The sequence below is a fragment of the Falsiruegeria litorea R37 genome, assembly GCF_900172225.1.
GTDB lineage: Bacteria > Pseudomonadota > Alphaproteobacteria > Rhodobacterales > Rhodobacteraceae > Falsiruegeria > Falsiruegeria litorea.
In genome coordinates this window covers 793,829-850,988 of sequence record NZ_FWFO01000001.1, presented here as the reverse complement: position 1 = coordinate 850,988, position 57,160 = coordinate 793,829, and the positions used below count along the sequence as shown (strand labels likewise).

At 58.4% G+C, this 57,160-nt stretch carries 53 protein-coding genes and 1 pseudogene (2 of these 54 cut by a window edge); 28 read left to right on the top strand and 26 right to left on the bottom strand.

Annotation, left to right across the window (positions count from 1 at the left end; genetic code table 11):
• The 3 genes in view from TRL7639_RS04285 to TRL7639_RS04275 are tightly spaced (at most 14 nt apart) and all read left to right on the top strand, a layout consistent with a single transcriptional unit that may run on beyond the window.
• Window positions 1-162, top strand: partial view of an acyl-CoA dehydrogenase family protein gene (locus tag TRL7639_RS04285; RefSeq protein ID WP_085794537.1) — the final stretch only. It extends 1,467 nt beyond the left edge of the window; 162 of the gene's 1,629 nt are visible here — the last part of the coding sequence; the start codon falls outside the window, past its left edge; it ends in the stop codon at window positions 160-162.
• A gap of 14 nt (window positions 163-176) precedes the next feature.
• Window positions 177-587: a Zn-ribbon domain-containing OB-fold protein gene (locus TRL7639_RS04280; RefSeq protein WP_085794536.1), complete on the top strand. Its 411-nt coding sequence runs from the start codon at window positions 177-179 to the stop codon at window positions 585-587.
• Window positions 588-599: 12 nt separating this feature from the next.
• On the top strand, window positions 600-1,748 hold the full coding sequence (locus TRL7639_RS04275; protein ID WP_085794535.1) for an acetyl-CoA acetyltransferase: 1,149 nt from the start codon (window positions 600-602) through the stop codon (window positions 1,746-1,748).
• 190 nt (window positions 1,749-1,938) lie between these two features.
• Here the strand turns inward: TRL7639_RS04275 and TRL7639_RS04270 are convergent, their stop codons facing one another.
• Entirely contained in the window at window positions 1,939-2,730 is a 792-nt protein-coding gene (locus tag TRL7639_RS04270; protein ID WP_085794534.1) for a siderophore-interacting protein, read from the bottom strand.
• Window positions 2,731-2,865: 135 nt separating this feature from the next.
• A complete protein-coding gene (locus tag TRL7639_RS04265) occupies window positions 2,866-4,002 on the bottom strand; it encodes an LLM class flavin-dependent oxidoreductase (RefSeq protein ID WP_085794533.1) in 1,137 nt (378 codons plus the stop codon).
• 212 nt (window positions 4,003-4,214) lie between these two features.
• Here TRL7639_RS04265 and TRL7639_RS04260 point away from each other — a divergent pair, with 212 nt between their 5' ends.
• Window positions 4,215-4,451 (top strand): hypothetical protein, encoded by a 237-nt coding sequence (locus tag TRL7639_RS04260; RefSeq protein ID WP_133057605.1) that lies wholly within the window; start codon window positions 4,215-4,217, stop codon window positions 4,449-4,451.
• 13 nt (window positions 4,452-4,464) lie between these two features.
• Here TRL7639_RS04260 and TRL7639_RS04255 read toward each other — a convergent pair whose 3' ends face one another.
• Both TRL7639_RS04255 and ychF read right to left on the bottom strand, forming a co-directional pair.
• Window positions 4,465-5,241, bottom strand: coding sequence for a Stf0 family sulfotransferase (locus TRL7639_RS04255; RefSeq protein WP_085794531.1), 777 nt, complete (start codon window positions 5,239-5,241; stop codon window positions 4,465-4,467).
• A 36-nt stretch (window positions 5,242-5,277) separates the two neighbouring features.
• A complete protein-coding gene (gene ychF, locus TRL7639_RS04250; protein ID WP_085794530.1) occupies window positions 5,278-6,375 on the bottom strand; it encodes a redox-regulated ATPase YchF in 1,098 nt (365 codons plus the stop codon).
• 181 nt (window positions 6,376-6,556) lie between these two features.
• On the opposite strand from ychF, the gene TRL7639_RS04245 reads away from it, so the two are divergent.
• The 3 genes from TRL7639_RS04245 (at window position 6,557) to TRL7639_RS04235 (ending at window position 9,238) form a co-directional block, all read left to right on the top strand.
• On the top strand, window positions 6,557-7,045 hold the full coding sequence (locus TRL7639_RS04245; protein WP_085794529.1) for an acyloxyacyl hydrolase: 489 nt from the start codon (window positions 6,557-6,559) through the stop codon (window positions 7,043-7,045).
• A 92-nt stretch (window positions 7,046-7,137) separates the two neighbouring features.
• Entirely contained in the window at window positions 7,138-7,929 is a 792-nt protein-coding gene (trpA, locus tag TRL7639_RS04240) for a tryptophan synthase subunit alpha (protein WP_085794528.1), read from the top strand.
• A gap of 145 nt (window positions 7,930-8,074) precedes the next feature.
• On the top strand, window positions 8,075-9,238 hold the full coding sequence (locus tag TRL7639_RS04235) for an alpha-hydroxy acid oxidase (RefSeq protein WP_085794527.1): 1,164 nt from the start codon (window positions 8,075-8,077) through the stop codon (window positions 9,236-9,238).
• A 4-nt stretch (window positions 9,239-9,242) separates the two neighbouring features.
• On the opposite strand, the gene TRL7639_RS04230 is transcribed toward TRL7639_RS04235, so the two are convergent.
• Entirely contained in the window at window positions 9,243-9,905 is a 663-nt protein-coding gene (locus TRL7639_RS04230; RefSeq protein ID WP_207559635.1) for a dioxygenase family protein, read from the bottom strand.
• A gap of 373 nt (window positions 9,906-10,278) precedes the next feature.
• Between TRL7639_RS04230 and TRL7639_RS04225 the strand changes: the two genes are divergently transcribed.
• The gene (locus TRL7639_RS04225; RefSeq protein ID WP_085794525.1) at window positions 10,279-11,430 is read left to right on the top strand and encodes a M24 family metallopeptidase; all 1,152 of its coding nucleotides are present in this window, start codon (window positions 10,279-10,281) and stop codon (window positions 11,428-11,430) included.
• A 132-nt stretch (window positions 11,431-11,562) separates the two neighbouring features.
• The gene (locus TRL7639_RS04220; protein WP_085794524.1) at window positions 11,563-12,207 is read left to right on the top strand and encodes a 50S ribosomal protein L25/general stress protein Ctc; all 645 of its coding nucleotides are present in this window, start codon (window positions 11,563-11,565) and stop codon (window positions 12,205-12,207) included.
• A gap of 167 nt (window positions 12,208-12,374) precedes the next feature.
• Here TRL7639_RS04220 and TRL7639_RS23195 read toward each other — a convergent pair whose 3' ends face one another.
• Window positions 12,375-12,569: a hypothetical protein gene (locus TRL7639_RS23195; protein WP_207559634.1), complete on the bottom strand. Its 195-nt coding sequence runs from the start codon at window positions 12,567-12,569 to the stop codon at window positions 12,375-12,377.
• A gap of 113 nt (window positions 12,570-12,682) precedes the next feature.
• Here TRL7639_RS23195 and pth point away from each other — a divergent pair, with 113 nt between their 5' ends.
• The 3 genes from pth (at window position 12,683) to TRL7639_RS04200 (ending at window position 15,194) form a co-directional block, all read left to right on the top strand.
• Window positions 12,683-13,372: an aminoacyl-tRNA hydrolase gene (gene pth, locus TRL7639_RS04210; RefSeq protein WP_085794523.1), complete on the top strand. Its 690-nt coding sequence runs from the start codon at window positions 12,683-12,685 to the stop codon at window positions 13,370-13,372.
• A gap of 280 nt (window positions 13,373-13,652) precedes the next feature.
• On the top strand, window positions 13,653-14,816 hold the full coding sequence (locus tag TRL7639_RS04205; RefSeq protein ID WP_085794522.1) for a serine hydrolase domain-containing protein: 1,164 nt from the start codon (window positions 13,653-13,655) through the stop codon (window positions 14,814-14,816).
• 9 nt (window positions 14,817-14,825) lie between these two features.
• Window positions 14,826-15,194, top strand: coding sequence for a DUF2237 family protein (locus tag TRL7639_RS04200; protein ID WP_085794521.1), 369 nt, complete (start codon window positions 14,826-14,828; stop codon window positions 15,192-15,194).
• Window positions 15,195-15,228: 34 nt separating this feature from the next.
• On the opposite strand, the gene TRL7639_RS04195 is transcribed toward TRL7639_RS04200, so the two are convergent.
• Window positions 15,229-15,570: an EF-hand domain-containing protein gene (locus tag TRL7639_RS04195; protein WP_165759739.1), complete on the bottom strand. Its 342-nt coding sequence runs from the start codon at window positions 15,568-15,570 to the stop codon at window positions 15,229-15,231.
• 11 nt (window positions 15,571-15,581) lie between these two features.
• A complete protein-coding gene (locus TRL7639_RS23270) occupies window positions 15,582-15,728 on the bottom strand; it encodes a glycine zipper 2TM domain-containing protein (RefSeq protein ID WP_235820254.1) in 147 nt (48 codons plus the stop codon).
• Window positions 15,729-16,109: 381 nt separating this feature from the next.
• Here TRL7639_RS23270 and hmuQ point away from each other — a divergent pair, with 381 nt between their 5' ends.
• The gene (gene hmuQ, locus TRL7639_RS04185) at window positions 16,110-16,430 is read left to right on the top strand and encodes a heme-degrading protein HmuQ (protein WP_085794518.1); all 321 of its coding nucleotides are present in this window, start codon (window positions 16,110-16,112) and stop codon (window positions 16,428-16,430) included.
• An 85-nt stretch (window positions 16,431-16,515) separates the two neighbouring features.
• Here the strand turns inward: hmuQ and trpB are convergent, their stop codons facing one another.
• The 7 genes from trpB to TRL7639_RS04150 form a co-directional block, all read right to left on the bottom strand.
• Complete coding sequence (gene trpB / locus TRL7639_RS04180; RefSeq protein ID WP_085794517.1) at window positions 16,516-17,763, bottom strand: tryptophan synthase subunit beta; 1,248 nt, start codon at window positions 17,761-17,763, stop codon at window positions 16,516-16,518.
• Window positions 17,764-17,831: 68 nt separating this feature from the next.
• Window positions 17,832-18,167, bottom strand: coding sequence for a hypothetical protein (locus TRL7639_RS04175; RefSeq protein ID WP_085794516.1), 336 nt, complete (start codon window positions 18,165-18,167; stop codon window positions 17,832-17,834).
• Window positions 18,168-18,297: 130 nt separating this feature from the next.
• On the bottom strand, window positions 18,298-18,783 hold the full coding sequence (locus tag TRL7639_RS04170; RefSeq protein ID WP_085794515.1) for a fasciclin domain-containing protein: 486 nt from the start codon (window positions 18,781-18,783) through the stop codon (window positions 18,298-18,300).
• 115 nt (window positions 18,784-18,898) lie between these two features.
• Window positions 18,899-19,546 carry a phosphoribosylanthranilate isomerase gene (locus TRL7639_RS04165; RefSeq protein ID WP_085794514.1) on the bottom strand — a complete coding sequence of 216 codons (648 nt, stop codon included), beginning with the start codon at window positions 19,544-19,546 and terminating at the stop codon, window positions 18,899-18,901.
• A 4-nt stretch (window positions 19,547-19,550) separates the two neighbouring features.
• Window positions 19,551-19,907 (bottom strand): LapA family protein, encoded by a 357-nt coding sequence (locus TRL7639_RS04160; protein ID WP_085794513.1) that lies wholly within the window; start codon window positions 19,905-19,907, stop codon window positions 19,551-19,553.
• 4 nt (window positions 19,908-19,911) lie between these two features.
• Window positions 19,912-20,193, bottom strand: a complete 282-nt coding sequence (ihfB, locus tag TRL7639_RS04155) for an integration host factor subunit beta (RefSeq protein ID WP_027263109.1) — start codon at window positions 20,191-20,193, stop codon at window positions 19,912-19,914.
• A gap of 292 nt (window positions 20,194-20,485) precedes the next feature.
• Entirely contained in the window at window positions 20,486-20,854 is a 369-nt protein-coding gene (locus TRL7639_RS04150) for a GFA family protein (RefSeq protein ID WP_085794512.1), read from the bottom strand.
• Between the two features lie 430 nt (window positions 20,855-21,284).
• On the opposite strand from TRL7639_RS04150, the gene TRL7639_RS04145 reads away from it, so the two are divergent.
• Window positions 21,285-22,811, top strand: coding sequence for a DUF1214 domain-containing protein (locus TRL7639_RS04145; RefSeq protein WP_085794511.1), 1,527 nt, complete (start codon window positions 21,285-21,287; stop codon window positions 22,809-22,811).
• Window positions 22,812-22,868: 57 nt separating this feature from the next.
• Here the strand turns inward: TRL7639_RS04145 and rpsA are convergent, their stop codons facing one another.
• Window positions 22,869-24,545 (bottom strand): 30S ribosomal protein S1, encoded by a 1,677-nt coding sequence (rpsA, locus tag TRL7639_RS04140; RefSeq protein ID WP_085794510.1) that lies wholly within the window; start codon window positions 24,543-24,545, stop codon window positions 22,869-22,871.
• A gap of 1,174 nt (window positions 24,546-25,719) precedes the next feature.
• Between rpsA and TRL7639_RS22875 the strand changes: the two genes are divergently transcribed.
• Window positions 25,720-26,025 (top strand): helix-turn-helix domain-containing protein, encoded by a 306-nt coding sequence (locus TRL7639_RS22875; RefSeq protein ID WP_133057604.1) that lies wholly within the window; start codon window positions 25,720-25,722, stop codon window positions 26,023-26,025.
• A gap of 132 nt (window positions 26,026-26,157) precedes the next feature.
• The gene (locus tag TRL7639_RS04125; protein WP_085794507.1) at window positions 26,158-26,817 is read left to right on the top strand and encodes a hypothetical protein; all 660 of its coding nucleotides are present in this window, start codon (window positions 26,158-26,160) and stop codon (window positions 26,815-26,817) included.
• 147 nt (window positions 26,818-26,964) lie between these two features.
• Here TRL7639_RS04125 and TRL7639_RS04120 read toward each other — a convergent pair whose 3' ends face one another.
• Entirely contained in the window at window positions 26,965-27,582 is a 618-nt protein-coding gene (locus TRL7639_RS04120) for an NAD(P)H-dependent oxidoreductase (protein ID WP_085794506.1), read from the bottom strand.
• Window positions 27,583-27,871: 289 nt separating this feature from the next.
• Window positions 27,872-28,591, bottom strand: a complete 720-nt coding sequence (locus TRL7639_RS04115; protein WP_085794505.1) for a GntR family transcriptional regulator — start codon at window positions 28,589-28,591, stop codon at window positions 27,872-27,874.
• A gap of 229 nt (window positions 28,592-28,820) precedes the next feature.
• On the opposite strand from TRL7639_RS04115, the gene TRL7639_RS04110 reads away from it, so the two are divergent.
• The 6 genes from TRL7639_RS04110 to TRL7639_RS04085 all read left to right on the top strand — a co-directional run bounded on the left by TRL7639_RS04110 (window position 28,821) and on the right by TRL7639_RS04085 (window position 34,147).
• Complete coding sequence (locus TRL7639_RS04110; protein ID WP_085794504.1) at window positions 28,821-30,008, top strand: ABC transporter substrate-binding protein; 1,188 nt, start codon at window positions 28,821-28,823, stop codon at window positions 30,006-30,008.
• Window positions 30,009-30,097: 89 nt separating this feature from the next.
• Window positions 30,098-30,967, top strand: a complete 870-nt coding sequence (locus TRL7639_RS04105) for a branched-chain amino acid ABC transporter permease (RefSeq protein WP_085794503.1) — start codon at window positions 30,098-30,100, stop codon at window positions 30,965-30,967.
• Window positions 30,968-30,971: 4 nt separating this feature from the next.
• Complete coding sequence (locus tag TRL7639_RS04100; protein WP_207559633.1) at window positions 30,972-31,952, top strand: branched-chain amino acid ABC transporter permease; 981 nt, start codon at window positions 30,972-30,974, stop codon at window positions 31,950-31,952.
• Window positions 31,949-32,731: an ABC transporter ATP-binding protein gene (locus TRL7639_RS04095; protein WP_085794502.1), complete on the top strand. Its 783-nt coding sequence runs from the start codon at window positions 31,949-31,951 to the stop codon at window positions 32,729-32,731. Before TRL7639_RS04100 ends, TRL7639_RS04095 begins: the two co-directional genes overlap by 4 nt.
• 3 nt (window positions 32,732-32,734) lie before the next feature.
• Window positions 32,735-33,457 carry an ABC transporter ATP-binding protein gene (locus TRL7639_RS04090; protein ID WP_085794501.1) on the top strand — a complete coding sequence of 241 codons (723 nt, stop codon included), beginning with the start codon at window positions 32,735-32,737 and terminating at the stop codon, window positions 33,455-33,457.
• 6 nt (window positions 33,458-33,463) lie between these two features.
• A complete protein-coding gene (locus tag TRL7639_RS04085; protein ID WP_085794500.1) occupies window positions 33,464-34,147 on the top strand; it encodes an aspartate/glutamate racemase family protein in 684 nt (227 codons plus the stop codon).
• 151 nt (window positions 34,148-34,298) lie between these two features.
• Here the strand turns inward: TRL7639_RS04085 and TRL7639_RS04080 are convergent, their stop codons facing one another.
• Window positions 34,299-35,408 (bottom strand): NADH:flavin oxidoreductase, encoded by a 1,110-nt coding sequence (locus tag TRL7639_RS04080; RefSeq protein ID WP_085794499.1) that lies wholly within the window; start codon window positions 35,406-35,408, stop codon window positions 34,299-34,301.
• 68 nt (window positions 35,409-35,476) lie between these two features.
• Window positions 35,477-36,118 (bottom strand): NAD(P)H-dependent oxidoreductase, encoded by a 642-nt coding sequence (locus TRL7639_RS04075; protein WP_085794498.1) that lies wholly within the window; start codon window positions 36,116-36,118, stop codon window positions 35,477-35,479.
• A 129-nt stretch (window positions 36,119-36,247) separates the two neighbouring features.
• Between TRL7639_RS04075 and TRL7639_RS04070 the strand changes: the two genes are divergently transcribed.
• The 3 genes from TRL7639_RS04070 to TRL7639_RS04060 all read left to right on the top strand — a co-directional run bounded on the left by TRL7639_RS04070 (window position 36,248) and on the right by TRL7639_RS04060 (window position 39,816).
• Window positions 36,248-36,622, top strand: a complete 375-nt coding sequence (locus TRL7639_RS04070) for a winged helix-turn-helix transcriptional regulator (RefSeq protein ID WP_085794497.1) — start codon at window positions 36,248-36,250, stop codon at window positions 36,620-36,622.
• Window positions 36,623-36,706: 84 nt separating this feature from the next.
• A complete protein-coding gene (locus TRL7639_RS04065; RefSeq protein WP_085794496.1) occupies window positions 36,707-38,257 on the top strand; it encodes an AMP-binding protein in 1,551 nt (516 codons plus the stop codon).
• 80 nt (window positions 38,258-38,337) lie between these two features.
• Complete coding sequence (locus TRL7639_RS04060) at window positions 38,338-39,816, top strand: sulfatase family protein (protein WP_085796247.1); 1,479 nt, start codon at window positions 38,338-38,340, stop codon at window positions 39,814-39,816.
• Between the two features lie 345 nt (window positions 39,817-40,161).
• On the opposite strand, the gene TRL7639_RS04055 is transcribed toward TRL7639_RS04060, so the two are convergent.
• The 4 genes from TRL7639_RS04055 to TRL7639_RS04040 all read right to left on the bottom strand — a co-directional run bounded on the left by TRL7639_RS04055 (window position 40,162) and on the right by TRL7639_RS04040 (window position 44,430).
• Window positions 40,162-41,679, bottom strand: coding sequence for an adenylate/guanylate cyclase domain-containing protein (locus TRL7639_RS04055; RefSeq protein ID WP_085794495.1), 1,518 nt, complete (start codon window positions 41,677-41,679; stop codon window positions 40,162-40,164).
• Between the two features lie 209 nt (window positions 41,680-41,888).
• Window positions 41,889-42,428 carry a hypothetical protein gene (locus tag TRL7639_RS04050; protein WP_085794494.1) on the bottom strand — a complete coding sequence of 180 codons (540 nt, stop codon included), beginning with the start codon at window positions 42,426-42,428 and terminating at the stop codon, window positions 41,889-41,891.
• 83 nt (window positions 42,429-42,511) lie between these two features.
• A complete protein-coding gene (locus TRL7639_RS04045) occupies window positions 42,512-43,123 on the bottom strand; it encodes a (d)CMP kinase (RefSeq protein WP_085794493.1) in 612 nt (203 codons plus the stop codon).
• A 95-nt stretch (window positions 43,124-43,218) separates the two neighbouring features.
• A complete protein-coding gene (locus TRL7639_RS04040; RefSeq protein WP_085794492.1) occupies window positions 43,219-44,430 on the bottom strand; it encodes a serine hydrolase domain-containing protein in 1,212 nt (403 codons plus the stop codon).
• Window positions 44,431-44,586: 156 nt separating this feature from the next.
• On the opposite strand from TRL7639_RS04040, the gene TRL7639_RS04035 reads away from it, so the two are divergent.
• Window positions 44,587-44,772 carry a hypothetical protein gene (locus TRL7639_RS04035; protein WP_085794491.1) on the top strand — a complete coding sequence of 62 codons (186 nt, stop codon included), beginning with the start codon at window positions 44,587-44,589 and terminating at the stop codon, window positions 44,770-44,772.
• Window positions 44,773-44,788: 16 nt separating this feature from the next.
• Here TRL7639_RS04035 and aroA read toward each other — a convergent pair whose 3' ends face one another.
• Window positions 44,789-46,135, bottom strand: coding sequence for a 3-phosphoshikimate 1-carboxyvinyltransferase (aroA, locus tag TRL7639_RS04030; protein ID WP_085794490.1), 1,347 nt, complete (start codon window positions 46,133-46,135; stop codon window positions 44,789-44,791).
• Window positions 46,136-46,336: 201 nt separating this feature from the next.
• Complete coding sequence (locus TRL7639_RS04025) at window positions 46,337-47,179, bottom strand: LysR family transcriptional regulator (protein ID WP_085794489.1); 843 nt, start codon at window positions 47,177-47,179, stop codon at window positions 46,337-46,339.
• A 153-nt stretch (window positions 47,180-47,332) separates the two neighbouring features.
• On the opposite strand from TRL7639_RS04025, the pseudogene TRL7639_RS04020 reads away from it, so the two are divergent.
• Both TRL7639_RS04020 and TRL7639_RS04015 read left to right on the top strand, forming a co-directional pair.
• A pseudogene (locus TRL7639_RS04020) lies at window positions 47,333-47,750 on the top strand (ATP-binding cassette domain-containing protein); the annotation flags it as partial.
• Between the two features lie 150 nt (window positions 47,751-47,900).
• Window positions 47,901-57,160, top strand: the 5' portion of a protein-coding gene (locus TRL7639_RS04015) for an Ig-like domain-containing protein (RefSeq protein ID WP_085794488.1). Its footprint extends 1,111 nt past the window's final position; the window shows 9,260 of its 10,371 coding nt (coding positions 1-9,260); its start codon is at window positions 47,901-47,903; the stop codon falls past the right edge of the window.

Genomic DNA, 57,160 nt, shown 5'->3' with positions numbered 1-57,160 from the left:
TGGGCGGACATGGAAGCCGCCGCTGACAACGCCCCTGAACCCGCTTTGCTGCGGGCTGCTGCTGCCCATGTGCGCAGCCGCCTGTTGCCGGAATCCGCGCTGCTGCGACGGCGCATTCTGAGCCCCGAACCCACACATGACGCGGCGCTGTTTGCCGCTTAATCCAAGGAAGCAACATGACTGACTTTGCACTCCCCGAAGCCAGCCCACAGGCCGACGCGGCGTTCCGCGCAGGCCTGGCTGCTGGCAAGTTCCTGATCCAGCGGTCCACGACCACCGGCGCATACAACTTCTACCCCCGCGCGCTGTCGCCCACCACGGGCGCCGACGATCTGGAGTGGGTCGAGGCGTCGGGCAAAGGCACCGTTTACGCCAGCACCATCATCCGCCGTCCCGCCAAATACGGCGGCGACATCAACAACGTTCTGGTCGATCTGGACGAAGGCCCGCGCCTGTTCACCCGGATCATCGACTGCGACAACGAGGCGATCGAGATCGGCATGAAGGTTCAGGCCGTTGTCATGACCCCCGATTTCGGCCCCAACGCCAAATCCGGCGAACCCGCCGTATTTTTCAAGCCCGCGTAAGGAGTTAGACACATGGCACACGCACTGCGCGGCAAATCCGCAATTGTTGGCAAGGGCTATTGGGGTCTGGGCAAGACGCCCAACACCTCGCCCATGGAACTGATCGCCAAGGCGACCAAGAACGCGCTGGATGACGCGGGCATGGACCTGTCCGAGATTGACGGCATCTGTGGCGGCACCTTCTATCACTTCTTCCCCACCCTTTCGATTGCCGAGTATCTGGGCGTCAAGCCGACCTGGGCGAACTCGGACATGGTGGGCGGCTCGTCCTTCATGTCCTACCTGGTCGAGGCGACCATGGCGATCCAGGCGGGTCTGTGTAAGAACGTGCTGATCTGCTATGGCTCGAACGCGAAATCGGCGCGTGATCTGAACGGTCTGATCGAGACACCGCAGTGGGAGCGCGCCTATGAGCCGATGGTTCCGGTTCCGGGCTATGCCTTTACTGCTCAGCGGTACATGCATGAGTATGGCGTGCCGAAAGAGCACTTTGGCCATGTCGCCATTTCGGCGCGCAAATGGGCGCAGCTGAACCCTGATGCGACCATGCAGACAGAGCTGACGATGGAAGAATACCTGGCCTCGCCCAGTGTGGCCGACCCGCTGACGGTTCTGGATTGCTGCCTGATGTCGGATGGCGGTGCGGCGATCATCGTGACCTCCGCCGACCGCGCCAAGGATTATCAGGAAAAGCCCGCCTACTTCCTGGGCGGTGGCAACGCCATCTCGCACCGCGAGATCGCGCAGGCCGCGAGGCTGACCACCACTTGCGCGGCGGAAAGCTCCAAGCGGGCATTCGACATGGCCGGGATCACCACCCAGGATGTGGATGTGGTCGAGCTGTATGACGCGTTCACCATCAACACTCTGCTGTTCCTTGAGGACATGGGTTTTGTGAAGAAAGGGGAGGCTGGCGCCTTTGTGGCCGATGGCAACATCGCACCCGGTGGCTCGTTGCCGGTGAACACCAATGGCGGTGGCCTCAGCTGTGTGCATCCGGGCATGTACGGGTTGTTCTGCCTGATCGAGGCAGCAACGCAGATCCGTGGGGATGGTGGCAAGCGTCAGATCGACGACGTGAACATCGCCATCGCGCACGGCAACGGCGGCACCTTCTCGAACGAGTACACTGCCGTTCTGGGCAGCGAAGCCGCACTCTGAACTCATTAGGCACGGAATCAAGGCCGAAGGCCGCCGTGCCAGCGCCGTCCCGCCCCCTCGGGGCGGCGCTTTGCCGACGTTGCATCAGGTGTTCAAAATGCAATGTGTTTTGCGGGCATAAAGCGTGTTACGGCACGGTCTGACGCCACCCCGGCGGGACGCCCCTGCCCCGGCTACTGTTGGCTCTATTTCAGCCTGCTGCTTCCAATTCTTGCAGGCGGGCTGCGTCCTCTCCCTTGATCTTCTTGTGCTCGTCCTCGGCCACGCCTGCCTTCCAATAGCTGGAGAGGTAGATCTTGGTGCGGTCCACTCCGCGTTCGTTTCGGAAGTAGGTCCGCAACTGTTGCATGGATTTGAACTCACACGCCGCCCATACAGACACTGTGCCGTCACGCCAGGTGAGCGACTGGATGTGATCGACAAAAGCGGTCGAGGTGCCATCCGGGTGCGGGTTGAGGATCACGTGCAAGTTCATGCCGCCGGGCAGGGTGACCTCTGGCGCGTCCTCGGCGCTGGTGACTTCCATGATCACCTCACCTTTGGCGTCTGCAGGCAGAGCCTCGAGGTTGCACAGAAGCGCAGGCAGCGCGGTCATATCTCCGGCCAGCAGCAACCAGTCGGACGAGGTGTCGATCCATTTGATTTTACCCGGACCGGCGATCAGGATGTCATCACCTACCTTGGCGTTTCGGGCCCAGACAGCCGCGGGCCCGCTTGTGGTCCCATCAAGGTCGTCGTGCAGGGCAAAGTCGACGGTCAGGCGGTTTTGCGCTTCATCAAAGGCGCGCACCGTGAAGGTTCGCATCGCCGGACGATCGGGGCGCGGGCGTGGGGCATCAGGAAAGATCAGCTTGATGTAGCCGCTTTCGCTGTCTTCGGGAAACCCGTGCAGGTCATCGCCCGCCAGAACAATGCGGCGCATATTCGGGGTCAGGTTCCATGCGTCCAGAACCTGCAATTTGCGTCCTTCTGCTTGCGCCATTCTTTCACTCCTGCATTCATCGCTGCTATCATTACCTGAGTGATTTAGTCATATTTATAATTTGCGCAAGAAAAACATGAAGAACACCTGCGCACGAGGGATGTGCGCAGGTGCAGGTTCGCCGCCAGATCGGGCTTAAGAAAAGGCTTTGATGACCTTTGAATAATTCTCGAGCATCTCAAGCTCTTCTTCCTGCTCGAAATAGCCAACGTGATGCCAGACCACGAATTCCTCGGTCCCGTATTTCTCTTTCAGAACGCCAACCTGATCGATCACCTGATTGACGGTGCCTTTCCAGACGCGACCCATGGGTACGTGATAGGGCGGCGCGTTGTAGGCAAAATTGAACAGCTCTTCGAAGTCGCGATAATGCTGCTCGGCCTGCGCTTCGGTCGAGCCAATCGTGAGATGCCCGCCCAGGACCAGCGTGTTGCCAACGGTCAGGTCGGTGTGGCCGTGGTGGTGCGCCTCTTCCAGGTAGATCGGCATGGTCATGTCCATGAACTCGTCCTTGTTGACGAAAGACACCAGTTTGGCCCCCTCTTTGGCCCAGAACTTGGCCGTTTCCATCGACCACGAGAACGGCACGTAGAGCGGCGGGAAATCGCGCCCGTCGGTGCGTTTGCGCGGACGCGGGACGATGCCCATCTTACGCAGGGTGCCGTTGTCATCCACCGCGCCTTTGCCGCCATACTCGGCTGTTGGCGGGAAAGGCCAGGTGATGTTGTCGGCCGGGATGTTCCAGAACTCGCCATGGTGGCTGAATGTCTCTTGGGTCCAGGCTTTTTTGACCACGGCCCAGCTTTCCTCCATCAGGCGGCGGTTGCGGGCGTCTTCTTTAGAACGGTCAGACTGCGTGGTGGTGATGTCCAGATGCTGCGCCAGAGTGTTCAACCAGCGCGGCGTGTTGCCCCGCACAAAGCCACAGAACAGCCGCCCGCCGGACATGTGGTCGATCATCGCCATGTCTTCGGCCAAGCGCATGGGGTGATGCGCGGTGAGCGCCATGCCCACCTGCCCCACCATCAGGTTCTTGGTGTTGGCGGCAATGTGCATGTTCCAGAGCAGCGGGTTGGTCGTGGTCTCAATGCCTTCGACCTGAAAGTGATGCTCGGTCATGCAAAAGCCCGCATAGCCGTTTTCATCCGCAAACTTCATCTGTTCGGTCGTGCGGTCCAGCAGGGTCGCATAACGATCCGGGTCCGACCCCGGCAGAACCACATCCTCTCCCTTGCTGCGCATATACGGCTGTACCAGCACGTGGACTTTCATTGTGTCACTCCAAATATAGTTATCGTTCACTAATTTTTGATGTCACAGCGTATGGCTCGCGTATTTGACCTGAGTCAAATCCCACGCCTCACGCAGCAGTGAATGCCGTTGATTTGCCGAAAGCCCCCCACAGGCGCAGGTTCAAGACACAGACGTTCATCAAGACCAACAGCACTAAACCGGCCCAATGGCCCGTATCGGAGGTTCAATACATGACACGACTGAAAACTATCCTGGCGATTGCCGCCCTGACCCTGCCGGCGGTTGCCGTGGCAGAGGGCGATGCGCAGACGAGCACCAAAGCGCACAAGAGTGTGCCGGACAATGACCCGCGCTGGTCGAACTGGCCGCATGCGCCTGAAACTCAGGCGGGGCGGTCTTATTCGAAACTGGTGCGCATTGAATACGGCGGACCTGTTGAGCGGAATTTCGAATCCGGGCGGCGCTGAGGATCAGCCTCGCCTAGGATAGAGAATGGGCCGCGTGCTGTTCCCGGTCCCCCCGGTACTGCGCGGCCCATTTTTCGTTCATCTCATCGGCCAGTTTGCGCACACCCGGGGTCGCCCGCTCTGCGGCTTCGGTCGGCTGGTCGAGGTGAGATAGGATGCGGCGCAATTCGTGCTTGGGGTTTTCGGCAAGATCCGAATATCGAACCTTGAGCGGGCGCACGCCGGTCTGCTCGAACCACCGGGCCCAAGCCGCGTCATGCGCTTCGAACTCCACCGCCTTTTCATGGATGCGGGCAAAGTCATAACGTGGTGGTTGTGGTGGGCCTTTTTGTTCGACCGCCTCGCCATTGGGCGCGACGTGCCACGTGCCCGTCTGTTCCGCCCGCACGTAGGAGATTGCCTGATCCACCTTGTCCTCGCGGATCAGATGGACAAAGGCAGTGTGCCCAAAGACCGCTTTGATCCGAGCAAGGTCATCCTGTGCGTCGGGATGCAGGCACGCGGTCATCGCCATCAGATCAGGTAGGCTTTCGTGCATGAGGCGACATCCAAAGAATTCGCCAGCGCCTGTCCCCTCGGCCACAGCCGCAGACAGAAAGGACGTGCAAAAGGTGGGGTTGTTCAGATCAACCGCCTGGGGCACCTGCAGGTGATCGGCCCACCATTGCCGAGACGGGCCGCGAAAAAAGGAATCCGGGCTTCCAGCCACTCCGGTTTGCGACAGCAACCCACAGAGCAAGGTGCTGCCTGACCGGGGGTTGGTACAGATGATGTAGCTGTCGATGGTCATGTCCCCTCGCCCTGTCCAGGTCCGGGGACAGTCGTATCAGGTGTTGAACAGGAAGTGCATCACATCGCCGTCCTTGACGACGTAGCCCTTGCCTTCGGCCCGCATCTTGCCCGCATCTTTGGCGCCGCTTTCGCCGTTGCAAGCGATGTAGTCGTCATAAGCGATGGTTTCGGCGCGGATGAAGCCCTTTTCGAAATCCCCGTGAATGACGCCCGCGGCCTGCGGGGCTGCGGTGCCCTGACGGATGGTCCAGGCGCGCGCCTCTTTCGGGCCGACGGTGAAATATGTTTCCAGGTGCAGCAGCTCGTAGCCCGCCTTGATCAGGCGGTCGAGGCCTGCCTCTTCCAGGCCCATCTCGGACAGGAACATCTCGGCCTCGTCGTCCTCCAACTGGCTGATCTCTTCTTCGATCTGGGCCGAAATGATGACGTGGCTGTTGCCTTGCGCTGCGGCCATGTCCGCCACTTTGGCAGAATGCGCGTTGCCCTCTGCCGCTTCGGATTCGCCAACGTTGCAGACATAAAGCACGGGCTTGGTGCTGAGCAGTTGCAGCATCTTCCAGGCTTTGAGATCTTCGGCATCCACCTCGACCAGACGGGCGGGCTTGCCGTCTTCGAGCATCGCCTGGGCATCCGCCAGCAGGCGGTCCTGCTGCTGTGCTTCTTTGTCGTTGCCCTTGAGCTTGCGCACCAGGTTGGCGCGGCGCTTTTCGATGCTTTCCAGGTCGGCCAGCATCAGCTCGGTCTCAATGGTTTCGGCGTCGGCCACCGGATCAACACGACCATCCACGTGGGTCACATCGCCGTCCTCAAAGCAGCGCAGCACATGGGCGATGGCATCTGTTTCGCGGATGTTGGCCAGGAACTGGTTGCCCAGCCCTTCGCCCTTGGAGGCACCTTTGACCAGACCGGCGATGTCCACAAAGGTCATGCGGGTCGGGATGATCTGCTTGGAGCTTGCAATCGCGGCCAGCTTGTCCAGACGCGCGTCTGGTACGCCCACTTCGCCCACGTTGGGTTCAATGGTGCAGAACGGAAAGTTCGCTGCCTGTGCCGCTGCTGTTTTGGTCAGCGCGTTGAACAGGGTCGATTTGCCCACGTTCGGCAGACCCACGATACCCATTTTAAAGCCCATGACCGACTCCTGCTGTCATTCCAGTGGGCCTTCTATTTGCGCAGACCCAAATTGGCAAGCCGCACCGGTTCTGACCGGGTCAGATCACAATCAGACAACGGTTTTGTGACCCGCAGCTCATTGTAAGTGTACCGATCGGTAAACATTTGGATCAGTACCAAAAGATCACTGGAAGACCACCATGAAACACCTCGCAGTTGCACTCTCTCTGGCCATGTCGACGGCCGCCCCTTTGCACGCGCAATCCCTGATCCTGGGCCTGGGATATGCGGATTTCGAATTTGCAGACTCATCCGATCAGGCGCTGGCGTCCATCGAATATCAACACGCGCCCTTTCACCAACGCGAGCGGTTCAGCGCTGCCTTTGCCGGGGCCGCGTCAATTCATGCCAATGGCGACGTTCATCTGGGTGTCGGGATCGCGGCGGAATACAAGCTGAACCAGCATTGGTTCATCGAGGCCAGCGTTTTGCCGGGCGCGTTCATTGAGGCCGACAGCAACAACGATCTGGGCAGCAAGTTCGAAGTACGCAGCCTGTTGGGCCTGGGTTATCGGTTCGAGCGGGGCGATGCGCTGTCATTGGCGATCACCCATAAATCCAACGCCTCGGTGTCAAGCTTCAACCCCGGCGTTAACGCGGTGCTTTTGCGCTATCACGTTGCGTTTTGACACCCCATTCTGACCCAAGCGCACCAAGCGGGATTGATTTTCCGCCCAAGTTTCTGCACATCGGGCGTAACCCACAGTTTCAAGGACGCCCGATGACCCGTATCGACGCCAAATTCGCAGAGTTGAACGCCCAAGGTAAAAAGGCGTTCGTGTCTTATGTCATGGCGGGCGACCCCGATTTCGACAGCTCTTTGGAGCTGGTCAAGGGCCTGCCGGGTGCGGGCGTGGATGTGATCGAGCTGGGCCTGCCCTTTACCGATCCGATGGCCGATGGCCCAACCATTCAGCTGGCCGGTCAGCGCGCGCTTGAGGCGGGCATGACGTTGGACCGCACGCTGGAGCTGGCGACTGAGTTTCGCAAGGCAGACAACACCACCCCAATCGTGCTGATGGGCTATTACAACCCGATCTACAGCCGTGGGGTCGAGACGTTCCTGAGCCAGGCCAAGGCCGCAGGCATCGACGGTCTGATTGTGGTGGACCTGCCGCCCGAAGAGGATGATGAGCTGTGCATTCCCGCGCAAGCCGCCGGTCTGAACTTTGTCCGTCTGGCGACGCCAACCACCGACGACAAGCGCCTGCCACGTGTACTGCAGAACACATCCGGCTTCGTCTACTACGTTTCGATCACCGGCATCACCGGCGCGGCCGAGGCCGAAGCCACCGATGTTGGCCCCGAAGTGGCGCGGATCAAAGCCGCCACCGACCTGCCGGTCATCGTGGGGTTCGGCATCAACACGCCTGCAAAATCGCAGGCCATCGCCAGTGTCGCGGACGGGGCTGTGGTGGGGTCTGCCATCGTCAGCCAGATTGGCGCGGGCAAACCAGTGGGTGAAGTGCTGGACTTCGTGAAGTCGCTGGCGGATGGCGCACACGCGGCGTAAACCACTGCTTTCATGTTTGTTTTACGCAAGGCGCGAGAGGTCACTCTGGCGCCTTGTTGCGTTCTGGTGGCGAAGATTTAGGCCACTTGCGCAACAAAATAAGAATTGGTAAAAACTTCTAACCAATTCCGGATCGGAGTCTGCAATGCCCGTGATTACCAACATCGACGACCTCAAGCGTCTGTATCAGCGGCGTGTGCCGCGGATGTTCTATGACTATGCCGAAAGCGGCAGCTGGACCGAGCAGACGTTCCGCGAGAACACTTCCGATTTCGACCAGATCCGCCTGCGTCAGCGCGTGGCCGTGGACATGACCGGGCGCAGCACCGCGACGCAGATGATCGGCGAAGATGTCGCCATGCCCGTGGCGCTCGCCCCTGTTGGTCTGACCGGCATGCAACATGCAGATGGCGAGATGAAAGCAGCCAAGGCGGCCGAAGACTTTGGTGTGCCATTTACGCTGTCGACCATGTCGATCAACTCGATCGAGGATGTGGCGAGTTACACAACCAAGCCGTTCTGGTTTCAGCTCTACACGATGAAAGACACCGATTATGTCAGCCGGTTGATCCAGCGGGCCAAGGACGCGAAATGCTCGGCCCTGGTGATCACGCTGGATCTGCAGATCCTGGGTCAGCGGCACAAGGATCTGAAGAACGGGTTGTCCGCTCCGCCGAAGCTGACGCCATCGACCCTGCTCAATCTGGCCACGAAATGGGGCTGGCTGGCCGGGATGGCCCGCGCGCATCGGCGCGAGTTTGGCAACATCGTGGGCCATGTCGAGGGGATCTCCGACGCCTCGTCCCTGGGGGCATGGACCGCTGAACAGTTCGACCCAAGCCTGGATTGGGGCAAGATCGAGAAGCTCATGAACGAATGGGGCGGCAAGGTGATCCTGAAAGGGATCTTGGACGCCGAAGACGCCAAGATGGCTGCCAAACTGGGTGCGGATGCCATCGTGGTGTCGAACCACGGAGGGCGGCAACTTGATGGCGCGCTGAGCTCGATCCGCATGCTGCCCGAGATCCTCGATGCGGTCGGCGATCAGGTCGAAGTGCATCTGGACAGCGGCATCCGCTCGGGCCAGGACGTGCTCAAGGCGATGGCGATGGGGGCCAAGGGCACCTATATCGGGCGCGCCTTTGTTTATGGTCTGGGGGCGATGGGACAGGCCGGGGTCACCTCGGCGTTGGAGGTCATCCACAAGGAGCTGGACACCACCATGGCGCTGTGCGGCGAGCGGTCGGTCGCGGGTTTGAACCGTGACAATCTGCTGGTGCCCGAGGGCTTTGGCGGACGCTGGAGTTAAGTCCCTAGTTCGTCCCGGTGTCCGGGCGCATGTACACATCGAATGTGCCCGTTGAAACACCGTCGATGTCGATGAATTCTATGGTTCGGCACGGTTCCGTGTTCCGGTCAATCGGATCGCCAGCCGCCGCCGGATCATCGGCCCAATAGCTCTGCGTGAAAAAGGGCAGATAGCCCGGGGCCGAAAAATAATAGTGTATGTGCCGCCGCCGGTTTTCATAGGGAGCTGGAACAATCGAATGGGCGACGGCAACGCCGACCGTGTCGGCCAATAGGGTTGCGCGCATGCGAATGTCATCAAAATCTTCGGCAAACCCCGGCGCATAGGGATAATATTCACCTTTCGCATCGACGGTGTAGGGTTCGATCCTGGCGCCTGAAATGGGTTTCCCTGTTTCGCCATCAAACACCCGGATGGTCAGCTGCATCGGATCGCCGGGCTCGCTCGTGGGGTTGATGTTTCCATCAAGAGCAACCGGGGTGTTGGCGACGAAATAGGGTCCGGACGAGGTTTCATCCGTGAACCCGCAGTGTTCCGTTTCGTTCATTTCGGGATCGGTGAAGAAGCAGGTGTAGACCGCTTTGGGAAGACCCTTTGCCTCAAGCGCCAAGCGGTCCTCAGCCGACACAAGGTCCTTGAACCCCAAGTCGGCCAGCGACTTACCCACGCAGGTCTGGTCGGCGGAAGCGCTTTCTGATGCCAAGGGTGGCGCGAACAGAACCTGCGTGAGACCCATTGTACAAGCCAGCGCACCCCGCCACGCCAACCGCGAAGACATAGCCGTGAAACCGTTACGCATAGTGCCGCTCCCATCATCGAATGTTGTCTGTTTGAGTGTGGAATAGAACGCACATCTTTTGCATTTCCGTCGGTCCGACCCCATTTTTTCAACTTCCTGGTCCTGGAAGCAGCAGGTTCGCTTTTGAAATCCGGCCATTCACGTGTCGCGAATGAACGCCCGAAAGCGTCTCGATCATGTAACTTGACACTGGACGACCACATTCACCCGTGACGACGCAGCCAGAGAGACAGCGAACAAGATGAGCCAATATGCACACCGTTTGAACAGCTTTTGCGAGCGTTTGACCGAAGCGGGAATCGACGTGGCGTTGGTGACGGATGACGACAACGTCTATTACCTGACCGGATACTATGACTATCTGCATATGGAATTTGGGCGACCTACGATCCTGGTGGTGTCAAGACATGGCGACAGCCTGCTGATCACCCCGACCATCGACTTGAACGCGGCGCAAGCGGCGGCGCATGTGGATCGGATCGCGGCCTGGAACGACGGGATGGGTGCGGAATGGCGGGCCGAGTTGCCGGGTGCGCTTGGCAGCGTTGGCCGGGTCGGCATCGAGCCGGATCACATGCCGCCTTTGGTGCGGGCTTATGTTGATGAATTGGTTTCGATCGAGCGCATCACATCAGTCTCTTCCCTGCTTGCCGACATGCGCATGATCAAATCGGCGCAAGAGCTGCAACTGGCGCGCCACGCGGGACAGGTTGCGGGTGCGATGATGGCTGCAGGCCGCGCGGCCATTGGCGACGGGGTGCCCGAGTTCGAGGTGGCGATTGCCACATCGCAGGCCGGAACCCGCAAGGCGGCAGAACTGTTAGCTGCGCATTACGATGACGCCGACATGTCACCCAACACCCATTTCCTGCAGATCATGGCGTCGGGGCGTGAAATCACCAAAACCCATCACCGCGCCTCGACCCGGATCATGCGGCTGGGCGAGCCGGTGTTCCTGTGTTTTTGCGGCATGACCAACTTCCACCGCTTCAAGCTGGGGTTCGATCGCACCTTCTGGATCGGAGAGATCGGTGACCCGACGCAGGAACGCGTCTATGAAATCGCGGTCGAGAGCCAGGCAGCTGCCCTGCGCGCCTTGCGACCCGGAGTGACCGCTGAAAGCGTGCACGCGGAATACGCCGACGTAATCCAGGGCGCCGGGTTCGAATACCCGTTCCGATGTGGGCGGGCCACGGGTTTCAGCTATCTGGAGCATCCGCAGCTGGTGACCGGCGATACCACCGTGTTGCAGCCCGGCATGGTCTTTGCCGTCGATGGCTCGGTCACGACGGATACGTTCCGGGCGCAGGTGGGCGACAGTTTCATCATCACTGAGGAGGGTTATGAGCAGATCACCGACCATCCCAAAGCGACAGCGGACATGATAATATGACGCTATGAGGGGTCTCGGTCTGGCGAGACCACGATTCAGCCCTTTTCAATTCCCCCGATCTGGTCTATGAGCGCGGCTTCACGCGGGAATACAGCCTTGGAGGATTCCCGCCCTAACTTATGGAGAATTCATATGGCTGGTCAGATTCCTGATCTTGAGTGCCAGGAACGTGCGGGGACAGGCAAGGGCGCCGCTCGCGCAGCGCGTCGCGCTGGCATGGTTCCGGGTGTTGTTTTTGGCGGTGACGTAGATCCGCTGGCAATCCAGATCCCCTTCAACGTTCTGTTGAAGAAACTGAAAGCAGGCCGGTTCAAGTCGACCCTGTTCAACCTGAAAGTCGAAGGCCAGGAAGACGTCCGCGTCATCTGCCGTGACGTTCAGCGTGACGTGGTCAAGGACCTGCCGACCCACTTCGACCTGATGCGCCTGCGCCGCACCACCCGCATCAACCTGTTTGTTCCGGTTGAGTTCGTGAACGAAGACGAAGCCCCCGGCATCAAGCGCGGCGGTGTTCTGACTGTTGTGCGTCCCGAAGTTGAACTGATGGTCACCGCGGGCGAGATCCCCGAGAAGATCACTGTTGATCTGACCGGTCTGGCCATTGGCGACGTTGTCACCATCTCGTCCATCGACCTGCCCAGCGGTGCCAAGCCGACCATCGACCGCGACTTCGTGATCGCCAACATCTCGGCTCCGTCGGGTCTGGCTTCGTCGGATGATGAAGAAGGCGAAGGTGAAGGTGAAGAAGCCGAAGTCGAAGCAGCCGCAGAAGAGTAATCTTCCGCAGTGCCGGTCCCTTTCCGGATCGCAAGCTTTAGGCACCCCTCGACCGTTGGTCGGGGGGTGTTTTCTTATGCGCATGAGTGATAGGCGGGGTGATCGAACCCAGGATCAGGTTGATTGATGAGCAACCCAGCTCCACCAGTCATGAATGCCCGCGTCGCTCAGACACAGCCGGATTTTTCGATGACCAGAGCGCGAACCGGTCCATCCGGGTGGGCCACATGCTCGTCGCCATTCTGTGCGTGAAAGATGTCACCCGGCCGCAATCGCAGGGTTTGTGCATGTGAAACAAGAACACGCAGGAGGCTGCCTTGTACTGCCCATTCTTCCAGACACCCGTCAGCGACAGATCCCAATGGTCTTGAGTGAGCGTGCCTTTGTCTTTGCGAATTTGCGAGAGGATTGCTGGCAATTCGGACTGTTTCGGTGCATCTAGACCCCAAACCGTGACAGATCTGCGAGGCGCGCCATGAAACTCTTTGTTGGATTGGGCAACCCGGGCGGCAAATACGCCCGCAACCGGCACAACATCGGCTTCATGGCCCTGGACGAGATCGCGCGGGATCACGGGTTCGGTCCCTGGAAAAGCAAATTTCAAGGCCAGGTTTCCGAAGGGCGCTTGGGCCGTGAAAAGGTACTGCTTTTGAAACCCGAGACCTTCATGAACCGCTCAGGCCAATCCGTGGGCGAGGCGATGCGGTTCTATAAGCTCGACAGCAGCGATGTAACGGTCCTGCACGACGAGTTGGACCTGGCGCCGGGCAAAGTGCGGGTCAAGGCAGGTGGCGGTCACGCCGGGCACAATGGGCTGCGGTCGATCCATGATCACATCGGGGCGACTTATGATCGGGTGCGTCTTGGCATCGGCCATCCAGGCCGCAAGGAACTGGTGGCAGGATACGTGCTGCACGACTTTGCCAAGGCAGACGAAGAGTGGTTGGACAACGTATTGCGCGGCATCTCGGACGGGGCAGCGCATCTGGCAGATGGGGATGGCGGAAAGTTCATGAACGCGGTGGCGTTACGCACGGCTCCGCCGCGTTCGTCAAAGTCTAAGGCCCCCAAATCTGAAACCGCTGCAATAACCGATAAAGGGGAAGCGAAGCCTGAAGAGGATGCCCGCTCGCCGATACAGAAGCTCTTGGATCGTTTCAGCTGAGTTTTCTGTAGAACTCCACGACGTTTGACACCTGCGCGGCCTGTCGGCCTTGCGTCCTGCGGACGGCAGGGGGCCAGGCTCATGCGGGCAAAGCCCGCATGAGCCTGGCCCAACGGGAGGAGGTGTCCCGCAAGGGGCATCGACGACGGGCGGGAGTTCCTTTGAGCCGATTAGAGTCGCTCCAGCTGGGAGCGAACGATTGGATTTCGTTTCCGTGACGTTCCCATTGTGCTTGCTCGGTCTCGCCCTCAGGATACTTGTAATCGAGGAGGTTTCGAACATGCGCACTTTCGGGAAATGGTTGGGTCGAATTCTACTGGCGTTGATCCTGGCGGCGGCGGTCGTCGGCGTTTGGAAGCGCGAAGAGCTCACGCGCTTGTTGGCTGTGAATTCGCTGTTTTCCGAAGAGAACATCGTGAACAACTTCTCGAACATGGACGCGGCCTTTTTGACCGTCTCTTTGCCGCGTGGAAATGGGCCCACCTCAGAACTGACCTATGGGCCGGAATACGATCTGCCAACGGGTGTGGATCAGTGGATTGAGGAACGTGCCGTCACATCCTTGCTGATCATGCAAGACGGCCAGATCCGCTATGAACAGTATTTCCTTGGCACCGGACCGGACGACCGTCGCATTTCATGGTCGATCGCCAAAAGCTATCTATCCGCCTTGTTCGGCATTCTGCTGGAGGAAGGAGCGATTGCCTCGCTTGACGACAAGGTCACCAAATACGCGCCCGAGCTTGAGGGCAGCGCCTATGAGCATGCCACCATCCGCAACGTGCTGAACATGGCCAGCGGCGTGGTCTTTGACGAGGATTATCTGGACTACAATTCCGACATCAACCGCATGGGTCGTGTCGTCGCATTGGGGGGCGAGCTGGATGATTTCGCGGCCTCGCTCAAGGACAGCTTCGCCCCTCCGGGTGACACCTGGCAATATGTCTCGATCGACACCCATGTGGTCGGCATGGTGATCCGCGGTGCCACCGGGCGCTCTGTCTCCGAGCTGTTGAGCGAGAAGGTCCTGGCACCGCTCGGCCTGGAGCGGGATGGGTACTACATCACCGACGGCGCGGGCGTGGCCTTTGTGTTGGGCGGGCTGAACTTCACCACGCGGGACTTTGCGCGCTTTGGCCAGATGATTCTGCAGGACGGCGCATACGGCGGACAGCAGGTGGTGCCCGCAGATTGGATCGCAGAATCCACCGCCGCCTCGGCCCCTACGGCCCCCGGCAAGATCGGCTATGGCTATCAGTGGTGGATCCCCATGGACGCGCATGAGGGCGAGTTCATGGGACGCGGGGTTTACGGCCAATACCTTTATTTCGACCAGCCGCGCGGTGTGCTGATCATGACGACGGGCGCCGACCGCAAGTTCCGCGACGAGGGCGTGAGCGCCCAGAACATAGAAATGTTCCGCAAAATCGCGCAGAGCCTGTAAGCTGGCCCCATGGACCGCGACGAGAGTGTGAATGTACTGGGCGGGGCGCTGGCGCCCTGCTCGATGGACCCGGTGACCGGGTTCTTTCGCGACGGGCATTGCAACACATGTGCCGCCGATCAGGGCAGCCATACGGTATGTGCGGTGATGACGGCCGAGTTCCTGGCCTATTCCAAATACGTCGGCAACGACCTGAGCACACCCCGGCCTGAGTTCAACTTTGCCGGATTGAAGCCTGGAGACCGCTGGTGCCTGTGTGCGGCCCGCTTCATGCAGGCCCACGACGAGGGCTGCGCGCCCAAGGTGTCGCTGGAGGCCACGCACCAGCGCGCGCTGGAGATTGTGCGGTTGGAGGTGTTGCAGGACTGTGCGGAGTGAGGTCGCGGATTTCGGCCTTGGACCTTCGGATCAATCAATCCAGCGATCCATCACCGTCCCGGTCTGCACCCTCAAAATCCTTCCGGACCTGTGCGTCATACTCGGCCTTAGAAATTCTGCCGTCCCGGTTGCTGTCAGCTCCATCGAACACGTCCCCGCTCATGAAGCTATCGACTTCGCCGCGTTCGAGCCGACCATTCTGATTTGTGTCCATGCCCCCAAACAGCGTGTCCATCTGGTTTGAATACTCTTCATAAGTGACCAAACCGTCTCTGTCGCCATCGAGGAGCAGCAATGCCTCACCAGGCATCGTTTCAGCGAATGCAACTGAGGAAAGAGCGAAAATGGCAGAGGCGGACAGTGCGGAAATTTTCATGGTTTTCATCCTCAGCACCCCATGGTTCGCGCGGTCGTTAAACCGCCGGTGAACGCGCCTGCGGCAGTGGCTATGGTCTGCCCGGTGCCCCCACCAAACCGGTTACCAATTGCACCACCAATTGCAGCCCCAGCGAGTGTTCCGCCGACGCATGCCACTTCATGTTGTGTAGGTGTTGTCGGGGTACATGCAACTGAGGCGGCGACCACCCCCAGTACGACCGATATTTTAACGAAGGTGTTCAACTAGCTCTCCTCTTTTGTCGGGTCGCATTGCAGTGGCTTGCAGTCACGACATATTCAGAATCAGCGTAGCGAACTGCAATACCGTTGCAACCGGATTGGTCAGAAATAAGAAGGATCACGCCGATACTACGCAGCCACCGGGTCAAAGGATGCGAATGATCAACTCGGATTGGCGACAGATCTCTCCGCTTGCGCCCGCCCGCAACTTTCGGTCTAATCAGCCGCAGCCAGCGGTGAGGGGCAGAGGTCCGCCGTGCGCCAACCCTCTTGCACTCTCAGAAGAAAGCACAGCCGATGAGCTTTATTGCCATGAACCGTTTCAAGATCCGCCCGGGGTCGGAAGCGGAGTTTGAAACCATCTGGGCCTCGCGGGAAAGCCGCTTGAAGGAGCTCAAGGGCTTTCGCGAGTTTCGCCTGCTCAAGGGGCCGTCCAGCGACGAGCATACGCTCTATTCCAGTCATGTGATCTGGGACAGCCGTGACGATTTCGAGGCTTGGACCAAATCGCAGCAGTTCCGCGATGCCCACAAGAACGCAGGCAAGCGCGAGGGTGAAAGCCCGATCCTGGGTCATCCTCAGTTCGAAGGGTTCGAGACGGTTCTGCACGAGGCGTGAACCGGGCGTCGCCGCCCAACGAGAAACCCCGGCAGAACACAATCTGCCGGGGTTTCCATTCAAAAACAGGGACCTGGAGGCGGGTCTAGCCTGCGGTCCGACCTTCGGTGTCGGACATGTCGAAACCAAGGTAATTTGCGACGGTCTGCACGTCCTTGTCGCCACGGCCGCACATGTTCATGCAGATCAGGTGGTCAGCGGGCAGTTCGGGCGCGATCTTCATCACATGCGCCAGCGCATGGGACGGCTCCAGCGCGGGAATGATGCCCTCGGTCGCGCAGCACAGCTGGAACGCCTCCAGCGCCTCCATATCGGTGATCGAGACATATTGCGCGCGGCCGATGTCGTTCAGCCAGGCGTGTTCGGGGCCGATGCCGGGATAGTCGAGGCCCGCCGAGATCGAATATCCTTCGAGAATCTGACCGTCGTCGTCCTGCAGCAGATAGGTGCGGTTGCCGTGCAGCACGCCCGGGCGGCCACCGGTGAGTGAGGCGCAGTGCTCCATCTTTTCGTTGACGCCCTTGCCGCCTGCCTCGACCCCGATGATGTTGACGTCCTTGTCGTCAAGGAAGGGGTAGAACAGGCCCATGGCGTTCGAACCCCCGCCGATGGCGGCAATCAGCGTGTCGGGCAGACGGCCCTCAGCCTTTTGCATCTGCTCTTTGGCCTCTTTACCAATGATCGACTGGAAATCGCGGACCATCGCCGGATACGGGTGCGGACCGGCAACGGTGCCGATGCAATAAAAAGTGTCGCGGACGTTGGTCACCCAGTCGCGCAGAGCGTCGTTCATGGCGTCCTTGAGCGTGCCGCGGCCGGATGTGACCGGGATCACCTCGGCGCCCAGCAGGCGCATGCGGAAGACGTTGGGGGCCTGGCGCTGCACGTCGTGCGCGCCCATGTAGACCACGCATTTCAGACCGAACTTGGCGCAGACGGTGGCGGTGGCAACGCCGTGCTGACCAGCACCGGTTTCGGCGATGATGCGGGTCTTACCCATGCGCCGCGCCAGGATGATCTGGCCCAGAACGTTGTTGATCTTATGCGCGCCGGTGTGGTTCAGCTCATCCCGCTTGAGATAGATCTTGGCCCCGCCCAGGTGCTCGGTCAGGCGTTCGGCAAAATAGAGCGGCGAGGGGCGGCCCACGTAGTTCGCCCAGAGATCGTCCATCTCGGCCCAGAATGTGGGGTCGTCCTTGGCCTTTTCATATTCCTCTTCCAGCGACAGGATCAGCGGCATCAGGGTTTCGCTGACGAACCGTCCGCCAAAGATACCGAAGCGCCCGCTTTCGTCGGGGCCGGACATGAAGGAGTTGAAAAGGTCGTTGGCCATGAGAGTCTCCGTCGTCGTGCCAGATGTTCATAGGAGGTGCGCGCCGGATTTGCCATGCAAAAAAGGCATCAGGCTGCGGATTGCCCCTGTTGTCGCCACAGCTGCCACGCGACGTCGGGGTTCGGGATCTTGGTGCAAGGGAAGTGGTGGAAGTAGAGCACATGCGCAAGGCGCGGTGTGACCTTGAGCAGACGCGCGTGGGGACCGCTGTGCGCATAGGACATCATATCCTCTGGTCTGTCCCAGACGGTGAGTGAAAAATAGATACCATCTCGGGGGAATACGAGTGCGTGACTGCATCCGGGGCTGTCCTTGGCCTGCTGCAGCGCCTGCCGCGCGCGCCAGAAGAATTCAGGCGCAGTAAACCAGCTTTTCAACCTAACTCCGCCAATCGCCGCGATCATCACTCTGCCCTCCTGTCATAGTGGCTACGATGTGGCGCGTGTGGCGGATCACATGTAGCAACCTGTTTCCAAAAAAGAAAAACACCCAAGCGATGCGCTTGGGTGTTTGGCTGCTTATTTGCATTCGCGCTTAGGGCAGCAGCACCTTGTCGATCACGTGGATCACACCATTGGATGCCTCGATATCTGCAGCAACAACTTTGGCCCCATCAACCTTTACGCCATTGCGGGCGTTCACGTCCAAACGGTCGCCCTGAACCGTCAGGACCTTGGCCTTTTTGCCTGCGATGTCACCTGCCATCACCTTGGCCGGGACAACATGATAGGTCAGAATAGCAACCAGTTGGTCCTTGTTTTCAGGCAGAAGCAGGCTTTCGACCGTGCCTTCAGGCAGCGCCGCGAATGCCTCGTCCGTGGGTGCAAAAACGGTAAACGGGCCATGTCCTTTCAGCGTCGGCACCAACCCTGCGGCCTGCACGGCTGCGACCAGCGTTCCGAATGTGCCTGCGCCCACGGCAGTGTCTACGATATCCTGGCCGGCAGCAGTTGCGGGGGTCATCACCGAGGCCGCGATCGCGGCGCCTGCGGTCATGCTCAAAAACATACGACGAAACATTCCATGTCCTCCATGTTGGAATAACAGGAATACGCGGTCATCCCGACATTGGATCACTTGATCACATGCCGCCATCCTTCCGCGCCATGACGCGCAAAAGATTTGTCTTTTGGGTTCAGGCTGTTGTCGATTTCACAAAGGCCGCAATGCGCTCTGGGTCCTTGACCCCGGGCGCGCTTTCAACACCCGAAGAGACATCCACCTGACGCGCGCCGGTCATCCGGATCGCCTCGGCCACATTGTCGGGCGTCAAGCCACCTGCCAGCATCCAGGGCTTTTGCCAATACTTGCGGCCCGCCAGCAGGCGCCAGTCAAAGGCCAATCCATTGCCCCCCGGAAGGTCGGCGTTTTTGGGTGGTTTGGCGTCGATCAGCAGTTGGTCGGCGACATCCGAGTATAGCTCGATCTGTGGCAAATCCTCGGCGTCGGCAATCCCGATCGCCTTCATCACCGGCAAGCCATAGCGGGCCTTGACCTCGGCCACGCGTTCGGGGCTTTCCGTGCCGTGCAACTGCAACATGTCCAGCGGCACGGCGCGCGTGATTTCATCCAGCTCTGCGTCGGTGGCATTCACCGTCAAAGCGACTTTGGCTACGCCAAGGGGCACCTCGGCCGCCAGGGTTGCGGCCTGTTCAACCGTCAGGCACCGCGGGGACTTTGGAAAAAAGACAAATCCGACATAGCGCGCACCCGCCTCGGCGGCAGCCGCGATGTCTGCGGGCGCCTTGACCCCGCAAATCTTTGCACTGACAGCTTGCGACATCGGCTTACTTGGCTGTGGCCTCATCCAGGATGGCCAGCACCTCGTCCTTGCCCTCGTTTGTCTTGTCCTTGAGCTTGGTCACTTCACGCTCGAGCTTGCGAACCTCGCGGTGTTTCACCGTGGCCTCTTTCCGGTGTTTGTGCTCGCGCAGCCATTCCCACACAAAGCCGATAATGACACCTGCCGCAATTCCACCCAGGACCACCACGAACAGTGGCAGAGAAATCGCGAAATTGAAGCCCAGAACCCCGGCCAGATCTTCTGGCACAAGTCTAAGGGTCACAAAGTCCCGGTTGGCCACGGACACGGACACCAGAATGATGGCCAAAGCCCCCAGAAACGCGTAGCGAAGGTAGCGCATGTTGTTACTTTCCGTTCAATCGATCCCGTAGCAACTTGCCGGTCTTGAAGAACGGCACGTGCTTTTCTTCGACATGCACTGTTTCGCCGGTTCTTGGATTGCGACCAATCCGCGCGTCGCGCTTTTTCACCGAAAAGGCGCCAAAGCCACGCAGTTCGACCCGGTCGCCCCGCGCCATGGCGCCGGTCACCTCTTCGAATACTGTATTTACGATCCGTTCCACATCCCGTTGATACAGATGCGGGTTCTCATCGGCGATTTTCTGGATCAGTTCCGAACGGATCATGGTCAGTTCCCCTCCCAAGGCAACATGGTGGCGCGTAGCTATTTTTGTGATCGTACAGGAAAATTAAGGGGATGGGGAACGTTAAGTCAAAGACTTGATGGGAAAAATTGGGATTGACGCCCGAAATTCGACCACGAATTTCCGAGATTTTCAACTGGCAGTCGTGCTGCATCGCCGCAATTGGCTCGCGCCACAGGGACGGCGACAGATGATTCGGTGCCGTTGCGTCATCATGCGCCGCTCAATCAGCTTGGAGCGGAAACCCGGTTCCTGGCTCTTTCCAACGTCTTGTTCACCGGTTCTCTGTAAAGAGCACCGCCCCGACAACAGAGGGCAGCCAATACTCGCGCCGTTTGGTCCAGAGCTCGTAAGTCGGCGCAAATTGGTTCGGTTCGTCCATCGCGCCCAGATGAACTTCGATTTCATCGTCTGAGACAGAGAACACCGAAGATCCACAGCGCGGGCAGAAATGCCTCCCCTCGTAGTGTTGCGTCTGCCCCGTCACGGTGGCGACGTCTTGGGGATAGATCGCAGACGCATGAAACACCGCACCGTGATGCTTGCGACAGTCCATACAATGGCACAGGCCGATCCGGAGCGGCTCGCCTTGAGCCTCAAATCGAACTTCGCCGCACAGGCATCCGCCGGTAACCTTGGTCATATGCTGTCTCCTTCTGCGCGCGCCCCGCTCTCGTGAATAGCACGTTCCCCGCGAAACGGGGTATGTCCTGGCAAGATGTTCCACTGCCCCGGTGCCGCGGACAGGAAAGACCTGCGTCAAGCGGTGCTGCGCCGGGCGCAGCCCGGCGCCCGGCCCAACGGGAGGAGGTTTTTCGCCAGAAAAATTGACGACGGGCGGGAGAGCTTTGCGGATGAGGACACCGCCAATTGTCCTGTTCCGCAGGCGTCGCCAGATCGGAATTGCCGTTTCCGCAAGCGCAGCAACCGGTCACCTTCGTCCCGGTGCAATACGTCATGTACCCTGCAACATCATTGCCCTTTTGCAATCAAGATTATTTGATAGCCTTGGTAACACTAGCTTTACCGTGACGTTGAATTGACCACCTGATTGAAACCATTGGGATAAACTTATGAAGAATCTACTTGGCTCAACTGCTCTCGCTTTCTCTCTTGTGGCTGGCGCTGCTTTGGCTGTCTCGCCCACGGACTCGGAATTTAGCGATACCGGCGACATCCTGGCGCGCTCTGCGCAGCACACCGACATCGACTATGACATCATGCTACAGCGCGCGACACAGGCCGCGATCTACTATATGCCTGCAGTTGCCCAGGTTGACTTCATCAAGGCCACCCTGCGCGCGGGCGGGGATTACGATACGGTCAATTTCGTGACCAAACCGTTTGGGTCAGAGAAAGGGTTCCTGACCGCCAATGATACAACCGCCTACGCCTGGGGCTCCATCTCGACCAAGACCGGTCCGATGGTGGTCGAGGTTCCCCCGATGAATGACAAGGTGGACTATTTCGGGTCCTTCATCTCGGCCTGGCACGTGCCCATGGTGGATGTTGGCTCCAAAGGTGCGGACCAGGGCAAGGGCGGCAAATACCTGTTTCTGCCGCCGGGCTACGACAACGCCTTTGGCACGGCAGCCGAGTTGGAGGCGCAGGGGTATATCATCGTGCCCGGATTGGACACGCATGATGTGTCTTACTCATTCCGCCCGACGCTCCTGAACGGGGCCACCCATGCCGAGGCTGGCGAACATGCCAAGGGCATCAAGGTCTATACCTTGGAAGAGGATGTCACTGGAGACATCGAGCCGACGCACTATCTGGATGCCACCGACCTGCCCTACGACTGCCTGCCCTACTACAACATGACCTTCATCGAAGACATCAACGACGTGGTGCAGAACAACCCGGTGCGCGAGAAAGACCGCGCCATCTATTCCATGCTCCAAAGCATCGGCATCCAGAAAGGCCAGGCGTTCGAGCCGACCGACATCCAGAAGAAAGCCGCGCTCGAGGGTCTGGAACTCGCCTACGCCTACATGCAGAACAAGTTCATCACCGAAGGTGAGACCGTTGCCCCGCTTTGGGTCAAGGATGGCGAAAAGCTGTCCGAGTGGTCGTTCTGGAACTTCGGCCCCCAGGCGCAGATGGGCTTTCCATTCGAAGATGGCGACGAGATCCTGATCGACAAACGCGCCGCGACCTATTTCTACGTCACTTTCCTGCCGAACAAACTGGGCGGTGCAACGTTCTATCTGACCGGTCTGCGCGATTCCGATGGCAACATGCTGAACGGCACCGACACCTACAAGCTCAACGTGCCTGCCGATGTCCCGGCCAAGGATTTCTGGTCGGCCATCGTCTACAACATGGAAACCAAAAACTTCAATCGCGGCGTCGATCGCGTGGGCGCGTCGACCAAAGACCTGGATAATATGGTCAAGAACGACGACGGCTCTGTCGACGTGTATTACGCCCCGAACCTGGACGAGGTGCCCGAAGGCTATGAGGCAAATTGGGTGACCACCCAGAGTGCGACAAACGCCAACGACTGGTTCTTCCTGTTCCGCCTCTATCGTCCTGAATCCAAAGATTGGTTCAAGAACTGGATGCTGGGCGACGTCGAAAACATCTCAAATCGTTGACAAAAAAAGGGCCCCGCAACTTGCGTTGCGAGGCCCCGTACCTTCCAAGCGGATGGATCAGTCGCCCGATTTCAGAGCTGCGCCCAGGATGTCGCCCAGCGATGCGCCGGAATCCGAGGAGCCATACTGTTCCACTGCTTCTTTCTCTTCCGCGATCTCGCGTGCCTTGATCGACAGGCCCAGACGGCGGGTCTTGCTGTCGACGTTGGTGACGCGGACGTCGATCTTGTCGCTGACCGAGAAACGCTCAGGGCGCTGCTCGGCACGGTCACGCGACAGGTCGGAGCGGCGGATGAAGGATTTCATGCCTTCGTATTCCACCTCGATGCCGCCATCTTCGATTGCGGTCACTTCGACGGTCACGATCGAACCACGCTTCACGCCGCCAACGGCTTCGGCGAACTTGTCACCGCCCAGGTTTTTGATCGACAGCGAGATACGCTCTTTGTCGACGTCAACCTCGGAGACAACGGCCGAAACCATGTCGCCTTTGCGGTAGTTCTGGATCGCATCTTCGCCACGCTCGTCCCACGACAGGTCGGACAGGTGAACCATGCCGTCGATGTCGCCGTCGAGGCCGATGAACAGACCGAACTCGGTGATGTTCTTGACTTCGCCTTCGACCTGAGTGCCCTCGGGGTGTGTTTCTGCAAACACTTCCCACGGGTTGCGCATGGTCTGCTTGAGGCCCAGGGAAACGCGACGCTTGGCGCCGTCGATTTCCAGAACCATGACGTCGACTTCCTGGCTGGTCGAAACGATCTTGCCGGGGTGGACGTTTTTCTTGGTCCAGGACATCTCGGACACGTGAACCAGACCTTCGACGCCCGGCTCCAGCTCAACAAACGCACCGTAGTCGGTGATGTTGGTGACGCGGCCCTTGTGTACCGATTCCAGCGGATACTTGGCAGCAACCAGATCCCACGGATCTTCTTGCAGCTGCTTCATGCCCAAGGAGATACGGTGGGTCTCTTTGTTGATCTTGATGACCTGAACCTTGACGGTTTCGCCGATCGACAGGATCTCGGACGGGTGGTTCACACGGCGCCATGCCATGTCGGTGACGTGCAGCAGGCCGTCTACGCCGCCCAGGTCAACAAACGCACCGTATTCGGTGATGTTCTTGACCACGCCGTCGACTGCCTGACCTTCGGACAGGTTGCCAATGACTTCGGCGCGCTGTTCGGCACGCGATTCTTCCAGAATGGCGCGACGCGACACAACGATGTTGCCACGGCGGCGGTCCATTTTCAGGATCTGGAACGGCTGCTTGAGACCCATCAGCGGGCCAGCGTCGCGCACGGGGCGAACGTCAACCTGCGAGCCGGGCAGGAACGCAACTGCGCCACCCAGATCGACGGTGAAGCCACCTTTGACACGACCAAAGATCGCGCCTTCGACGCGCTGGTCGTCTGCGTATGCTTTTTCCAGGCGGTCCCATGCTTCTTCACGGCGGGCCATCTCGCGCGAGATAACAGCTTCGCCGCGGGCGTTTTCAGCCGCGCGCAGGTAAACCTCAACTTCATCGCCAACAGCGATTTCAGGGGCTTCGCCAGGATTTGCGAATTCTTTCAGCTCGACGCGGCCTTCCATTTTGTAGCCGACGTCGATGATGGCTTGGCCTGCTTCAATCGCGATGACCTTGCCTTTGACAACCGAACCCTCTTCGGGGGTGTCCATTTCGAAGCTTTCTTGCAGGAGGGCTTCGAATTCCTCCATGGATGTATCAGCCATGTGGCGTGTGTGTCCTTTACAACGGTTTTTTTCTGGCCGTGCGGTTGTCTCCGCCGGTCTTGGTTAAGCCTGTCCAGCACGTGGACCGGGACACATCTGATCAAACAAACACAAAGGGCCGAGGTGTACCCCAGCCCTGCTCAGATATGTCATCCGGACGTTGACCGCCCATGTACAGACAACGCGCGATATAGACAGATTCCCCCATGTGCGCAAGAGAAAGCAACGGTCTTGCTCATAATGCGAAGCAACGTCCCTGAAGTTCTGGTCCCCTGAAAAGACTTCGCTCGGTCTCGTCCCATTTTACAATCGACACTGCCCTTTTGAGATGAAATGACAATTTTTCTTGATATTCATTTTGATTAGTCATATTGATTATTGTGTGGCACATACATTTTGAGGGGAGCAAAATGAACTCGACCAGATCCTATGAGCAGTCCACATCGTTGTTGAGCCTGCTTTACACCGGGTTGTTTTCCCGTTTTTCAAAGCAGGGAACAGAAACTTGTGAACGCCCCAGGAACAGTTCCTTGGCCAATAGGCTTTCAAGGATGTGCGATGAAAAGGCGACCGAGGCTGGGCATCCGGTTTCACCCGATTGCAGAAATCTAGACTTAGTCATAATGACTTCAGAAAACTTTGAATTCAGGGCACAGGTGACAACATTGCACCCCTACGCACGGTCCATAAGTTACTGCATGCATCCGGATCAAGCGTGGTTGCGAGTTGATCAGCTGGAGCCCAAATTGACTGTGCTTTTTGTTGACATCGACACATTCGAGGAAACCGTCAACGTTGTCGATAAACTGCTGTCCCTAAGGCAGAAAAAGCCTGATCTCAGCATAGTCATATTGTCTACAACTTTTGCACGCAATGACTTCTCCATAGTGCGTCAGGCCATTGCGGATTGCTCGTTAAGGTTACCGACGACGACTATGACACTTGGCCTTGCAATTGGCGCTGCTCGAAGTAACGCTCTTGCACGTCGATACACAACGTTCGAAGACTTCACAAATGCGTCTCACATGGATACAACCAGTTGACTTGACAACTGTTAGGGACTATCTACCCCAACGTTAAGCCAGCCCACCAGAGACAATCAAGTTGACTGGGCTTTCGATCTAAAATACCGTGTTTGTACTTACTTCGTCGGTACAAAGCACGGGATTTGGTTATGAGCGCAGGCATTTTTGCCCAAATCGCACAACTGCGAGATTTGCTTAACACGATGGAGCGAGACCTTGGGATTGACAAGCTTTCACCCAATGAAAGGGATGTGTTGCTTGCCTTCTATGCCAATGCTTGGTGTGATGGCGACGACCGCCCCGTCTGCACAACAGATGTTGTGCGAGAACATCCGACCATACAGCGTATTTCCCAACCAACCTTCCACAGGACCCTCAAAAAACTGGTGGAGAAAGGTTTGGTCCTGCAAGACCGCTCGCTTGGTGCGGGCTTGTATGCACTCCCGAAAAGTTAGGATCTGGCGCCTTTTTGGAGCGGCCCCTCTGGCGGCGCCCATGGCCGGACCGTCGGCGCCTGCTGCACAGCCCGTCCCCCACGGTCACGCTCAGTGTTCCAAAGGATCGGACTACGCCTCTGGCCCAGACCAATGACCAGTGGCTTATTGAAAATTGGACGCTCGGACTTTGCCCTGAGAACCCTGACCTATAGTTCGGTGTTGTTTCTTGTAACCGCCGTGAAGGCCGAGCTCATTACTCCCTTGAAACACAAATATCTGTTTGGCCCCCTTTCAGATTCGACCGTAGTGCTTTTGCCGCTGGGCATCATTGTGATTGTCAGTTTTTTCGAAGGTAAACAGGCGCCATTGTTCTTGGTGCCGGGCGCGTTGCTCAGCCAATTAACTTACTTCGACCCGGCAATGCCGAACATTGATTTTTTCGCAATTCTGGTAGTGAACATCTGCACCGCATCCATCGTGTTCTGCGTCCTGGATTGGACAACACTGTGCAATCGCCGTGAAGACATGATGCACTCACGCGCCTGGAGGTTGCTGCTGTTTGGTGGATTTGTGGCATCATTGTTAATTTCACTGCTGGTGCACAGCATCGAAGAGAACCACTCGGTGAGCTGCGCGCATACAGCGCAAATCGTGCTGCTCAATGCGATTGGATACCTGATCGGACTTTTTGTGGTGCTGGGCGTCCTGGCGATGCTGTTTCGCTACACCCCGGGGCTCAAAAAGAATGTAACGATCGCACGCTGTGACCACAGCAAAACGACCAACGGCTGGAACAACGATACAGAATAGAAACAAGGCGCCTCATACCGGTGCACAAAGATTGCCGTTCCCGACGATTGCGACCCGCAATCCCACTCACGGGTGAACGGCCGGTTCCGGGCCACGGCAGTAGACATCGTGGCCCGGTTCTGTTTGTGGCGCTGATGTCAGGACCCACTAATTTTGCACCGGCTGCGTGCGAACCACTTGCCGTGTTGCGCAAGTCGGCGTTGGCAAGGTCAGGCCGATGTGATGGCATCTATCCAGCAGAGCGCGACGCCGTTCAAACGACCCGGTCGCCCCGCAAAGCAGCTCCATATGGCGCGGCGACCAGCCGAAATAGCCGAACGTGCCCTTGGTCCATGCCGTATCTAGCGATTGCCCATAACCCTTATCTTCGATCTCGTCCGAGCGGGCACCTGCCGGGATCAGCAAAACACCGGTACGGGGCCTTTGCAGGGACACCTCGCGGTCATCAAGCTGATCATAGGCCCAACCCCAGCTCCAGACGCGATCGACCCAGCCTTTGGTCATCGAAGGCATCCCCCACCAGAACAGCGGAAACACCAGGCAGATGGCATCGGCGCGGGCGATGCGATCCTGTTCGGCCAGAACGTCAGAGGAGGTCTCGCCGTTTGCGTCCGCGAGCGTCCAACGGGGGTCGAAGCCTTCGGCGTGCAGATCGGCCAATTCGCTTGTATGCCCCGCAGCTTGCGCGCCCGCCATGAACTGCCTTGCAGCGGCGGCACTGAAGGAGGCGGGGTCAGGATGGTCCAGAACGGTGAGTACGTGCATTGCGGCCCTCAAGTTGCGTGTCAAAGACAAGGATGCAGGCTCAACCTAGCTTGAGATCAAGTGGAAATCCCACTTTCATCCGCGGGGCCACTGTCGTGGTAGTCCAAAACAGCCAAACATGATCTCTTGAAGTGCTGATGCAGATTTCTGCTTTGAGCCCATCTTATCGGATACTGGGATCTGCAGGACTGGCCGCAGTCACCTGGGACCCTGAACCCTGAGCGGGCAACCTAACTACACTGAACGATTTCCAAATGCCTTTCGTTCCCGAGAACCACTGGCAACCTGATCAATCCGAACCGAGAATAGCAGCCAGATCATCCTGAGGCTTTTGCCGCGCTTCCATGTCAAGACCGCTCTGAATGTGGTTCAGGTGAGATATCAGAAGCTGCTCAGACATCTCTGCGTCCTTTGATTGGATCGCCTTTAAGATGTTGCTGTGCTCATCATCTGGACAGCTCGCATTCTCTGACGATCCAAAGAGACCGACGATGAGGGACGTCCGCGTGACCAACTCGCGCGTCATACGGAAAATGAACTTGTTGCCCGTCGCCTCAGCGAGTTTCGTATGGAATTCGCCGGACAGACGAATGATCTCGGTTCGCTCGTTCTTTTCGCGGGCCCTATCCTCCAGCGCGATGTGTTCGATGAGAACCGTCAGATCAATTTCACCAGCGCTTTGGGCCAATTGTCGAACAAGAGGTGGCTCAATCAACATCCGAGCTGCAAATACATCGTTCGCCTCAGACTTGTCAGGACAAGCAACATAGGCACCACGATTTGACTGAAGCTCAATGAGCCCTTGGCTTGAGAGCAGCAGAAGTGCCCGTCGAACCCGCATACGGCCAACGCCAAAGGTCTCACACAATCGGCCTTCACTCAGTTTGGTATTGGGCGCCAAGCGTTGTTCCATGATGGCCTTGTAGATGCGCTCAACGATAAAATTCTCATCTACTTCTGGGCTTGGGTCCGTTTTGCCAATGCTGCTTTTCTGAGGAATGGAGGGCACGAGACTACTTTCAGGGTTAATTTACTTGGCGAATTCTTTCGCTGGAAAAACATAGCCTTCAATCAGTGTAAGGCCAAGCAACAGAGTGTGTCGACAAAGATTTTTAAAAGTGTTGACAAAGATTGTTAACAATTGTGAACTGACCACGCGGCAAGCATGGGGGGCCCATCAAACTGTCAGCCAAGAAAGGCGCGAAATGCGTCGAAATTGAATTCAACGGGAGTTAAAAATGCATCGAAGATCACTCATGAAGACTGCCCTGACTGCTGCAACATTGACAGCACTTGGGGCAACCGCGGCCTTTGCAGAGAACCCGGTTCTCAAAATTGGCTTTGTTGGCGTGACCAGTGGCCCTGCCGCCGCTTGGGGAATTTCCAACCAGCGTTCAATGGAGGTGCGTGCAGACTGGATCAATGAGACCGGCGGTTACACCATCGGCGACACGACCTATGACATTGAAATCGTTTCCTTTGATGACCAGAAAGACCCCAAGCGCGCAATCGCGGGCATGGAGAAAATGGCGCAAGAGGGCATCCACTATGTCGTGGGTCCGAACGTCGACGACGGCGCTGCGGCTGTTCGCCCGGTGGCCGAAGCCAACGGGATCATGTACTTCCCATACGCGTTCCCGAAAGAGCTCTATCAAGCGCCCGCTTCGAACGCCGTCCTTGGTATGGTTGCCAACTACCAATCCGGTCCGGCGATCTACAAACATCTGATGGAAAGCGAAGGCGTGGAAACGGTTGCGTTCATTGCGGCCAACGAATCTGACCCGCTGAGCCAGCGTGACGGTGGCGTAGCCGCGGCCGAAGCTCTTGGTCTGGAGGTTGTCTCTTCCAGCGTCACTTATCAGGTCGATACCACGGATTTCACGCCGGTGCTGACACCCGTGATGCGCGCGCAGCCAGATTTGCTGGTGTTGTCGGGCGTGTCGCCTGCCAATGCACCGCAGCTCATTCGATCTGCGCGTGAACTTGGGTTCCAGGGCCTCATCTCTACAGAAACAGCACAAGACGCCGGCGTTCTAGCCGAGGGAGCTGGTGATCTTGCTAACGGCTTCATCTCTGTTGGTGGTGCATCCACACCAGAGCTTGCGTCGCCGTTGATGAATGAATTCGTTGCGCGCTACACCGAGATGTTCGGAGAGTATAACGACGAGTCCAATACCAAGGTCTATGCGTTGGAATACATTCTCGAGACCCTGAAAGCCAATCCTGCCGCCATCGACGACGTGGACACCTTCCAGGCCACCATGGACACTTTCGAGGCACCAAATCCCTATATGAATGGTGACGCAACACTCCGCTATGTCGGCATGACATCCTTTGGTCAGCGCCGTCAGGTTGCAGTGCCTTTGGTGGTAAACGTCTATCAGGATGGCGCGTTCGAAACGCTGTTTGTCGCTGAAGTCGACTAAAGACGTCCTTTTCTGCCTGTGACCAGTTCCTGAGCAGAACCTCCCCGGGCCGCATTTGGCCCGGGGCTTTTCCAAGAAAGAGCACCACGATGGAACAGATATTGGCCAATGGCGTCTATCTAGGGTCCCAGTATGCGATGATCGCGCTTGGTCTGACCCTGATCTTTGCCCTGATGAACGTCCTTAACTTTGCCCATGGGCAGATGTATGTGATCGGCGGCTTCGTCACTTACACTTTCTACGGTCAATGGGGCGTCCCGTTTGTCTTGGCGCTCGTGATGTCTTGCGTCACGCTGGCCATCCTTGGTGCATTGATCGAGAAATTTCTATTCGCGCCGGTGATCAAAGGATCGGCGCGCGAGGAAAGCACGATGCTGCTGGCCGCTGGCATCGCCTTCTTCCTCGATGCATTGATCCTGCTGATCTTCGGTGAGAAGCAGCGCGGTGTTCCCAAGATCATCGACGGCGTGTTCAACTGGGATTTCCGGATCATAATGCCCTACGACCGCATCCTGATCTGTGTGCTGGCGATCCTGTCGATCGTCGCCTTTGTCGGCCTGATGCAATACACAAAGACGGGCCGCGCCCTGCGCGCCCTGGCCCAGGATCGGACAGCAGCCCAGTTGATGGGCGTGAATGTCGGCCGCTATTCAATGATCGGATTTGCACTTGGCGCGATGCTCGCCGGTTTGGTCGGCGGCCTGTTGGTCACGATCACGGGCGTTAACCTTGGCATGGGCGGTCCCACATCGATCAAAGCCTTTATGATGGTGATGATTGGCGGCGCAGGTGTGATCTCCGGCGCGATTTGGGGCGGTATCATTCTGGGGTTTATGGAGGCAATCGGCCTCGCGCTGCTCTATCAGTACGGCGACATCACCTATCTGCTGATCTTCGTTTCCTTGATGATTTTCCTCGCCATCAGACCGCAAGGACTGATGGGCAAGCCGTGGGGTTGATCTGATGTTGGGATTTACTTCAAAACAGCTTGTCAGTGTCGGGATTTTCTTGTTTGCGATCTTCATCGGCGTGCCGCTGATTATTGGCGCAACAGGCCGCTGGGACTTCTATTTCACGCTAACCTCTGTCGCCCTTCTGGCCATAGCAAGCGCCGGGGTCTGGCTGACTTTCTACATCGGCCGGATCAATATCGGCCAAGGCGCCTTCGCATTGATCGGTGCCTATGTCTCGGCCATTCTGGTGGTAAAGGCGGGCTGGTCCTTTTGGATATCACTCCCTGCGGCCGGGCTGTTCGCAGCAGTAGTGGCGATCTTGATCGGCCTGCCAATACTGCGCCTTCGCGGCGTCTATTTCGCAATGATCACGCTGGTTCTGACACAGGTTGTCACGCTGACAGCCCTGGCGCTGCCCATAACCAACGGGGCAAAGGGCATCTCGAACATCCCGCTGCCCTCGGGCATCTCGTTGTTTGGCATTCCAATCCTGCCTGACTTTGCCGAGATGGGGAACACCAAGTTGGCGTTCTATTACACCGCCTGTATCATCATGGTCTTGACCTATGCCGCGCTTTACCGGCTGGTGAACTCGCGCCTCGGGCATCTGTGCCGCTCCATGCAGCAGAACGAAGAACTTGCCAGCTCCATCGGGGTCAACATCGCCTACATCCGCATCCTGATCTTTGCCATCTCCAGCTTCTTTGGTGGGCTTGGTGGGGCCATGTTCGGATCCATCGCACAGTCGGTCTACCCTTCCAGTTTTCAGGTCGCAGACTCGGTCAACTTCATGCTGAACTGTTTCCTTGGAGGGCTCGGCTATGTCTTTGGTCCGATGCTTGGCACGCTGGTGCTCTATTTTGGCTGGGACTTGTTGTTCGAGTTCGGCAAATACCAGATGCTGATCTATTCAACGATCCTGATCATCATCATCCGCTTCCTTCCCAATGGCCTGCTGAGCATCCGTTTCGGCAAAGGAGGTGACAAATGAGCCCGCTTCTTCAAATCAACAACGTCACCAAAAAATATGGTGGTCTGACGGCAAACAATGCGATCAGCTTTGATGTGGCCGAGAACGAAATCCTGTCGGTGATTGGCCCGAACGGCGCGGGCAAATCCACGCTGTTTAAGATGATCTCCTCCTTTACACCCACAACCTCGGGCGAAGTCATCTATCAGGGAGAGCGCATTTCGAACCTCAAGCCACATATCGTGGCGCGCAAAGGGGTCGTGCGCACGTTTCAGGAAACTACGATCTTCAAGAATATGACCGTGCGTGAAAGCGTTGTGGTCGCGCAGCACTTGCGCGCCAAGGCGTCGCTTGCGGGATATTTCTGGGGGTCGAAAACGGCCAAGGATGATGTGACTGCCTTTGAAAAATACGCGGACGAGTTGCTGGAGTTCCTTGGCATGTCTCAGATCAGCAATGAACAGGCCAGCAATCTGCCACAAGGCAGTCTGCGCACGCTTGGTATTGCGATCGGCCTCGCGACCGACCCGAAGGTGCTGCTGTTGGACGAGCCGTTCGCGGGAATGAACCACGATGAAACCATGAATATGGTCAATCTGGTGCGCTCTGTACGCGATGAACGCGGTGTTACGGTCATGCTGGTAGAACACGATATGCCTGCGGTCATGAATATCTCGGACAGGATTGTGGTTTTGAACTTTGGCGAAAAGATCGCCGAGGGCACACCTTCCGAAATCCAGAGCAATGAAAAAGTCATCGAGGCCTATCTTGGCAGCGTCGACGATGAGATCGGGATGTAAACCATGACAGCCATGTTGGATTTCAAAGACGTCGAACTTTACTACGATCATGTTTACGCGCTGAAAGGCGTGTCCCTGAACGTGAACCAAGGTGAAACCGTTGCCCTGATCGGGGCGAATGGCGCAGGCAAATCGTCAATTTTGCGCGCCATCACCGGTTTGGCCAAGCCGAAAAGCGGCTCTGTGACCTTCGAGGGCGCGCGCGTAGACGGCGTGGACCCTTCGGACATCGTCAAAAGCGGTATCGCTATGGTGCCAGAAGGTCGCCGCGTATTCCCGTTCATGTCGGTCAAAGACAACCTGATGATGGGGGCCTTCACCCGCAACGACAAGGCGGAGATCCAGAACACTTTGGACAGCATCCTGAACCGCTTTCCACGCCTGAAAGAACGCTACAGTCAAGCCGCCGGAACGTTGTCGGGCGGTGAGCAACAGATGATGGTGATCGGGCGTGCGTTGATGGCAAAACCCAAGCTCTTGTTGCTGGATGAACCAAGCCTCGGGATCGCCCCCAAGCTGGTGCAGGACATTGCCCGTTCAATCGTCGCAATCAATCGTGACGAAGGCGTGTCGGTTCTGTTGGTGGAACAAAACTCTCGCATGGCGTTGAGTATTTCGCACCGTGCCTACGCCATGGCGACAGGGAACGTTGTCATCGAAGGCAACTCCAGGGACCTGTTGCACGATGACCGGATCAAGGCCGCCTACCTTGGCGGTGAGGTGTGAATTGATATGAAAATCTTGGTTATCAACCCGAACACGACTACCTCTATGACAGAAAAAATTGGGATCGCAGCAAAGGCTGTTGCCCGTCCGGATACAGAGATTGTGGCCACCAACTCGCAAGATGGCCCCGCCAGTATTCAGGGCTATCTGGATGTCGCCAACTGCATCCCCGGCCTGCTGGCCGAGGTTTCGCGACATCAGGATGTTGATGCTATTGTGATTGCCTGTTTCGATGATACCGGCGTGGATGCAGTGCGGTCTCTGGTCAACGTACCAGTCTTGGGTATTGGCGAGGCCGCCTATCATGCAGCCACCATGATTGCCAACAAGTTCAGTGTCATCACAACGCTCTCACGTTCGGTTCCTGGGCTGGAGCACAACCTGATGCGCTATGGGCTTGCTCAAAAATGCGCGCGCGTCCGAGCAACAGACATTCCTGTCCTCAAACTGGAAGAGGGCGACCCGGCAACAATGTTCAAGATCAAGTCCGAAATCCGCGATTCAATTGAGCAAGACAATACCGAAGCAATCGTTTTGGGGTGTGCCGGAATGGCGGATCTCATGGCGCAACTCAGCGAGGAATTCGGGTTACCAGTGATCGATGGCGTCGCAGCAGGTGTCACATTTGCCGAGGCGCTGGTGAACAACCGGCTGGGCACTTCGAAAATTGGGGCCTATTCGCGCCATTGATTGCACGGCAAGAGACATTTCATTGCAATTCAACCCTTGGCGAACTTGGCCAATGAATAGCCACCAGGCTCAGGCGCCTAGCTGTCTTTGGCTTTCCGGGACCCTTTTGCGCGGGCCCCGGAATTCGGCATCGGCAATCAAAGCAAAGCCGTCAGTAGAGCTTGTGCAGCATCTCTTTTTCAAAGGCCGCCAGGTCGGCGAGTTTGCCGGCCTGCACCTGATTGGCCCAGTCAGGGTTGGCGATCAGGGCGCGGCCGACGGCGACCATGTCGAACTCGTCGCGGTCCATACGGTCGACCAGATTGTCGATGCTGGCGGGTTCTGCGGCCTTGAAGTCGGCTGTGCCGTCTTCGGGCAGGAAGTCGGCATTCAGGCCCACCGAACCCACAGTGATGCAGGGCTTGCCGGTCAGCTTGCGGGCCCAACCGGCCAGGTTCAGATCAGAACCGTCAAACTCGGGCTCCCAAAACCGACGGGTCGAGCAATGGAAGATGTCCACACCGGCCTCGGCCAGCGGTTGCAGGAAGGCGCCCAGTTCTTCGGGCGTTTCGCACAGGCGTGCGCCATAATCCTGTTGTTTCCACTGTGAAAAGCGGAAGATCACCGGAAAATCGGGGCTGACGGCGGCGCGGACGGCCTGCACCACCTCGAGCGCAAACTTTGAGCGCGCAGCAAGGTCACCACCATAGGCATCGTCACGCTGGTTGGTGCCGTCCCAGAAGAACTGGTCGATCAGATAGCCGTGTGCGCCGTGGATTTCGACTGCATCGAAACCGATCTCTTCGGCGTCTTTGGCGGCCTTGGCAAAGGCGGCAACAACGTCGTTGATGTCGTCCTGGGTCATGGCGTGGCCCCGGACCTTGCCCGGCACGGCCATGCCGCTGGGGCTGTAGCCCGGTGTGTCGCCACCAGGGTTCACACCAGGGCGACGGATGGCGCCCACGTGCCAGATCTGGGGCGCGATCTTGCCGCCTGCTTCGTGGACGGCCTCGACAACCCGCTTCCATCCAGCCAGCGCCTCGTTCCCAAAGAAGGCGGGCACGTTCGGATAGGCGATGGCGGCGGGGTGATCGACAAAGGTGCCCTCGGTAATGATCAGGCCAACGCCGCCCTCGGCCCGGCGGCGATAGTAATCGACCACCTCGTCATTTGGCACATTGCCGGGCGACATGGTGCGGGTCATGGGGGCCATCACGACACGGTTTTTTAGGGTCAATTTCTCGCTTTCCAGCGGGCGGAACAAGGCGTCGGCCTGGGTCATGTCTGTGATCCTGCAAGGTGTGTCAAAGAAAGAGGGCGGCCAAACGGACCGCCCTGTCAACCGCCAGATCAGGCGATTTCTGTCACAAAGGTCTCTTTCGATTTACGGACCTTTTTCATCGGCAGCAGCCAGTCGGCATCTTCCTGACGGTAGCCCAGTGGCAACAGCACGACCGAGCGCAGGCCTTTTTCGCTCAGGCCCAGAATTTCGTCGACCTTGGCGGGATCAAAACCTTCCATCGGACAGCAGTCCACGTCCAGTTCGGCCGCCGCAGCCATGGCAAAGCCCAGCGCGATATAGGCCTGACGGGCGGCGTGGTCGTGATTCACCTGTTCGTCGCGCGGCAGGTAGTTGGCTTTGAGGTTCTCGTAGTACTGGTTCAGCATCGGGATCTCACCGCGCTCGTCCGTCATCTGCTGGGTCACCGCGTCGATGCGATCAGCCGAGTAGTTGTCCCAAGCCGCAAACACCAACAGATGCGAGCCTTCGGTGATCTGCGCCTGATCCCAGGCGTGCGGGCGGATCTGGGCGCGAATGTCGGGGTTGGTCACAACAAACAGCTCGAACGGCTGGGTGCCGCTCGAGGTGGGGGTCATGCGAACGGCCTCGACGATCTGGTCGACCTTGTCTTGCTCAACCGGTTTGGCGGGGTCCATCTTCTTGGTTGCGTAGCGCCAGTTCAGCTTGTCGATCAGTGTGCTTTTGGTCATATCTTGCGTCCTTTGTGGGGCACCCGCCCCGGGGTGGTATAATTTTGTAACCGACGATATATGTAACACCATAAAGACCCGCAAGAAGGCACATCTCTGAGCCCCGGTTACACAGAGGGAACCACTGCCATGAACAAAGCCAATCAATGCCCCGAATGTGGTCGCATCAACGAGGTTCTGGGCCGCGTCGGTGATCGCTGGAGCGTGCTGATCGTGATCTCTCTGGCGCAATACGGTACGCTGCGGTTCAATGAGCTCAAGCGGCATCTTGGGATTTCGCAGCGCATGCTCAGCCTGACGTTGCGTGCTTTGGAGCGGGACGGGTTGGTCAACCGCACCTATCACCCGACCATTCCGCCCAAGGTGGAGTATTCCCTGACCCCGCTGGGTCAATCGTTCCGCAAGCCGGTCGAGGTCATGGGCCTCTGGGCGTTGGAGAACCTGGGCGCCATCGACAAGGCCCGCGCAGCATATGATGCCGAGGTCGCAGTGGAAGACGCATAACCCCACAGAGAATATTCTTTTGGTTTGCGCGCGGACGCTCCTACAGTGGTCGCAATCAAAAGAATAATTCAGGGAGATTTTCGCGTGGGTATCATCACCAGTTCATTCCCGGACGTGGCCTTGTCCGATCAGACCATCACGCAACGGGTGTTTGCGGGGATCGACCCCGAAATGACCATTCTGATCGACGGTCCAACCGAGCGCAGCTACACGGGCGCGCAGTTCATGGGAGCCGTCAAATCCCTGGCCGGGGGCCTAGACGCGCGCGGCATGGGTGCGGGCAAATGCGTGGCACTGATGCTGCCCAACATCCCGGAATACTGCATCGCCTTTCACGGCGTGGCCTGGGCCGGGGGCACGGTGACCACGATCAACCCGACCTACACCGCGCATGAGGTGAACCATCAGCTGCGCGATGCCTCGGCGGATACGCTGGTCACGATCGAGATGTTTCTGGACACCGCGCGCGAGGCGATCAAAGGCACAGGCGTGACCCAGATCGTGGTGATAGGTGACGCGCCCGAGGGCACGGTGGCGTTCTCCGACCTGATGGGCGCGCCCATGGCCGAGCAGGCCCCGGTGGATGCGGCCGAACATGTGGTGGCGCTGCCTTATTCTTCTGGCACGACCGGTCTACCCAAGGGAGTGATGCTGACCCACCAGAACCTGGTGGTGAACACCGATCAGACACTGGTGCCATCGGACCTGACCAACGGCGAACGGACGGTGGTGTTTCTGCCGTTCTTCCATATCTACGGCCTGCAGGTGATGATGAACATCTACCTGGCCGCAGGTGGTGCGCTGGTCACCATGCCCAGGTTCGATCTGGAGCAGTATCTTGACCTGATCAGCGAACACAAAACGCCGCGCCTGTGGATCGTACCACCGGTGGCACTGGCGCTGGCGATGCATCCGCTCATCGACAAATATGACCTGTCGTTCACCGATCAGATCTTTTGCGCCGCCGCCCCCTTGGGCGCGGATGTGGGGGATGCTTTGGCCGGGCGGTTGGACGCGCGGGTCAATCAGGGGTATGGCATGACCGAGCTGAGCCCGGTCAGTCATATCTCTCCCAACGGGGTGGGCAAATCCGGCGCCTCGGGCGTGACCATCCCCAGCACCGAATGCCGGATCGTCAACATCGACACGATGGAGGATGCTGCAGACGGCGAGGATGGCGAACTGTGGATCCGCGGGCCGCAGGTGATGAAGGGATACCTGAACAACCCCACCGCCACAGCCGAGACCATTGTTGACGGTGGCTGGCTGCGTACCGGGGACATCGCGCATTTCGATGACGAAGGATATGTTTACATCACCGATCGCTTGAAAGAGCTGATCAAGTACAACGGGTTTCAAGTCGCCCCGGCAGAGCTGGAGGCCGAGTTGCTCACCCATCCCGACATCGTGGACGCCGCTGTGATTGGCAAACCCGATGATGCCGTCGGAGAGTTGCCGATGGCCTTTGTCGTAGCCGCTCCGGGCAAGGCTGCCCCCGATCTAGCGGCCGTGCAGACCTATCTGGGCGACCGGTTGGCGCATTACAAACAGGTCCGCGTGCTCGAGGTGATCGACGAAGTGCCAAAATCGCCGTCGGGCAAGATTCTACGTCGTTTTTTGAAGGACCGCCTGTAACCCCTGCGTGCTAGGGATTGGAAAAGATCGGGCAGGCCCGTTCAGGGCCTGCTTTTTTGCGCAACGCGGAGGGCAGCAGCATGAACGAGCACACCAATTTCCTGGTCATCATCTCGGACGAGCATCGCAAGGATGCGATGGGCTGTGCGGGCCACCCAATCGTAAAGACGCCTAACCTGGACGCCTTGGCTGCACGGGGCACAATGTTTGATGCGGCCTACACCCCCTCTCCCATGTGCGTGCCGACACGGGCCGCCCTGGCCAGCGGTGATTGGGTCCACAAGACGGGTCATTGGGACAGCGCAACACCCTATGCGGGACACCCACGCAGCTGGATGGGGCATTTACGAGATGCCGGGCGCGAGGTGGTCAGCATCGGCAAGCTGCATTTCCGCTCGGGCGAGGATGACAACGGGTTTTCCGAGGAAATCCTGCCGATGCATGTGGTGGGCGGCGTCGGCTGGGCCGTGGGGCTGCTGCGAGAGAACCCGCCGCCTTATGATTCAGCCGCCGAACTGGCGGGCGACGTGGGTGTGGGATCGTCGACCTACACCGACTATGACCTTGCAATCACCGATGCGACCGAGGCTTGGCTGACCGATCCTGTGCGACAAGACCAGCCCTGGGCGGCTTTTGTTTCGCTGGTCAGCCCACACTACCCCCTCACCTGCCCAGAAGAATGGTCGGCAATGTATGACCCTGCCGATATGGATGTTCCGGTGGGCTATGGCAAAGGCATCCCCGACCACCCCGAACTGCGCAACATCAAGGACTTCTTCCACTACGACGACTATTTCGACGAGCAGAAGATGCGCGAGGCCAAGGTTGCCTACTACGGTCTGACGTCCTTCATGGATGACTGCGTCGGTCGCGTGTTGAAAGCGCTGGAAGAGAGCGGGCAGCTGGAAAACACGGTGGTCCTGTATGTTTCGGACCACGGCGACATGATGGGGGATCAGGGGTTCTGGACCAAACAGGTGATGTACGAGGCCAGCGCCGGCGTGCCGATGATCGCTGCCGGACCCGGAGTTCCCGCCGGGCACCGGGTGGCAACCTGCACCAACCTGGTCGATATCGCGGCCACCGCGCGCGAGGTCTGCGCGGTGCCCGAGGACGAGGCCAGCGCGGCACTGCCAGGCATATCCCTGCGCGCAGTTGCCAATGCGCCGGATGATTTGGATCGCACCGGATTCAGCGAATATCACGACGGCGGCTCCAAGACTGGCACGTTCATGGTGCGGTGGGGACACTGGAAATACGTGCATTACGTGGGCCATTCACCGCAGCTTTTTGATTTGAACACGGACCCGCATGAACAGGTGAACCGCGCCATGGACGGCGTCAATGACCCCGAGGTCCAGGCAGCCCTGATCGAAGGCGAACGGCGCCTGCGCGAGATATGTGATCCCGACGACGTCAACGCCCGCGCCTTTGATGATCAGCGTCTCAAGATCGCAGAACTTGGTGGCGAAGAGGCCTGTCGCACGGCCTTTGTGTTCAACCACACGCCAACACCCGTTGAGCAAGCGGAGTTGAACAGGCAAAAGAACACGCATTGACGTAGGGTCATGAGTGGGAAATCGCCAGTTCGGGCTGTTTGCAAGCGCCTTTTCCGCTTTGGACTATGGAAAACCTTAATTGAACCCTTCGTTCCGGGGACATAGGTACGTCCGGCAGATTGCCTCCCCGGACTGGATTTTGACGATGTTCCGACGGCGGCACGGTCTTTGCACTGCAAGGATCAGATACACCCGCCGTGGACTTTGACGTCCTGCCATCACTCACGAACGGCGGGTTGGGCCGGAGCGCCGAAAGGTTGCTCCGGCCTCCTCTCTTTTTGACAAGAACATCACGCTCGGATCAGGCCGCGTTGGTTGCCAACACTTTCGTATGTCAGACAAGCGCTAAGTTGCAGCCTGCTTTCCAGACAACCACCAGGTCTCTACCTCGCCGAGGCCTTTGACGTCGACCTGCCCGCGTCGAACAAATTGGTACCCCGGTTCCAGCTCTGCTTTGACCTCTGCAGTGACTTGAATACGGCCCGGTTCCCCGAGGCTTTCCATTCTGGAGGCCGTGTTCACGGTCTCGCCCCAAACATCGTAGAACAACTTTCGGTTCCCGATAACACCAGCCACGGCCGGACCTGCGTGAAGCCCGATGCGAACCTCCAGACCCTCGGGAAACTCGCCAGACATCTCGGTCACGACATGCTGCATGTCCAGGGCCATCTCTGCCACCCGATGGACCGGGTCCCCAACCGGGGACGGCATTCCAGCGGCAACCATATACGCGTCCCCGATGGTCTTGACCTTTTCCAGCCCGTGTTTTTCCGCCAGCTCATCAAAGGCGCTGAATATCTTGTTCAGAAAGCCCACGACATCCTCAGGCGGCAGAGAAACGGCCCTGGGCGTGAAATCCACGATGTCGGCAAACAGGATCGCCACCCTGGGCAGGCTGTCGGCGATTGTGCTGTCCGGTTCAAGCTTCAGGCGGGCTGCTATGTCGGCAGGCAACAGATTGTACAAAAGCGCCTCGGACTTGGCATGCTCTTTTGCCAGCTCTGCGCGCTGGCTTTCGACCTCTTGATAAAGATCACCAAGCTGCTCACTCGTGGCGTTGACATTGCCGGCCAATTCACCGAGCTCATCCCGGTTTGGAACTGAGACACGGGCGTCGAAGCCCCCTTTGGCAACTGTATCCAACGCATGTCCGATCCGACGAACCGGCCAGACCAGAGAGGACGAGATGGCATAGCCCAGCAAGAGCGATATGCCAACGGCGACCAGTGCCGAAGTGACCACCAATTGGCGCGAGGCCTGATAGGCCACAGCCGTCGACCTGGCCCGGGCGGCCATGTCTCTTTCGATGCCTTGCACAACGGTATAAACATCGCGCTGAATGCCGCGCAGCGGTTCAAACAGTTTTTCCATGGCGAATGGGGCTGCGACCGGCTTGCCCTCTTCGCGACGCAGGCGTTGCACCTCGATGGCATGTGGCCGGAGAATGGCCAATTCAGACCGAAGGCGCGCAACAAGGTCCGCGTCCTGCATGCCAGTTTGGCCGAAGTGTCGAACGCCCTTGGCAACAAACAATTGAAGGTCGCCAACACGGGCATCAACCGGGGCGCCAAAAAATCCACCTGCCCCGGCATTGTTGAGCTCATAGGGTGTGTATTGCCCCAAGGTCATCGCGATCAGATCGCCGACATATGCGTGGATCTGGGTGAAATATTCGATGCGCTCCTGATCTCGGATCAATGCTTGGGTGCGGGCGTTTGACTGTTGCAGAGAATAGAGCCCAAAGAGCGCCAGGGCGACAAGCAGACCGGTGATGCCCATGAATGCGATCAGCAGTTTGGAGCGGATCGACAGCCCAATCGCTGCAACGCATCGGGTCAGAACATTGGGTTGTTTGGCCACCATGGGAAGAATTCCTTGGGGGAAATTCAGAAATAAAGCTGCGTCCAAGTATGCCCTTTTGATCGGGTTTCGCAAAATGCGGTCTCTTTCGGGGCCGTTACCCACCCTGGAGAATTAGAGACACCGGTACAAACAACGCCTGCGCGACGCCATGTTTTGCTCTGCAGATATGCAACGCCGACAACAAGCGCCGACAACCCGCTTGCGTCGGCTTAGATCTCTTCGCCCTTCTTGAGCAGTTCCTCGATCAGAGCGCGTTGCAGATTGCCGCTGTCCCCGCCGCCGTATTGCGCGGCGCCGCCCGAATAAAGCGTGCCGTAGGTTTTGGCGATGTTGACGGTTTGCGCCAAGCCCGAGATGAACTGATCCTTTTCCAACGGCGACAGCGGGTGAATGAAAGCAGCCCAAAGCGTGCCATTGGCGATGGCATAGCGCGCGTCCAGTGCGCTGTCGAAATTTGCCTGCATCATCCGCTGCAAATCGTCCTGAGTCAGCTCATCCGCGCGTCGGATTGGGACCATGGCGCGCATACGGTCAGCCACCGGGTCGGTTACCACGATGATCGGCACGCCCGACACCGAAAGCTCAAATCCCGGGCCGCGGGGTTGCGCGCTTTCGTCCAGTGCGAAGATGATCTTTCCCAGACGCTCATAAGTCATCGGCTCTTCGGCCTGGGTTTCTTCTTGTGCATCCTGAGCCAAGGTCGCGGTTCCCAGCAATAGCATCGACAAAAGCAGAACAAGACGGAACATGGCGCACCTCCGGGATTGAGTTTCCCCAAGCCTAAGGAGGTGCATCCTTATGAGCGATACACAGGTTGGTGATCGTTTGAGCCTTACCTAGGCAGCTTGGTCTGCACGGCTGCAATCGCAGTGGCCAGCGCATCTTCGATCGACAGGTCGCTGGTGTCCACCAGCACCGCATCCTTGGCCGGGATCAGCGGGGCTTGCGCGCGTTCCATATCGCGGGCGTCACGCTCTTTGACGTCTGCCAGAACCTGTTCACGGCTGATGTCCGAGCCTTTGCCCGACAACTCGAGATAGCGACGCTCGGCGCGCACTTCGGGCGTTGCGGTGACATAGAGCTTCACCTCGGCCTCGGGGCAGATCACGGTGCCGATATCGCGGCCGTCCAGGACGGCGCCGCCGTCGCGGCGGGCAAAGTTGCGTTGAAAGTCGACCAATGCCGCGCGCACCTCGGGGATGACGGCCACCTTGCTGGCGGCCTGGGCCACATGGGCCGTGCGAAGGTCACCCCGGTCCAGATCTTCGGGTGTCAAAGCCAGCGCCGCTGCCTCGGCCCCCTCGCCGTCCATCGTGCGGCGACCCACGGCGCGATAAAGCAACCCGGTGTCCAGATGGGCAAAGCCGAAATGGGCCGACACGCCCTTGGAAATCGTGCCCTTGCCGGCCGCAGCCGGGCCGTCGATGGCTATGGTGAAACGCATGGGTGCCCCCTGTTTTAGGTCTGCCCCACCTTATTTGACCTGCGCCCGTCTTTGGCAATCCCCGGCACAGAGTTTTCCGCACCGGGGTCTGCGGCTTAGTCGCTGGTCAGGGCGTCATAGACCGCGTTGCGCAAAACCGGGCGGTAGAATTCACGCTGGTCGGGGTTCTGGATCATGAAAACGACGGCCATGTCCTGCACCGGATCAACCCAGAAATACGTCCCGGCAAAGCCACCCCACCACATGTCCCCGACCGAGCCTTTGCCGGTTCCCGCCTCGGTTTGGCGGACCGCAAAACCGAGGCCAAAGGTGTTTTCGTCGCCCAGCAGGTCATAGTTGCCAGGGCGCACGCCCTGCAGGTGATCTGCACCCATATCAGCCACGGTCTCGGGTTGCAGGATGCGGACCCCATCCAGCTCTCCCCCGTTCAGCAACATGCCGACAAATTGCAGGTAATCGGGCGCAGTGGACATCAACCCGCTGCCACCCGAGTGATAGGCGGGCTCGATCATCGGATCGAACATGAACCCGTGCTGCCCCGGCAGGGCAACGCGATCAGCCTTGTCCTGCGGAACATGGAAGGCGGTGTCGGCCATGTCCAGCGGATCGAGAATCTCGACCTTCAGAAAAACATCGAGGCGTTGGCCCGAAACAACCTCAATCACATGGCCCAGAACATCGGTTGATCGTCCGTATTCCCAGGCCGCGCCGGGTTCATGTTCCAAGGGCAGGCCCGCGATCAAACGAGCGTGGTCACCGGTGCTGACGGTGGTGTCGAGCAGGTTGTGTTTCTTGTATTCGTCGCGGGCGAATGTATCGCCAAAAAAGCCATAGACGATGCCCGACGTGTGCCGCAGCAAATCACGCACGGTGATCTCGCGCTCGGGCTCATAAAGTCCGCTGACTTCGATCAGCTTGGTGTCGGAAAACTCGGGGATGTATTGGCTAAGCGGTGCATCGAGGTCCAGTTGCCCCCGCTCGACCAGCATCATGGCGGCGACCGAGACGATGGGTTTGGTCATCGAAAAGATGCGGAATATGTCGTCGATCTCTTGCGCAGTTCCATCGGGCGCCCGCTGCCCTGTTGCATGATGCAGCGCCAGTTTGTCATTCCGCAAGATCGAAACGGTGCCGCCCAGAATGCGCCCCTCGGCCACATCATTGTCCAGCATCTGTGCAATGGCTGCCACCTTGTCCGGATCAAAGCCGGCCTCGGCCGGGTCAACCTGATCGAAGGCGGTGGCCCACGTTGGCAAAAGTGCAAACCCGGTGATGGTCAGCGCCTGGAAAATGGATTGTTTGAACATTCATCTCTCCCTGATTGCGCCTGTTCAATGTGGCGCCTTCAGAGTGTAACATGAAATTTGAGTTATCGTTCACTTATTTCCCCGTTGATCGCACGATTGCGAGCCCAATGTTGAGGCTGTAAAGAACGTACACTCACTCCAACTCAAGAGACTGTCATGGATATCTGGTTTTACGTCGGCATCGGCCTGATCCTTTGGGCGATCAAGGATCTGCTCATGGGCTACACATACCTGTGGGAGCCCGTAGTGCGAGACGAGGATCCCTGGACCTATTGGACCGTTCTGCTGGTGTGGTTCGTGATCGGTGCGGGCACCGTGATCTGGTCGCTCGGTTACGTCTAAGCCACAGCGCGGGGGGTTAACCCCGCGCGACACTCGCCCCAAGGCTGGCCATCAGTGGCTCAAAAATCGGGAAGGACGTGGCGATCGGGCCACCGTCATCGACCGAGACCGGCGCTTGCGCGCCCATGCCCATCACCATGAACGACATGGCGATGCGGTGATCCAGGAAGCTTTCGCAGGTCCCACCTCCTGGCACTTTGCCAATGCCCAGACCGGTGACCGACCACCAATCCTCGCCCTCATCCACACTCACACCATTGGCGCGCAGGCCACGCGCCATGGCGTCGATACGGTCGCTTTCCTTGACACGGAGTTCTTTGACACCCGCCATCATGGTTGTTCCCGTGGCATTGGCGGCAACAACGGACAGCACCGGATATTCGTCGATCATCGAGGCCGCGCGCTCGGGCGGCACCTCGATGCCCTTCATGTTGGGCGAGTAGCGCGCGCGCAGGTCCGCAACCGGCTCTCCGCCCTCTTCGCGCTCATTCTCATAGGTCAAATCAGCCCCCATCTCGCGCAGCGTGGTAAAGAGCCCCGCGCGTGTCGGGTTCAGGCCAATACCAGGAACCAATACATCCGAACCCGGCGTCAGCAGAGCCGCACAAACCGGAAACGCTGCCGACGACGGATCACGCGGCACGGCGATCACCTGCGGTTTCAACTCAGGGCGTCCGGTCAGAGTGATCACACGCCCCTCGTCGGTGTCCTCGACCGTAATCTCGGCCCCAAAGCCTGCCAGCATCCGTTCGGAATGATCGCGGGTCGCTTCTTTTTCGATCACGACAGTCTGGCCCGGCGCGTTCAGACCAGCCAGCAGCACAGCCGATTTCACCTGCGCCGAAGGCACCGGCACCTCGTAACGCACCGGCACCGGGTCTGCCGCACCCACGATGGTCATCGGCAGACGCCCGCCTTTGCGGCCCACCGTCTGCGTACCAAACAAGGCCAGCGGATCGGTCACCCGGGCCATGGGACGGCCATTCAGGCTGGCATCTCCAGTAAAGGTCGCCGTGATCGGGGACGAGGCCATCGCCCCCATGATCAGCCGCACGCCAGTGCCAGAATTGCCGCAATCGATCACATTGTCCGGCTCGGCAAAGCCGCCCACGCCCACGCCATGCACCGACCAACTGCCGTCGTCATGTTTGATCACTTCGGCCCCAAACGCGCGCATGGCTTTGGCGGTGTCCAGCACATCCTCGCCCTCGAGCAGGCCGGTGATCCGGGTTTCGCCCACAGCCATCGCGCCCAGGATCAACGAACGATGCGAGATCGACTTGTCGCCGGGCACCTCGGCCACACCACTCAGCGGACCGCAAGGGGTCGAGGTCATCGGGATGGGCGTGCCGTGTCCAGACATGGGGTGGTTCCTTTTCGTGCGGTCAGTCTCAATCCGCTTACCCAATTGCCCCCGCAGCGTCCAGCGGCAAAGGTGGTTTGGGGGTCGCCCAAGCCCTTTGGCCTTGGGGCTAGCGCCCGGAAGAGACTTCCACGGCTACGATCTCGAGCGCGCGTCTGGTTCAACGCATCAAATCGCTAACGTTGGCATTGTCTTCATGCCCTACAAATACAACTCTGCTTTCAGAAGCTTTTCAAACTGTCTTACAACCATCGGCGGGTCGTCACTGGCCGTGACACACTCGATCCCAAAAACTGGCAGTTCAGGCAGTCTTGAGTCCTGAAAGAGCATTGAAGCATCAGGGCAATCTCTCTCTGGGACTGCTGCAATTGCCATCCCACACGTCACCGCAGCTCGGACCCCTTCCAGCGTTGTACAAGAAAAGACAGATCGCCAGGATATTTCTTTTTGTTCCAGTGCGCTCCGGACCGATCCAAAATATGCACAAGGACGCGCCACATGAGCGATTGGCAGATCTTCAGAAAAATCCACTGCCAAGTCAGGCGACTTGATCCAAACCAATCTAGCTTCCAGCGGTGTCTTCTTACTTTTCTCCTCGGACGGAAAACGCAAAATAGCGAGGTCTAGCCGATTGTCATCGAGTGCTGCTTTGTGGTGCTCTGATAGTCCAGCATCCAGCTGTATCGTGACGCGGGGTCTGCTGAGTTGGAAATCCTGAATCACGCCTGCGACCCGCGGCAGTAGATGGTAGTCGTCAGGGACGCCGAGTCTTATCGATCCACCGGTCCTATTTGGAAGAAATGCGTCACTCAACCTTTCTTCGGCATAAACGACGTCTTTGGCATAGGCGATAAGATCCTGCCCTGCCTTGGAAATCTCGCACATGCGCGTGGTTCGTTGAAAAAGATGAACCTGAAGATGGTCTTCAAGCTTATTGATGTGCCCGCTGATCGTTGATTGGCTCGCACCAAGTCGCTCTGCAGCAGCTGAAAAACTGCCGAGCTCGGCAACCGTCAAAAAGCTTTTGAGTTGTCGTATGTCCATTTATTTATCGCAAACCTCAATAAGTTTTTCAGGATTTGCCGATTAACTTCAATAAGTCAACCCTCTAAGGTGCCCTGAACTTAGTCTGTGATGATTTAGAGCTTGCTTAGCGCTGCCCCTCGCGGCCGCAAGTTTACTGATGGAGGAAGCGCTGTGAGTTCTACAGCACAAAATGCGTTCGTCCCGTTCGGGCGCTTTCCAAAGAGGTGTAACGGCGAAACATGGGTTGCAAAGGATCCAAATCTTGAACTGCCAAAGGGGATTTCATGACATTGCTTGGGCCATCAGGTTCAGGGAAATCAACATGTCCAATGATGTTCTCTGGTTTTGAGACAGCGACACGCGTTGAAATCCTACTGGACGGCAAGCCGATCAACGATTTTTCGCCGCACAAGCGCGCCCTCGGTATGGTGCAGGTGGGTGCTTTTGGCAATCGTCATCCAGCACAGCCATCCCGCGGCCAGCAGCAGCCAACAGCTCTGACGCACGATCTGAGCACCACGACTGTACACGCACCCGTGATCCGACGGACGCGCTGACGCTGTCAGATCGTGTTTTTGTTTTCAACGATGTTGACCCTGGATCCAGTCGCAAGTAGCTGAAGCCGCCCCGAAAATTCCACTTTTCATTCAGCTTCAGTTCAGTTGCTGATTCTAATGACTTGTGACAATCACCATCCCCCCGGACGACCCACTGCCCGACCCTGACTGAAAGCCCCAAAATGGCCCGCGACTTTACGACTGACACCGAAATCTTTGCCGCTTACGAAGCCTACGCCCGCGATGTGATGAGCGGGCAGGTCAGCCTCGATCTGACCGATGTGCGGCTGTACGGCGTAGATGCCAGCACGATGTCAGCATCCGAGGCCCAGGCCGATTTCACCAGCATGGCAGCGATGTTGTTGTTTGGCGAACAGGGCGTTGGTGGGGCTGCGCCGTCTGCCGTTCGGTCCGTGCGAGAATTTGAGCTTCAGTTGGCGGAAATGTTTGCGGGCAGCCAGGGGTTGTCCACGGCTGGCACGCAACCCACTGCAAGCGAATTGCAGGCACGCGCTGCAACTCTGGCGGACAACATGTTGGCAGAATTTGACGCTGCTATCGCCCAAAACGCGTCCAACGGCAGTATTTTGCCAAGCACGGATGCTGAACAGGACTTGTTCCGCGGGTCGATTGGCGAGGCGATGCGTGCCATGACCGAAGCGCGGGATGTTTATGGCAACATCCTGTCGGGCCAGGCGGGCGCCGCCGACATTGGCGTTGCGGCTGCCGCGACCTTGCGGGCCGCGACCACGCTGTTGTCCGCTTTGCCCTTGCCGCCCGCCGCCAAGGCCGCGGCCAATGTTGTCAACATTGCAACCTACCTTGTGCCAGGGATCATTGCGGCCGCAAAGGGTGACGGCGATCCAACCGAGCTGTTCACGATTGCCGTCCAGACCGTTACGTCTATCCTCACCTGGGGCGTCAGCGACTACGTCTTCGATTACATCCTGCCTATTGCGATATCTGCCGGGGTTAATGCGCTTGACGGATCGGGCGGGCAGGTTGATCTGTCCCCAACCGCGATCAGTCAGGGCCTGATCGAAGCAGCGGTGCACAACAATGGCGGGACGTTGCCTGATTGGTGGTACACCGCGGGCGGAAGCGACGGAGAGCAATTCAATCAGGCAGCCGACCAAGCCAGGACCATCGCAAGTGCGCTGACGACCATGTCAACCAACCTTTGGCAGAAGATTGCTGCCCAATACGGTGACGCGGATTTTTATCAGGAACTTACGCTGACGCTGCATCCGAACCTCGGCCCACAGAAATATATCTTTGCCCGCGTCAACGGGACTGCCTATCGGCCGGCATTCATCGACTTTTTCGATGGTACAACTGATCCGTGGTCGATGATCGAGCAGGTCGTCGGTTTTAACCCATTCACCGGATCGAATTACGCCAATGCGGCAACCGATGTACGCACTGGCGATGCCCTCTATATTCTTGAACACGGGACGGCGCAGACGTCTTTCTCGGACAATCGGGACACGGTAATTACCTATGAAGGGCAAAGCTATTCGCTCCTTGGGGGCGATGATAGATTTGTCCTGCGCCAAGACGTGGACGGACGCCCCGGAAACAACAGCAGCAACCATTACGCAACGGCGGTCGCAGCGACGGTGGATGGTGGGGATGGGACTGATGTTCTGGACCTGACCGCGCTGACAGGTTCGGCCACTGCCGGACATGGCGGCGATCTGATCGTGACCAGTTCGACCGTATCTATCATGCTGGCCGACACGTCCACGATTACCTCGAACAACACCCGTGTTCTGGTGAACTACACGAACTTTGAGGGGATCGAGGTTGGGGATTTGCGGCTTGCCGATTTCCGCGACGCGACCAAGGGTATCAAGCTGTCGACCGTGGACTCCACGACATCGACCGACGCAACCAACATTCTTGGTAGCGACTTTGGGGACACGTTCATCATCGACACATCGCGGTTGATCAATGCACGGGTCAGCAACACAAACAACGGGCTTGTGTTCTCGCACTACTCGGACACGTCGCAACAGCTTGTCACAGTCGATGCAGGCGCCGGGCATGACTATGTCGCGGGCGAGTTGGTGAACGGCGCAACTTATTATGGTGGGTCGGGTGTTGATACGTTCGAGATACTGCTGCCGGACAATGTCTCCGACGCCTATTTCTTCACGTCGTTGGATCTGGAGACTGGGGCAAGCCGACTTGGATGGGCGTTCAAGCAAGACATTCCGTGGTTAACAACACCACCACCCGACCTGGTCGAACACATTGATACAGGCGCCACGGTCCAAGGGTTTGAGTGGGCTGTCGGGTCGGCAGCTAGCGATGTCATTTATGCTGCCAATGCAGGTTCCCGGATTTTGGGTCAGGCGGGTGACGACCAGCTGGTCGGGCGCAGCGGCAATGACCAGCTTTTGGGCGGTCTGGGCAACGATACCTTGTCAGGGGGCGAAGGCGTCAACCGTCTGGAAGGTGGCGAAGGCGACGACATCGTCACGTCCGGAGCGGCGCAAGATGTGATTCTGGGTGGTCTGGGCAACGACCACATCACCGATGCGGGCGGTGACAACCTGATTGTCACAGGTCAAGGCAATGACACGGTCATCGCGGGGTCGGGCAACGACGAAATCATGGCTGCCTCCGGGAACAATGTCATTGATGCGGGGGATGGAGACAACACCGTCACGGGTGGCGGCGGCAATGATAGTGTAACGACCGGGACAGGTTCAGATGTGGTGCGGCTTGGAGCCGGGTTGGATCATGCGACAACCGGCGAGGGTGACGACCATGTGACGGATATCCTGGCCTTCGACCCATGGACCGTGGCCAGTGCGGACCGTGCCTTGACCGGTGCTTTGATTGATACCGGCGGCGGATATGACGTCGTCACTCTGGACGCCGCTGGCGAAACGGTTCGGTTCGAAGATCACGCGCGCTTCAACGCCGAGCGTTTTGACTATGACATCCTGATGGGGTCGCGGTTCATCGCCGGGCAGCAATTCACACCAGACGAAACCGGCGTTTCGGGCACGTATCACCCAATCTATGACTACGATGAAGTCCGGAACGCTGAAGAAATCATACTGACAAACGGCACGTTTGTTGTCGATCTGATCTCTTACGCAGACCTTGGAGAGGACTTCAGGTCGACGATTGATCGTTACAATATCCATAACACGGTCCAGACGTGGGACAATGACGATCTGGTCAACCTGGGAGCAGGCAATGACCGGTTTTACGTCAACCTTGGCAACGACACGGTGGACGGGGAAGAAGGGACCGACACGCTCGATTTCAGCCGGCTTGCGGCGGGCCATACTTTTGCTCTGTCCGCAACGACGACCACGGCGCCGTGGTCGATCAGCATTTTCGACAGCTCTGGCGCCCTTGTGGGCAGCGATACGGCTGCCGGTTTCGAGAATGTCGTGGGCACGGGGCAGGACGATGTCATCGTTCTGGATGATGGCGCCAATGTAATCACCGGTGGCGCAGGGGATGACACGCTGACCGGTGGCGCAGGCGCGGATCGATACGTCTTTGGGACGAACGACGGCAACGATACACTCACGGATCTTGCCTTGGGCGAAGTGCTGGAATTTCATGGGACCGGATCCAGCGCTTCGCCCGCCGTCGTTCGGACGGGCTCGGAGGGTAGCTACGCCTACGTGGTGACATTCGACCAGACGACTGTGCGGTTCTCTTCGGCAGACTTGCTGGACCTGAACATGGCAGCCACGCAAACAGGCGGTTTGACCATCTGGACAATGGAGGTGGTCGATGGTGCCGTGAAGGCAACGGACGATGCCGGAACGGGATATGAGACAGACGAAGACACCGTTCTGATCACCGCCGACACGCTTTTGAATGACATTGATCCCGGCGTGTCCGATGCGGCCATCGTCGCGTTTGCAACAACCAGCGCGCGCGGCGCATCCGTGGCGTGGAATGCAGACTCCGGCACGTTCACCTATGACCCCAGCGGGGCATTCGACTATCTGGCCGTTGGCGAAAGCACGACAGACACATTCACCTATACGCTCGGCGATGGCGTCACAACCAGCACGGCCACCGTGACGCTTGTGGTGAATGGGGTGAATGACGCGCCGACCCTCGGGGCGGATACGGCCACGGTCAACGAAGACGCCGTGATCGATATCGACGTACTGGCCAACGACACGGACACCGACACGTCCGACATCCTGACTGTCACGTCCGTGACGGACGGGGCGCATGGGACGGTGACGCTTAACGACAATGGCACTGTGCGCTACGCGCCTGCTGCAGATTTTTATGGCACCGACAGCTTTACCTACACCGTCTCTGATGGCCAAACCACAGTCACGGAAACAGTAACCGTAACCGTCGCCCCGCAACCGGACGCGATTGCGGCGACACCGGATCCGGTCAATCTGACGGTCATCAATGGCAATCGCACGGTCGCCCTGTCGCCGCTGGCAAATGACAGCCACGCCGACGGCACGCTGAGCATCACCGGGGTGGGGCAACCGGGCAACGGGTCGGCGACCTTGAATGCAGACGGAACGGTCAGCTACACAGCGAATGCCGGTTTCGCTGGCGAAGACAGCTTTACTTATACGATCCTGAGCACATCCGGTGCGACGACAACTGAAACGGTAACAGTCACCGTTCAGACGAACCTTGCTCCTGTTGCGGGCTTCCGGCTTGCCCCGCGCGGGACAGAGGACAGCCCGATCACGATCGACCCACTGTCCTGGGCCTCGGACCCCAATGGCGATGCGCTGAGCCTTGTCAGCGTCGGCCCAGCATGGAATGGCGCGGCCCAGGTCACACTGAACGAAAACGGCACTGTCACAGTCACGCCCAATGCCGATTACAACGGCTACATCGATTTCTATTACACGATCACCGACGGCGAGCTTGAGACCAGGAGTTTTGCCAGCGTGTTTTTTGAAAACACCCAGGACGCCCCCGTCGGCGTGGACGATCACATCGGCGTCGATCCAGAGGCTCGGTCGTGGTTGAATGTGCTGGGGAATGACACGGACGCGGACCGTATTTTCCCCGGAAATCAGATGGAAGCGCGCCTGATCACGGGCGTCACGGCCGTTGGTGATACCGCCGACAATGCAACCTTCGAGCTCGGCAACAACGGCATCTGGGTTACGCCCAACCCCGGCTTTATTGGAACGCTGACATTCACCTATACCCTGCGCGATTCAGGTGGGTTGACCTCAAGCGCAACTGCGACGGTCTATGTTTCAACGCTCCCGCAATTGATTGCAGATGGGTATGCGATCCAAGAAGATTCCGGGCAGCATATCTTTGACGTACTTGCCAATGACAGTGATGTGGACAGCGGCCAGACACTTACGATTACCGCTGTGTCCGGGGCCGTCGGCGGGACTGTGACCATCGTGGATGGTGGTAAGAACATCTCGTACACTCCGAACGCTGACTTCACCGGGGTTGAGACCCTCACCTACACCGTCAGTGACGGGCTGCGCGAAGCCTCGCAAACCATCACGGTGACGGTTAACAACACCGCGGACACTCCGGTGGCTGGCGATGACGCTGTTACGACGGCGGAAGACACGGCCGTGACCATCGATGTGCTTGCCAATGACAGTGATCCCGGAACAGCTGTGCTGACCATTGCAGCAGTGGGTGACGCAACCCATGGCCAGGTCACAATCTCCGGTGGTCAGCTGATCTATACGCCAAATGCCGATTTCTTTGGGACCGACACCTTCACATATGACGTCTCGGACGGTGCGGGCGGCATTGAGACTGCCACTGTGACCGTCACGGTGACAGCGGAAAACGATGCACCTGTGGCCGCTGATATATCGGCGACCATACAAGAAGATGGCACCTACAGCTTCAACCCTCTCGCTGCCGCGTCTGACGTTGACGGCGACACCGTATCGCTGGTGCGGGTTGGCACGGCGGCACATGGGCTCGCGCGTTTGAACGAGGACGGAAGCGTCAGCTACACGCCCGTGGAAAACTACGCCGGCTCTGACAGTTTTACATATGTCATCACCGATGGGGTCGCCGAAACCGTTGTGACCGTGACACTGACCGTGGCCGAGGTAAACGACGCGCCGGTCGCATTGAATGACGCCGCAACACTTCAGGAAGATGGCACCCTGACATTCGATGTCGTTGCCAATGACAGCGATGTTGATGGCCAGAGCCTGACAATCATCAGCGTTTCGGACCCCGCCCATGGCCAGGCCAGCTTTGACGGGCAGACCATCACATATACGCCCAATGCGAATTTTCACGGGACCGAAGTGATCACCTATGTCATCTCGGATGGCGCGGGTGGGACATCCTCGGCCACGCTGGACGTTGTTGTCACCCCTGTCGCAGATGCGCCTGTGGTTGTGAACGACACCAGCACGGGTCAGCAAAGCGAAGTGCAGAACGTCAATGTCCTTGCCAACGATACCGACGCGGACGGGGACGTGGTGCGGGTCGTTTCGTTGAACGGGACGGCTGTGACAGCAAATGACCTCGTGGAATTGCCCAGCGGGGCCTTTGTGCAGCTGAACGCTGATGGGACCGTAAGCTATCTGCCGCTTGATGCGTTTCGCGACCTGAATGCATCGGGTGTTGCGACGGAAACAGTGACCTACGCCATCCAAGACAGCACCGGTCGGGTCTCGGAAGGCACGGTGACCTTTACCATCAACGGGGAAAACGACGCCCCCGTTGCGATTGATTTCACCCAACCATCGCCTTTTGCCGAGCGGTCGGTCGTTTCGATCGCGGCAGGCTCTGCCTTCCGCGATGCGGACGCTGGCGATGTGCTGACCTTCTCGGCGACATTGGCGGATGGCACGCCCTTGCCTGCCGGGTTGGAGATTGATTCAGCAACGGGTCTGATCACCGGCACACTTCCTGCAAATTCGTCCGGCACCAGCGGGGCAGACAGTGTCTTGACCATTCGTGTGACCGCTGACGATGGGACCGACACCGGCACGCTTGATGTGCAGATTACGCTGCAAAACGTCAATGACGCTCCCACGTTCGACACGCCGCCGACCCGGCTTGAAGTTACCTCGGATGCAGAGACCGCTTTGGATCTGTCAGGCTTGAACCTGGCAGACGTGGACAGTCCTGTTGTCACCCTGACTCTATCCGTCGACGCCGGGCACCTGACGGCCACCGGCGTAACGGGGGTTTCGGTTGCCACAGTAAACGGAGCGCTGGCCCTGACCGGCACGCCCGCGGCATTGAACGCCTTTTTGGCGGGTGGCGTCAAATTTGTTGACCCCGCAGATGTGGCCGGAGGCCTAAGTGCCCAACTGACCATGACCCTGACGGATGATAGTGGGGCGGAATTGCAAGAGATCGGGCCTGTTCCGATTGACGTCACAAACGTGGACGACATCACGCGGGTTGCGGGCACGCTGACCGCGCAATCGGGGGCCGAAGACACGGCCATTGCGCTTGATTTTTCTGGCGTCACGCTCACCGATACCGACGGCCTGACGGTCACCCTGAGCGGCGTACCGGCCTCCATGTTGTCCGCAGTCGCCGCAACCGGAATCACAATCGCGACTTCCTCTGGCGACAGTTTGACCCTGTCGGGGTCGACAGCGGATATTTCGGCGTATCTGGCGACCATCGGTAACATCACCTTTACGCCGCCGCCCAATGCCAACGGAACCTTTGGTCCACTTGTGGTCACGGCAACCGGCCTTGACGGTTCCAACCCCGTGACCATTGGCGAGATCGGGCTTGAGATCACGCCGGTGGATGACCCGGTCACGATAGGTGGTCTGGCCGCCAATCAGGCTCATATCGAAACAGTCGTTTCGACCCCGGCAGAGGCTTTGACCGCCAGTGCCGTGGATTATGACCTGCTCAATGGCGGTCAGGGGGACTATTCCGGTACATCCGTTGTCGTATCAGCACGGGCCGGAGACGCGCCGATCTTTGGCATCGGACAAAGCGAGCTGATCACGACCCAACCGATTGACGGGACAAGCTGGGCGCTCATTGCTGGCGGAGAACGCTTTGGCACGTTCCGCTTGGACACGACCAATGGCAATCTGACGGCACGTTTCGACTTTGGTGACGGGGCCGGAACACCAACAACCGATCTCGTGAATGCCGCCTTGCAACTTGTCACGTTTGAAACCGGGCAGGAACGGCTATATGGGTTTGGGACAACCGAGCTGACATGGAGCTTCCTTCGCGCGGACGAAACGGTTGCTCAAACAGCGCATACGGCGATCTCTGTTCAGTTCATCGACGATCCTGTCACGATCTCACTGCCCGAGACGCCGATCACCCTGGCCGAAGGCGACTCCGCGACTGCGGCGTTTGCAGGCGTCGAGCTGTTTGACCCGGATCTGGCGGGCAATTGGACGATGTATTTCAACGTCGAGGTTGGTGAGCTTTCCATTCGTTCGGACCATGGCCTGTCTGCCCTTGTTGTCCAGACCGATCCGCAAGGGGGGTGGGCGTTTGGCGGCGACATGGCCACCGCTTCGCAAGTGATCCAATCTGCGCTGCTTTACACTGCACCGGATGAATTGACATCTGCCACGACAACATCGCTCACCATCCGGGTCGTACCGCCCGGTCACGACCCTGCCTATGGTTTTGTTTTCGAAGTGCCAATCGCACTTACCCCGGTCAATGACGCTGCCCAATTCTCGGGCGATCTGACGGCTGCCATGAATGAAGACGGCACCACATTGAGCGGGCAGATCGTTGTTTCCGACATTGACGGCCCTGATGCGCTGATCGCAGGGCGGGTCTTCGGGGCGCAGGGTTTTGCAGACGTTACTGCTGATGGCCAATGGCACTATACATTGACGGGCCTGTTCCCGAACCTTGATCCGGGTCAAAGCGTGACCGACACGTTGATGGTCACGGCTGCGGACGGCACACAGCATGCCTTGTCGATACAGATCAATGGGGTATCCAATTCATTTCAGGGCACTTCCGCAGCGGATGAACTGATCGGTACGCGGCTGGACGACACCTTCCAAAGCTCAGCCGGAGATGACGTGATCCGTGGCGGCAGCGGTCTTGATACGGTGCTTTTCACCGGCGCTGCCGACGAGTTTGTGTTCCATGTGCAGGATGGCGCCCTCGTGGTGACAGACACCGCCAGGCAGACCAATGGGGATGAGGGCGCAAATACTCTGTTCGATATCGAAGTCCTGGACTTTGCTGACGTTTCACTGGACGTAAACGTCACGAAAAACGGCGGAGAAACCACATCGGTGATCGTATCAAACGGCGGCAACACGACGTTCAGCTGGGCGCTGTTGGACGACGGGCGCAAGGTTGCAACCACCTTCGAAAACGGTCAGCGCGTGGGTCAGTCCGTCACCGATGGCGTAGGGGCAAACGACACAGCGACCTGGAGCCAGTATGTCGACACCTTCAACGCAGATGGCACCATTGCCACTCGGCAGTACGCATTTGACGCAGGTGGCAGCAGGAC

Bases quoted from the DNA above. Each gene is read 5' to 3' on its own strand.
- TRL7639_RS04175 (WP_085794516.1), bottom strand. From the start codon at position 18,167: ATGATCGCGGCGATTGGCGGAGTTAGGTTGAAAAGCTGGTTTACTGCG.
- trpB (WP_085794517.1), bottom strand. From the start codon at position 17,763: ATGGCCAACGACCTTTTCAACTCCTTCATGTCCGGCCCCGACGAAAGC.
- TRL7639_RS04225 (WP_085794525.1), top strand. From the start codon at position 10,279: ATGAGCCAATATGCACACCGTTTGAACAGCTTTTGCGAGCGTTTGACC.
- rpsA (WP_085794510.1), bottom strand. From the start codon at position 24,545: ATGGCTGATACATCCATGGAGGAATTCGAAGCCCTCCTGCAAGAAAGC.
- TRL7639_RS04220 (WP_085794524.1), top strand. From the start codon at position 11,563: ATGGCTGGTCAGATTCCTGATCTTGAGTGCCAGGAACGTGCGGGGACA.
- TRL7639_RS04090 (WP_085794501.1), top strand. From the start codon at position 32,735: ATGACAGCCATGTTGGATTTCAAAGACGTCGAACTTTACTACGATCAT.
- TRL7639_RS04100 (WP_207559633.1), top strand. From the start codon at position 30,972: ATGTTGGGATTTACTTCAAAACAGCTTGTCAGTGTCGGGATTTTCTTG.
- TRL7639_RS04205 (WP_085794522.1), top strand. From the start codon at position 13,653: ATGCGCACTTTCGGGAAATGGTTGGGTCGAATTCTACTGGCGTTGATC.
- ihfB (WP_027263109.1), bottom strand. From the start codon at position 20,193: ATGATCCGTTCGGAACTGATCCAGAAAATCGCCGATGAGAACCCGCAT.
- TRL7639_RS04125 (WP_085794507.1), top strand. From the start codon at position 26,158: ATGACCAGTGGCTTATTGAAAATTGGACGCTCGGACTTTGCCCTGAGA.
- TRL7639_RS04260 (WP_133057605.1), top strand. From the start codon at position 4,215: ATGACACGACTGAAAACTATCCTGGCGATTGCCGCCCTGACCCTGCCG.
- aroA (WP_085794490.1), bottom strand. From the start codon at position 46,135: ATGTCTGGACACGGCACGCCCATCCCGATGACCTCGACCCCTTGCGGT.
- TRL7639_RS04270 (WP_085794534.1), bottom strand. From the start codon at position 2,730: ATGGCGCAAGCAGAAGGACGCAAATTGCAGGTTCTGGACGCATGGAAC.
- TRL7639_RS04165 (WP_085794514.1), bottom strand. From the start codon at position 19,546: ATGTCGCAAGCTGTCAGTGCAAAGATTTGCGGGGTCAAGGCGCCCGCA.
- pth (WP_085794523.1), top strand. From the start codon at position 12,683: ATGAAACTCTTTGTTGGATTGGGCAACCCGGGCGGCAAATACGCCCGC.
- TRL7639_RS04095 (WP_085794502.1), top strand. From the start codon at position 31,949: ATGAGCCCGCTTCTTCAAATCAACAACGTCACCAAAAAATATGGTGGT.
- TRL7639_RS04120 (WP_085794506.1), bottom strand. From the start codon at position 27,582: ATGCACGTACTCACCGTTCTGGACCATCCTGACCCCGCCTCCTTCAGT.
- TRL7639_RS04055 (WP_085794495.1), bottom strand. From the start codon at position 41,679: ATGGTGGCCAAACAACCCAATGTTCTGACCCGATGCGTTGCAGCGATT.
- TRL7639_RS04040 (WP_085794492.1), bottom strand. From the start codon at position 44,430: ATGTTCAAACAATCCATTTTCCAGGCGCTGACCATCACCGGGTTTGCA.
- TRL7639_RS04080 (WP_085794499.1), bottom strand. From the start codon at position 35,408: ATGACCCAGGCCGACGCCTTGTTCCGCCCGCTGGAAAGCGAGAAATTG.
- TRL7639_RS04105 (WP_085794503.1), top strand. From the start codon at position 30,098: ATGGAACAGATATTGGCCAATGGCGTCTATCTAGGGTCCCAGTATGCG.
- TRL7639_RS22875 (WP_133057604.1), top strand. From the start codon at position 25,720: ATGAGCGCAGGCATTTTTGCCCAAATCGCACAACTGCGAGATTTGCTT.
- TRL7639_RS04235 (WP_085794527.1), top strand. From the start codon at position 8,075: ATGCCCGTGATTACCAACATCGACGACCTCAAGCGTCTGTATCAGCGG.
- TRL7639_RS04275 (WP_085794535.1), top strand. From the start codon at position 600: ATGGCACACGCACTGCGCGGCAAATCCGCAATTGTTGGCAAGGGCTAT.
- TRL7639_RS04195 (WP_165759739.1), bottom strand. From the start codon at position 15,570: ATGAAAATTTCCGCACTGTCCGCCTCTGCCATTTTCGCTCTTTCCTCA.
- TRL7639_RS04085 (WP_085794500.1), top strand. From the start codon at position 33,464: ATGAAAATCTTGGTTATCAACCCGAACACGACTACCTCTATGACAGAA.
- TRL7639_RS04280 (WP_085794536.1), top strand. From the start codon at position 177: ATGACTGACTTTGCACTCCCCGAAGCCAGCCCACAGGCCGACGCGGCG.
- TRL7639_RS04035 (WP_085794491.1), top strand. From the start codon at position 44,587: ATGGATATCTGGTTTTACGTCGGCATCGGCCTGATCCTTTGGGCGATC.
- hmuQ (WP_085794518.1), top strand. From the start codon at position 16,110: ATGAGCTTTATTGCCATGAACCGTTTCAAGATCCGCCCGGGGTCGGAA.
- TRL7639_RS04070 (WP_085794497.1), top strand. From the start codon at position 36,248: ATGAACAAAGCCAATCAATGCCCCGAATGTGGTCGCATCAACGAGGTT.
- TRL7639_RS04060 (WP_085796247.1), top strand. From the start codon at position 38,338: ATGAACGAGCACACCAATTTCCTGGTCATCATCTCGGACGAGCATCGC.
- TRL7639_RS04170 (WP_085794515.1), bottom strand. From the start codon at position 18,783: ATGTTTCGTCGTATGTTTTTGAGCATGACCGCAGGCGCCGCGATCGCG.
- TRL7639_RS04025 (WP_085794489.1), bottom strand. From the start codon at position 47,179: ATGGACATACGACAACTCAAAAGCTTTTTGACGGTTGCCGAGCTCGGC.
- TRL7639_RS04050 (WP_085794494.1), bottom strand. From the start codon at position 42,428: ATGTTCCGTCTTGTTCTGCTTTTGTCGATGCTATTGCTGGGAACCGCG.
- TRL7639_RS04200 (WP_085794521.1), top strand. From the start codon at position 14,826: ATGGACCGCGACGAGAGTGTGAATGTACTGGGCGGGGCGCTGGCGCCC.
- TRL7639_RS04265 (WP_085794533.1), bottom strand. From the start codon at position 4,002: ATGAAAGTCCACGTGCTGGTACAGCCGTATATGCGCAGCAAGGGAGAG.
- TRL7639_RS04160 (WP_085794513.1), bottom strand. From the start codon at position 19,907: ATGCGCTACCTTCGCTACGCGTTTCTGGGGGCTTTGGCCATCATTCTG.
- ychF (WP_085794530.1), bottom strand. From the start codon at position 6,375: ATGGGCTTTAAAATGGGTATCGTGGGTCTGCCGAACGTGGGCAAATCG.
- TRL7639_RS04245 (WP_085794529.1), top strand. From the start codon at position 6,557: ATGAAACACCTCGCAGTTGCACTCTCTCTGGCCATGTCGACGGCCGCC.
- trpA (WP_085794528.1), top strand. From the start codon at position 7,138: ATGACCCGTATCGACGCCAAATTCGCAGAGTTGAACGCCCAAGGTAAA.
- TRL7639_RS04145 (WP_085794511.1), top strand. From the start codon at position 21,285: ATGAAGAATCTACTTGGCTCAACTGCTCTCGCTTTCTCTCTTGTGGCT.
- TRL7639_RS04255 (WP_085794531.1), bottom strand. From the start codon at position 5,241: ATGACCATCGACAGCTACATCATCTGTACCAACCCCCGGTCAGGCAGC.
- TRL7639_RS04075 (WP_085794498.1), bottom strand. From the start codon at position 36,118: ATGACCAAAAGCACACTGATCGACAAGCTGAACTGGCGCTACGCAACC.
- TRL7639_RS04150 (WP_085794512.1), bottom strand. From the start codon at position 20,854: ATGACCAAGGTTACCGGCGGATGCCTGTGCGGCGAAGTTCGATTTGAG.
- TRL7639_RS04045 (WP_085794493.1), bottom strand. From the start codon at position 43,123: ATGCGTTTCACCATAGCCATCGACGGCCCGGCTGCGGCCGGCAAGGGC.
- TRL7639_RS04110 (WP_085794504.1), top strand. From the start codon at position 28,821: ATGCATCGAAGATCACTCATGAAGACTGCCCTGACTGCTGCAACATTG.